The sequence below is a fragment of the Brevundimonas sp. genome (assembly GCF_019636155.1).
Classification (GTDB): Bacteria; Pseudomonadota; Alphaproteobacteria; order Caulobacterales; family Caulobacteraceae; genus Brevundimonas.
In genome coordinates this window covers 1-54,732 of the sequence record NZ_JAHBYB010000013.1, presented here as the reverse complement: position 1 = coordinate 54,732, position 54,732 = coordinate 1, and the positions used below count along the sequence as shown (strand labels likewise).

General features: G+C 67.6%; 59 protein-coding genes and 1 tRNA gene (1 of these 60 only partly in view). 42 read left to right on the top strand and 18 right to left on the bottom strand.

Annotation, left to right across the window (positions count from 1 at the left end; genetic code table 11):
• Together queF and KF910_RS12630 are read left to right on the top strand one after the other, a co-directional pair.
• Positions 1–239, top strand: the 3' portion of a protein-coding gene (queF, locus tag KF910_RS12635) for a preQ(1) synthase (RefSeq protein ID WP_292263423.1). Its footprint begins 223 nt before the window's first position; the window shows 239 of its 462 coding nt (coding positions 224–462); its start codon lies beyond the left edge, outside the window; it ends in the stop codon at positions 237–239.
• Between the two features lie 63 nt (positions 240–302).
• Positions 303–1,169, top strand: a complete 867-nt coding sequence (locus tag KF910_RS12630) for a DUF817 domain-containing protein (RefSeq protein WP_292263421.1) — start codon at positions 303–305, stop codon at positions 1,167–1,169.
• On the opposite strand, the gene KF910_RS12625 is transcribed toward KF910_RS12630, so the two are convergent.
• Positions 1,153–1,755: a nitroreductase gene (locus KF910_RS12625; RefSeq protein WP_292263419.1), complete on the bottom strand. Its 603-nt coding sequence runs from the start codon at positions 1,753–1,755 to the stop codon at positions 1,153–1,155. The genes KF910_RS12630 and KF910_RS12625 overlap by 17 nt on opposite strands.
• Before the next feature lie 45 nt (positions 1,756–1,800).
• Between KF910_RS12625 and KF910_RS12620 the strand changes: the two genes are divergently transcribed.
• From KF910_RS12620 to KF910_RS12550, 16 genes are all read left to right on the top strand, one after another.
• Positions 1,801–2,430, top strand: a complete 630-nt coding sequence (locus tag KF910_RS12620; protein ID WP_292263417.1) for an NUDIX domain-containing protein — start codon at positions 1,801–1,803, stop codon at positions 2,428–2,430.
• A 22-nt stretch (positions 2,431–2,452) separates the two neighbouring features.
• Positions 2,453–3,274, top strand: coding sequence for a serine O-acetyltransferase (gene cysE, locus KF910_RS12615; RefSeq protein ID WP_292263416.1), 822 nt, complete (start codon positions 2,453–2,455; stop codon positions 3,272–3,274).
• A 115-nt stretch (positions 3,275–3,389) separates the two neighbouring features.
• The gene (locus tag KF910_RS12610; RefSeq protein WP_292263413.1) at positions 3,390–3,599 is read left to right on the top strand and encodes a DUF3126 family protein; all 210 of its coding nucleotides are present in this window, start codon (positions 3,390–3,392) and stop codon (positions 3,597–3,599) included.
• Between the two features lie 21 nt (positions 3,600–3,620).
• Positions 3,621–4,526, top strand: coding sequence for a 3-hydroxyisobutyrate dehydrogenase (gene mmsB, locus KF910_RS12605; RefSeq protein WP_292263412.1), 906 nt, complete (start codon positions 3,621–3,623; stop codon positions 4,524–4,526).
• Between the two features lie 133 nt (positions 4,527–4,659).
• Entirely contained in the window at positions 4,660–5,886 is a 1,227-nt protein-coding gene (gene hemA / locus KF910_RS12600; protein WP_292263438.1) for a 5-aminolevulinate synthase, read from the top strand.
• A complete protein-coding gene (locus KF910_RS14345) occupies positions 5,819–6,061 on the top strand; it encodes a DUF6898 family protein (protein ID WP_416354712.1) in 243 nt (80 codons plus the stop codon). Before hemA ends, KF910_RS14345 begins: the two co-directional genes overlap by 68 nt.
• An 80-nt stretch (positions 6,062–6,141) precedes the next feature.
• Complete coding sequence (gene glyA, locus KF910_RS12595) at positions 6,142–7,425, top strand: serine hydroxymethyltransferase (protein WP_292263410.1); 1,284 nt, start codon at positions 6,142–6,144, stop codon at positions 7,423–7,425.
• A gap of 9 nt (positions 7,426–7,434) precedes the next feature.
• A complete protein-coding gene (gene nrdR, locus KF910_RS12590; RefSeq protein ID WP_292263407.1) occupies positions 7,435–7,893 on the top strand; it encodes a transcriptional regulator NrdR in 459 nt (152 codons plus the stop codon).
• A complete protein-coding gene (locus KF910_RS12585; RefSeq protein ID WP_292263406.1) occupies positions 7,893–8,651 on the top strand; it encodes a RibD family protein in 759 nt (252 codons plus the stop codon). The genes nrdR and KF910_RS12585 overlap by 1 nt, the downstream gene beginning before the upstream one ends.
• On the top strand, positions 8,652–9,245 hold the full coding sequence (locus KF910_RS12580; RefSeq protein ID WP_292263404.1) for a riboflavin synthase: 594 nt from the start codon (positions 8,652–8,654) through the stop codon (positions 9,243–9,245).
• On the top strand, positions 9,242–10,375 hold the full coding sequence (ribB, locus tag KF910_RS12575; RefSeq protein WP_292263402.1) for a 3,4-dihydroxy-2-butanone-4-phosphate synthase: 1,134 nt from the start codon (positions 9,242–9,244) through the stop codon (positions 10,373–10,375). The genes KF910_RS12580 and ribB overlap by 4 nt, the downstream gene beginning before the upstream one ends.
• Positions 10,372–10,848 (top strand): 6,7-dimethyl-8-ribityllumazine synthase, encoded by a 477-nt coding sequence (ribH, locus tag KF910_RS12570; protein WP_292263436.1) that lies wholly within the window; start codon positions 10,372–10,374, stop codon positions 10,846–10,848. Before ribB ends, ribH begins: the two co-directional genes overlap by 4 nt.
• A complete protein-coding gene (nusB, locus tag KF910_RS12565; protein ID WP_292263400.1) occupies positions 10,845–11,360 on the top strand; it encodes a transcription antitermination factor NusB in 516 nt (171 codons plus the stop codon). Before ribH ends, nusB begins: the two co-directional genes overlap by 4 nt.
• Positions 11,347–12,336, top strand: a complete 990-nt coding sequence (gene thiL / locus KF910_RS12560; protein ID WP_292263398.1) for a thiamine-phosphate kinase — start codon at positions 11,347–11,349, stop codon at positions 12,334–12,336. Before nusB ends, thiL begins: the two co-directional genes overlap by 14 nt.
• 1,106 nt (positions 12,337–13,442) lie before the next feature.
• Entirely contained in the window at positions 13,443–13,865 is a 423-nt protein-coding gene (locus tag KF910_RS12555) for a hypothetical protein (RefSeq protein WP_292263397.1), read from the top strand.
• Positions 13,866–14,034: 169 nt separating this feature from the next.
• Positions 14,035–16,185, top strand: coding sequence for a sodium-translocating pyrophosphatase (locus KF910_RS12550; RefSeq protein ID WP_292263395.1), 2,151 nt, complete (start codon positions 14,035–14,037; stop codon positions 16,183–16,185).
• 77 nt (positions 16,186–16,262) lie between these two features.
• Here the strand turns inward: KF910_RS12550 and bamE are convergent, their stop codons facing one another.
• Positions 16,263–16,754, bottom strand: a complete 492-nt coding sequence (gene bamE / locus KF910_RS12545) for an outer membrane protein assembly factor BamE domain-containing protein (protein ID WP_292263393.1) — start codon at positions 16,752–16,754, stop codon at positions 16,263–16,265.
• An 87-nt stretch (positions 16,755–16,841) separates the two neighbouring features.
• Here bamE and KF910_RS12540 point away from each other — a divergent pair, with 87 nt between their 5' ends.
• The 7 genes from KF910_RS12540 to KF910_RS12510 all read left to right on the top strand — a co-directional run bounded on the left by KF910_RS12540 (position 16,842) and on the right by KF910_RS12510 (position 20,969).
• Positions 16,842–17,366 carry a ubiquinol-cytochrome C chaperone family protein gene (locus KF910_RS12540; RefSeq protein ID WP_292263391.1) on the top strand — a complete coding sequence of 175 codons (525 nt, stop codon included), beginning with the start codon at positions 16,842–16,844 and terminating at the stop codon, positions 17,364–17,366.
• Positions 17,366–17,890: a YceD family protein gene (locus KF910_RS12535; RefSeq protein WP_292263389.1), complete on the top strand. Its 525-nt coding sequence runs from the start codon at positions 17,366–17,368 to the stop codon at positions 17,888–17,890. Before KF910_RS12540 ends, KF910_RS12535 begins: the two co-directional genes overlap by 1 nt.
• Before the next feature lie 90 nt (positions 17,891–17,980).
• Complete coding sequence (gene plsX, locus KF910_RS12530; RefSeq protein ID WP_292263387.1) at positions 17,981–19,069, top strand: phosphate acyltransferase PlsX; 1,089 nt, start codon at positions 17,981–17,983, stop codon at positions 19,067–19,069.
• Positions 19,066–20,043 (top strand): beta-ketoacyl-ACP synthase III, encoded by a 978-nt coding sequence (locus tag KF910_RS12525; RefSeq protein ID WP_292263385.1) that lies wholly within the window; start codon positions 19,066–19,068, stop codon positions 20,041–20,043. Before plsX ends, KF910_RS12525 begins: the two co-directional genes overlap by 4 nt.
• Positions 20,044–20,084: 41 nt before the next feature.
• Entirely contained in the window at positions 20,085–20,426 is a 342-nt protein-coding gene (locus KF910_RS12520; protein ID WP_292263383.1) for an integration host factor subunit alpha, read from the top strand.
• Positions 20,427–20,430: 4 nt separating this feature from the next.
• Entirely contained in the window at positions 20,431–20,832 is a 402-nt protein-coding gene (locus KF910_RS12515; protein WP_292263381.1) for a MerR family transcriptional regulator, read from the top strand.
• A 60-nt stretch (positions 20,833–20,892) separates the two neighbouring features.
• Positions 20,893–20,969: transfer RNA gene (locus KF910_RS12510), tRNA-Pro, on the top strand.
• A 67-nt stretch (positions 20,970–21,036) separates the two neighbouring features.
• On the opposite strand, the gene KF910_RS12505 is transcribed toward KF910_RS12510, so the two are convergent.
• On the bottom strand, positions 21,037–21,231 hold the full coding sequence (locus tag KF910_RS12505) for a DUF2842 domain-containing protein (RefSeq protein WP_292263380.1): 195 nt from the start codon (positions 21,229–21,231) through the stop codon (positions 21,037–21,039).
• Positions 21,228–21,482 (bottom strand): transglycosylase, encoded by a 255-nt coding sequence (locus KF910_RS12500; protein WP_292263378.1) that lies wholly within the window; start codon positions 21,480–21,482, stop codon positions 21,228–21,230. The genes KF910_RS12505 and KF910_RS12500 overlap by 4 nt, the downstream gene beginning before the upstream one ends.
• A gap of 136 nt (positions 21,483–21,618) precedes the next feature.
• Between KF910_RS12500 and KF910_RS12495 the strand changes: the two genes are divergently transcribed.
• Positions 21,619–22,746 (top strand): COX15/CtaA family protein, encoded by a 1,128-nt coding sequence (locus tag KF910_RS12495; RefSeq protein ID WP_292263376.1) that lies wholly within the window; start codon positions 21,619–21,621, stop codon positions 22,744–22,746.
• Here the strand turns inward: KF910_RS12495 and KF910_RS12490 are convergent.
• The 3 genes from KF910_RS12490 to KF910_RS12480 form a co-directional block, all read right to left on the bottom strand.
• Positions 22,715–24,130, bottom strand: a complete 1,416-nt coding sequence (locus tag KF910_RS12490; RefSeq protein WP_292263375.1) for an alkaline phosphatase PhoX — start codon at positions 24,128–24,130, stop codon at positions 22,715–22,717. The genes KF910_RS12495 and KF910_RS12490 overlap by 32 nt on opposite strands.
• A 375-nt stretch (positions 24,131–24,505) precedes the next feature.
• Positions 24,506–24,997, bottom strand: coding sequence for a phasin family protein (locus tag KF910_RS12485; protein WP_292263373.1), 492 nt, complete (start codon positions 24,995–24,997; stop codon positions 24,506–24,508).
• 227 nt (positions 24,998–25,224) lie between these two features.
• Complete coding sequence (locus KF910_RS12480; RefSeq protein WP_292263371.1) at positions 25,225–25,434, bottom strand: helix-turn-helix domain-containing protein; 210 nt, start codon at positions 25,432–25,434, stop codon at positions 25,225–25,227.
• Positions 25,435–25,590: 156 nt separating this feature from the next.
• Between KF910_RS12480 and KF910_RS12475 the strand changes: the two genes are divergently transcribed.
• The gene (locus KF910_RS12475; protein ID WP_292263369.1) at positions 25,591–26,337 is read left to right on the top strand and encodes a hypothetical protein; all 747 of its coding nucleotides are present in this window, start codon (positions 25,591–25,593) and stop codon (positions 26,335–26,337) included.
• Between the two features lie 32 nt (positions 26,338–26,369).
• On the opposite strand, the gene KF910_RS12470 is transcribed toward KF910_RS12475, so the two are convergent.
• The 4 genes from KF910_RS12470 to KF910_RS12455 form a co-directional block, all read right to left on the bottom strand.
• The gene (locus tag KF910_RS12470; protein ID WP_292263367.1) at positions 26,370–27,620 is read right to left on the bottom strand and encodes an IS1 family transposase; all 1,251 of its coding nucleotides are present in this window, start codon (positions 27,618–27,620) and stop codon (positions 26,370–26,372) included.
• A 463-nt stretch (positions 27,621–28,083) separates the two neighbouring features.
• Entirely contained in the window at positions 28,084–28,551 is a 468-nt protein-coding gene (locus tag KF910_RS12465) for a hypothetical protein (RefSeq protein ID WP_292263365.1), read from the bottom strand.
• A gap of 141 nt (positions 28,552–28,692) precedes the next feature.
• On the bottom strand, positions 28,693–29,529 hold the full coding sequence (locus KF910_RS12460; RefSeq protein WP_292263362.1) for a ricin-type beta-trefoil lectin domain protein: 837 nt from the start codon (positions 29,527–29,529) through the stop codon (positions 28,693–28,695).
• A gap of 33 nt (positions 29,530–29,562) precedes the next feature.
• On the bottom strand, positions 29,563–30,009 hold the full coding sequence (locus tag KF910_RS12455) for a hypothetical protein (protein ID WP_292263361.1): 447 nt from the start codon (positions 30,007–30,009) through the stop codon (positions 29,563–29,565).
• A gap of 308 nt (positions 30,010–30,317) precedes the next feature.
• Between KF910_RS12455 and KF910_RS12450 the strand changes: the two genes are divergently transcribed.
• From KF910_RS12450 to KF910_RS12440, 3 genes are all read left to right on the top strand, one after another.
• Positions 30,318–30,866, top strand: a complete 549-nt coding sequence (locus KF910_RS12450; protein ID WP_292263359.1) for a hypothetical protein — start codon at positions 30,318–30,320, stop codon at positions 30,864–30,866.
• A gap of 305 nt (positions 30,867–31,171) precedes the next feature.
• Positions 31,172–31,600 (top strand): hypothetical protein, encoded by a 429-nt coding sequence (locus tag KF910_RS12445; protein ID WP_292263358.1) that lies wholly within the window; start codon positions 31,172–31,174, stop codon positions 31,598–31,600.
• A 186-nt stretch (positions 31,601–31,786) separates the two neighbouring features.
• Positions 31,787–32,698, top strand: coding sequence for a hypothetical protein (locus KF910_RS12440; protein WP_292263356.1), 912 nt, complete (start codon positions 31,787–31,789; stop codon positions 32,696–32,698).
• A 146-nt stretch (positions 32,699–32,844) separates the two neighbouring features.
• On the opposite strand, the gene KF910_RS12435 is transcribed toward KF910_RS12440, so the two are convergent.
• The 3 genes from KF910_RS12435 to KF910_RS12425 form a co-directional block, all read right to left on the bottom strand.
• Positions 32,845–33,312, bottom strand: coding sequence for a hypothetical protein (locus tag KF910_RS12435; protein WP_292263355.1), 468 nt, complete (start codon positions 33,310–33,312; stop codon positions 32,845–32,847).
• A 120-nt stretch (positions 33,313–33,432) separates the two neighbouring features.
• Entirely contained in the window at positions 33,433–33,678 is a 246-nt protein-coding gene (locus tag KF910_RS12430; RefSeq protein WP_292263353.1) for a hypothetical protein, read from the bottom strand.
• Positions 33,679–33,692: 14 nt separating this feature from the next.
• Positions 33,693–33,881 carry a hypothetical protein gene (locus KF910_RS12425; protein ID WP_292263351.1) on the bottom strand — a complete coding sequence of 63 codons (189 nt, stop codon included), beginning with the start codon at positions 33,879–33,881 and terminating at the stop codon, positions 33,693–33,695.
• Between the two features lie 240 nt (positions 33,882–34,121).
• Here KF910_RS12425 and rplK point away from each other — a divergent pair, with 240 nt between their 5' ends.
• The 8 genes from rplK (at position 34,122) to rplL (ending at position 39,459) form a co-directional block, all read left to right on the top strand.
• Positions 34,122–34,553, top strand: a complete 432-nt coding sequence (rplK, locus tag KF910_RS12420) for a 50S ribosomal protein L11 (RefSeq protein ID WP_292263350.1) — start codon at positions 34,122–34,124, stop codon at positions 34,551–34,553.
• Positions 34,554–34,557: 4 nt separating this feature from the next.
• A complete protein-coding gene (gene rplA / locus KF910_RS12415) occupies positions 34,558–35,247 on the top strand; it encodes a 50S ribosomal protein L1 (RefSeq protein WP_292263348.1) in 690 nt (229 codons plus the stop codon).
• A 274-nt stretch (positions 35,248–35,521) separates the two neighbouring features.
• On the top strand, positions 35,522–36,166 hold the full coding sequence (locus tag KF910_RS12410; protein WP_292263346.1) for a DUF47 domain-containing protein: 645 nt from the start codon (positions 35,522–35,524) through the stop codon (positions 36,164–36,166).
• Between the two features lie 9 nt (positions 36,167–36,175).
• Positions 36,176–37,177, top strand: a complete 1,002-nt coding sequence (locus KF910_RS12405) for an inorganic phosphate transporter (RefSeq protein WP_292263344.1) — start codon at positions 36,176–36,178, stop codon at positions 37,175–37,177.
• Positions 37,174–37,647, top strand: coding sequence for an NUDIX hydrolase (locus KF910_RS12400; RefSeq protein WP_292263342.1), 474 nt, complete (start codon positions 37,174–37,176; stop codon positions 37,645–37,647). Before KF910_RS12405 ends, KF910_RS12400 begins: the two co-directional genes overlap by 4 nt.
• Before the next feature lie 42 nt (positions 37,648–37,689).
• The gene (locus tag KF910_RS12395) at positions 37,690–38,196 is read left to right on the top strand and encodes a DUF2059 domain-containing protein (RefSeq protein ID WP_292263340.1); all 507 of its coding nucleotides are present in this window, start codon (positions 37,690–37,692) and stop codon (positions 38,194–38,196) included.
• Between the two features lie 298 nt (positions 38,197–38,494).
• The gene (rplJ, locus tag KF910_RS12390; RefSeq protein ID WP_292263338.1) at positions 38,495–39,010 is read left to right on the top strand and encodes a 50S ribosomal protein L10; all 516 of its coding nucleotides are present in this window, start codon (positions 38,495–38,497) and stop codon (positions 39,008–39,010) included.
• Positions 39,011–39,069: 59 nt separating this feature from the next.
• Positions 39,070–39,459 (top strand): 50S ribosomal protein L7/L12, encoded by a 390-nt coding sequence (rplL, locus tag KF910_RS12385; RefSeq protein ID WP_292263336.1) that lies wholly within the window; start codon positions 39,070–39,072, stop codon positions 39,457–39,459.
• 140 nt (positions 39,460–39,599) lie between these two features.
• Here the strand turns inward: rplL and KF910_RS12380 are convergent, their stop codons facing one another.
• The 3 genes from KF910_RS12380 to KF910_RS12370 all read right to left on the bottom strand — a co-directional run bounded on the left by KF910_RS12380 (position 39,600) and on the right by KF910_RS12370 (position 43,933).
• Positions 39,600–41,624 carry a peptidase M61 gene (locus KF910_RS12380; protein WP_323805639.1) on the bottom strand — a complete coding sequence of 675 codons (2,025 nt, stop codon included), beginning with the start codon at positions 41,622–41,624 and terminating at the stop codon, positions 39,600–39,602.
• 46 nt (positions 41,625–41,670) lie between these two features.
• Complete coding sequence (locus tag KF910_RS12375; protein WP_292263334.1) at positions 41,671–42,192, bottom strand: FKBP-type peptidyl-prolyl cis-trans isomerase; 522 nt, start codon at positions 42,190–42,192, stop codon at positions 41,671–41,673.
• Between the two features lie 1,090 nt (positions 42,193–43,282).
• Positions 43,283–43,933 (bottom strand): PAN domain-containing protein, encoded by a 651-nt coding sequence (locus tag KF910_RS12370; RefSeq protein WP_292263332.1) that lies wholly within the window; start codon positions 43,931–43,933, stop codon positions 43,283–43,285.
• Between the two features lie 369 nt (positions 43,934–44,302).
• On the opposite strand from KF910_RS12370, the gene rpoB reads away from it, so the two are divergent.
• Together rpoB and rpoC are read left to right on the top strand one after the other, a co-directional pair.
• The gene (rpoB, locus tag KF910_RS12365; RefSeq protein WP_292263330.1) at positions 44,303–48,427 is read left to right on the top strand and encodes a DNA-directed RNA polymerase subunit beta; all 4,125 of its coding nucleotides are present in this window, start codon (positions 44,303–44,305) and stop codon (positions 48,425–48,427) included.
• 141 nt (positions 48,428–48,568) lie between these two features.
• A complete protein-coding gene (rpoC, locus tag KF910_RS12360; protein ID WP_292263328.1) occupies positions 48,569–52,765 on the top strand; it encodes a DNA-directed RNA polymerase subunit beta' in 4,197 nt (1,398 codons plus the stop codon).
• Positions 52,766–52,825: 60 nt separating this feature from the next.
• On the opposite strand, the gene KF910_RS12355 is transcribed toward rpoC, so the two are convergent.
• Positions 52,826–53,611 (bottom strand): hypothetical protein, encoded by a 786-nt coding sequence (locus KF910_RS12355; RefSeq protein WP_292263325.1) that lies wholly within the window; start codon positions 53,609–53,611, stop codon positions 52,826–52,828.
• A gap of 335 nt (positions 53,612–53,946) precedes the next feature.
• On the opposite strand from KF910_RS12355, the gene rpsL reads away from it, so the two are divergent.
• Both rpsL and rpsG read left to right on the top strand, forming a co-directional pair.
• On the top strand, positions 53,947–54,321 hold the full coding sequence (rpsL, locus tag KF910_RS12350; RefSeq protein ID WP_292263323.1) for a 30S ribosomal protein S12: 375 nt from the start codon (positions 53,947–53,949) through the stop codon (positions 54,319–54,321).
• Between the two features lie 39 nt (positions 54,322–54,360).
• On the top strand, positions 54,361–54,732 hold a 372-nt coding region (rpsG, locus tag KF910_RS12345), incomplete at its 3' end, for a 30S ribosomal protein S7 (protein ID WP_292263321.1).

Sequence of the window (54,732 nt, the reverse complement as noted above, 5' to 3'; positions counted from 1 at the left end):
CCAAGTCGCTGAAGATGTACCTGACCAGTTTCCGCAACCACGGCGCCTTCCACGAGGACTGCACCGTGGCCATCGGCAAGCGGCTGGCGGATCGACTGGCGCCCAAATGGCTGCGGATCGGCGGCTACTGGTATCCGCGCGGCGGCATCCCCATCGACGTCTTCTGGCAGACCGGCGCCCCGCCCCAGGGCCTGTGGCTGCCCGACCAGGGCGTGCCGACCTATCGCGGCCGGGGCTAGGCCGCCGGAAAAGGCTCAGGTTCCGCTCATGATTTGCGGGACGCCTCCGCGCTAGGTCGGCGCATGGACGCCCAAGCCCGCCTGCCGCTCGAATCCTGGGGCCGCCGCCTGATGACGCGGGCGGAGGCGTGGGCGGATCGGTCGCGCCCGCGCCGCTGGGCCTATGAGTTCCTGTGGTTCGGGCTGAAACAGGGATGGGCCTGTCTGTTTGGCGGGCTGATGCTGGCCCTGATCGTCGTGGTCTTCCTGGTCTGGCCCGATGGGGCGCCGCTGGCCCGCTATGATGTGCTGGTGATCGGCGCCCTGGCCATCCAGGGCGCCATGCTGGCCTTCCGGCTGGAGAGTTGGGAGGAGGCGCGGGTCATCTTCCTGTTCCACATCGCCGGCACGGTGATGGAACTGTTCAAGACCGCGCACGGGTCCTGGATCTATCCGGAAGAGTCGGTGCTGCGGATCGGCGCCGTGCCCCTGTTCTCGGGCTTCATGTATGCGGCGGTGGGCAGTTATATCGCCCGGGTCCAGCGCATCTTCCATATCCGGGTGACCGGCTATCCGCCGCTGTGGACCACCTGGCTGCTGGCGGCGGCCATCTACGTCAACTTCTTCGCCCACCACTGGCTGCCGGACGTGCGGCTGGCGCTGTTCGCGGCCACGGCCCTGCTGTTCGGGCGCGGCTGGTTCCACTTCACCGCCGACCGGACGCGCCGCTCCATGCCCCTGCTGCTGGGCTACGGGCTGGTGGCCCTGTTCATCTGGATCGCCGAGAACCTGGGCACCTTGGTGCGCGCCTGGATCTACCCCAGCCAGATCGCCGGATGGCATCCGGTGTCCCTGGGCAAGCTGGGCAGCTGGTTCCTGCTGATGATCATCTCGATTGTGCTGGTCTCCCTGGCGCGGCCGCCCGAGCCGGAGATCAGTCGATCCGCGTGATCTTCCCGGCCATCTCCGGACGCGGCCGCTCCAGCGGCGGCTCGGCCAGGCTTCCCAGATGGATGAAGCCTGCGACCTGTTCGCCCGGTTTCACCCCGAACAGGGCGGTCGCCTCGGGGTCATAGCTGTACCAGTCGGTGATCCAGCTGGCGGAATAGCCGAAGGCGTCGGCCGCGTGTTCCAGGTTCATGCACACCGCCCCGGCCGACAGCTGCTGCTCCCACACCGGAACCTTGTGGCCCGGCGTGGGGGCCGAGATCACCAGAACCGTCGCCGGCGGCGCCGTCAGTTTCATCAGCACCTTGGCCGCCTTGCCCGGATCGGCCTGCCGCGCCGCCATGGGCGCCAGGGCCTCGGCGATCCGCGCGCGGGCGACGGGCGACAGGATGACGAACCGCCAGGGGAACAGCTTGCCATGGTCCGGCGTCCGCGCGCCCAGCCGCAGGATTGCATCCAGTTCGGCCTTCGAAGGGCCCGGTGCGGCCAGAGCCTGGGCGGGGCCGGAGCGGCGATCCGCCAGCCGGCGGCGCATCTCGTCGGACGGGGCGGGCAGGGGCAGGGCGGCGCTGAGGTCGGTCCGGGTCATGGGCCTAGCTAGGATTTGCATCGGCGCGGCGCCATACCTTGCCCGATGAGCGACGACGGAAACGAACCGCCCTGGGCCCGGGGCCTGCCTCGGCCGCCGCCGTGGAAGGACGCGGGCGGCCGCACCGTCTATGAGAACCCCTGGCTGCGCCTGACCGAGCATGAGGCCGTCGCCCCCACCGGCGCTCCGGCCCTATACGCCGTCATGCGGCCCGCGAACCTGGCTGTGGGCGTCCTGCCGATCCATGAGGACGGGACCGTGACCCTGGTGGGCCAGTCGCGCTTCGCCTGCGCCGACTTCTCATGGGAGATGCCCGAGGGCGGCGCCCCGTTCGAGGAAGACCCCCTGGACGGGATCAAGCGCGAACTGGCCGAGGAGGCCGGGCTGAAGGCCGAGCACTGGCTGCCGGCCCTGCGGCTCCAGACCTCCAACTCGGTGACCGACGAACGCGCCCTGACCTGGCTGTGCTGGGGCCTGTCGTCCACCCCGGTCGCGCCCGATCCGACCGAGGTGATCGTCACCGCCCGCACCCCCTTCCTGACCCTGCTGGAGGCCATCGGCAAGGGACAGGTCCAGGACGCCCTGACGGTGGCGACGACCCTGCGGGCCTACCATATGGCGCGCGAGAGCCTGCTGCCGGCCTGGCTGGCCCATGTCATGCTGCACCGGCTATGATGGCCGCGAAGGGAAGACGCCGATGACCCGACTGGAAGTGGTCGCCGCCCGCGAGGATGTCTGGGGCCAGCTGCGCGCCTCGGCCGAGGCGGCGGCGCGCGACGAACCCGGCCTGGCGTCCCAGATGAACGCCGTCGTCCTGGCCCACGGCGACCTGGCCGGCGCCCTCAGCTTCCAGATCGCACGCAAGCTGGGTGACGCCGAACTGGGAACCATGACGGTGCGCGAGGTGTGCCTGGAGGCCTACGCCGCCGATCCCGCCATCGTTTCGGCCGCCGAGGCCGACCTGGGCGCCGTGGCCGAGCGCGACCCGGCGATCCGGTCCCTCCTGCAGCCCTTCCTCTACTTCAAGGGATTCCAGGCGCTTCAGGCCTATCGCGTGGCCCACTGGCTGTGGGGCCGGGGCCGCGAGACCCTGGCCCTGCATTTCCAGAGCCGCATGTCCGAACTGTTCCAGCTGGACATCCACCCCGCCGCCCGCATGGGATCGGGCCTGTTCCTGGACCACGGCACCGGCATCGTCATCGGCGAGACGGCGGTGGTCGGCGACGACGTCTCCATGCTCCACGCCGTCACCCTGGGCGGCACGGGCGCCCAGCGCGGCGACCGCCACCCCAAGATCGGCAAGGGCGTCCTTCTGGGCGCCGGGGCCAAGGTGCTGGGCAACATCACCGTCGGCGACTACGCCAAGGTGGCCTCGGGCTCGGTGGTGCTGAAGCCGGTGCCCGCGGGCTGCACCGTGGCCGGGGTCCCGGCGCGGCTGGTCAACTGCCCGACCGAGGCCACGCCAGCCCGGACGATGGATCACACCCTGGCCGACATCGTCTATGATTTCGTGATCTGAGACCCTTAATCCTCCCCCGTCGGGGGAGGATTTCCGTCAGGGGTTTCAATGCCGACCCGACCTCACTAGGGTCCGCGCCCAATTCACCATCCCTGACGAGACGACGAGGCCCCCCGTGACCGAAGCCGACATCAAGCGCGTCGAGACCCATCTGAAGCGCACCTTCAACCACGGCGGCCTGAAGGTGAAGGCGCGCAAACAGGCCGACTCGGCCGAGGTCTATGTCGATGACGAGTTCATCGGCGTCATCTTCGAGGACGAGGACGAGGCCGGCTCCTACATGTTCGAAATGGCCATCCTGGCCGAGGACCTGCCGCAGGCCTGATCCATCACAGCGAGTAGAATGATGACGCAGACGATCGCCTTCATCGGCCTGGGCAACATGGGCGGCGGCATGGCCGCCAACCAGGCGAAGGCGGGCCGCACTGTCCGCGCCTTTGACCTGTCGAAGGACGCGCTGGACCGCGCCGTCGCCGCCGGCTGCACCGCCGCCGGATCGGTCGCCGATGCGGTCAAGGATGCGGACATCGTCATCACCATGCTGCCCGCCGGACCGCATGTGCGATCCGTCTATGCCGAACAGATCATCGGCGCGGCCCCGACCAGCACCCTGCTGCTGGACTGTTCGACCATCGACGTCGACACGGCCCGTCAGGTCGCCGGCCTGGCCCGCGACGCCGGCTATGCCTTCGCAGACGCCCCTGTCTCGGGCGGCACCATGGCGGCCGACGCCGGGACGCTGGCTTTCATGGTCGGCTGTGATGAAGACCAGTTTCCCCGCATCGAGGCGGCGCTGGAGCCGATGAGCCGCGCCACCTTCCGCGCCGGCGACCACGGCGCCGGTCAGGCGGCCAAGATCTGCAACAACATGATCCTGGGCGTCACCATGCTGGGGACCTGCGAGGCGATCGGCCTGGCCGAGAAGCTGGGGCTGGACCCGGTCAAGATGTTCGACATCGTCGCCAAGTCGTCGGGTCAGTCCTGGTCGGTCTCGACCTATTATCCCTGGCCCGGCCCGGTGCCGACCGCGCCGTCGAACCGCAACTACGACGGCGGGTTCGCCACGGCCATGATGCTGAAGGACCTGAAGCTGGCCCAGGACGCGGCGGCCAAGTCGGGGGCCAGCACCCCCCTGGGCGCCCAGGCCGAGGCCCTGTTCCAGATGTTCAACGGCCTGGGCTACGGCGGCCGCGACTTCTCGGCCATCCTGCAGATGCTGCGCGGCAAGCTGGACGAACTGCCGAAGGGTTGAGCCCCTTGGGGTCGAAAACCTGCGAACCATTATCAATTAAGGGTTTGCGGCGATTTGTCCGGCCGATCGCGTGGACAAATCGATCACGGCGGCGCATCACGCGGGAAAGTTTATCCGCGCGGGGCTGACCGCTTTGTACGACTACCGGGCCGCATTCCAGAGCGCCGTCGAACAGGTGAAGGGCGAGGGGCGCTATCGCGTCTTCGCCGACCTGAAGCGGGTGGCCGGCCAGTTCCCGACGGCCCGCCGCCGCCGCGCGGACGGCAGCCAGCAGGACGTGGTCGTCTGGTGCTCGAACGACTACCTGGGCATGGGTCAGCATCCGGACGTCCTGGCGGCCATGAAGGCCGAGATCGACGCGGCCGGCGCCGGTGCGGGCGGCACGCGCAACATCTCGGGCACCACCCGTTCGGCCGTGGACCTGGAGGCTGAACTGGCGTCCTGGCACCACAAGGAAGCGGCGCTTCTGTTCACTTCGGGCTATGTGGCCAATGAGGCGACCCTGACCACGCTCCAGCGCATCCTGCCGGGCCTGATCATCTTCTCCGACAGCCTGAACCACGCCTCGATGATCGCCGGCATCCGCAATGGCGGGTGCGAGCGGCACATCTTCGCCCACAACGACCTGGAACACCTTGAGGCCCTGCTGAAGGACGCCCCGGCCGAGGCGCCCAAGCTGATCGCCTTCGAGAGCGTCTATTCGATGGACGGCGACATCGCCGACCTGGCCGGGACCATCGCCCTGGCGCGGAAATACGGCGCCATGACCTACTTGGACGAGGTTCACGCCGTCGGCCTTTACGGCGACACTGGCGCGGGGGTGGCCGAGCGCGACGGGGTGCTGGGCCAGATCGACATCATCGAATGCACCCTGGGCAAGGCCATCGGCGTCATGGGCGGCTATATCGCCGCCGACGCGGTCATCGTGGACGCTGTGCGGTCCTGGGCCTCGGGCTTCATCTTCACCACCAGCCTGCCGCCCGCCCTGACCGCCGGCGCCCTGGCCTCGGTGCGGCATCTGAAGGCCCATCCCGAACTGCGCGACGCCCATCAGGAGCGGGCCGCCACCCTGAAACGCCTGTTCGCCGAGGCGGGCATTCCGGTGATGGACAGCGAAAGCCACATCGTGCCCGTGCTGGTCGGCAATCCGGTCCACTGCAAGATGATCTCGGACATGCTGCTGGAAGACCACGGCGTCTATGTCCAGCCGATCAACTATCCCACCGTGCCCAAGGGGACCGAGCGTCTGCGCTTCACCCCGTCGCCCAACCACACCGACGCCATGATGGCCGATCTGGTGGCGGCGATGGACCGGCTGTGGACCCACTGCAACGTGGCGCGCCGCCCTGCCGCCGCCTGACCCCGACCTGGGCGAGGTCATCCTCGAACTGACCCGCAACGGGCCCTATCTGAAATGCTCGGCCGTTCATGTCGCGACGGGTCGCGAGGTGTCGGCCCTGGGCCCGGCGAACCAGTCCGAGGCCCTGAAGCGCGTGGCGGTCGCCAAGCTGAAGCGGGCGTTGGGGCAGGGCTGACCACAAGATGTTGTGGTTAAGGTTGTCGGGGCGTAGAGAGTCCGGGCCTTCTGTCGCTCTCTCTAGTTTCGGAATCGCCCGTGACCGCCTTCACCCACGCCGACTATTTCTCGCGCACCCTGGCCGAGGCCGACCCCGACATCTTCGGCGGCATCCAGGGCGAACTGGGCCGTCAGAAGGAGCAGATCGAGCTGATCGCGTCCGAGAACATCGTCTCGCGCGCGGTGCTTGAGGCGCAAGGGTCCGTCCTGACCAACAAATACGCCGAAGGCTATCCGGGCCGTCGCTATTACGGCGGCTGCGAATACGTGGACGTCACCGAGGATCTGGCGCGTGAACGGGCGAAGAAGCTGTTCGGCGCGGCCTTCGCCAACGTCCAGCCGCACTCGGGCGCCCAGGCCAATCAGGCCGTCTTCATGTCTCTGCTCCAGCCGGGGGATGCGTTCCTGGGCATGGACCTGGCCTGCGGCGGCCACCTGACCCACGGCTCGCCCGCCAACCAGTCGGGCAAATGGTTCCGCCCCGTGACCTACAAGGTGCGCGAGGACGACCATCTGATCGACTATGATCACGTCGCCCAGATGGCCGAACAGGAGAAGCCCAAGCTGATCCTGGCGGGCGCATCCGCCTATTCCCGCCACATAGACTTCAAGCGCTTCCGCGAGATCGCCGACAGCGTGGGCGCATACCTGATGGTGGACATGGCCCACTATGCGGGGCTGATCGCGGGCGGCGTCTATCCCGACCCGGTGCCCCACGCCCATGTCGTCACCACCACCACCCACAAGACCCTGCGCGGCCCTCGCGGGGGCATGGTGCTGACCAATGACGGCGACATCGCCAAGAAGATCAACTCGGCCGTCTTCCCCGGCCTGCAGGGCGGGCCGCTGGAACATGTCATCGCCGCCAAGGCCGTGGCCTTCGGCGAGGCGCTGAAGCCCGAGTTCAAGGCCTATGCCGGACAGGTGGTGGCCAACGCCCGCGCTCTGTCGGCCGTGCTGGTGGACCGGGGGCTGGCCATCGTCTCGGGCGGCACCGACAGCCATCTGATGCTGGTCGATCTGCGGCCCAAGGGCGTGACGGGCAAGGCGACCGAGATCGAACTGGAGCATGCCCTGATGACCTGCAACAAGAACGGCGTGCCGTTCGACACGGCGCCCTTCACCGTGACCTCGGGCGTGCGCCTGGGGACCCCGGCGGGCACCACCCGCGGCTTCGGCGAGGCCGAGTTCCAGCAGATCGGCCACTGGATCGCCGATGTGATCGACAGCATGAAGGGCGGGGATCAGGCCGACGCCGGCGTCAAGGCGCGGGTGGCGGACCAGGTGCGCCAGCTGACGGCGCGCTTCCCCATCTACGGCTAGGAGCCGGCCATGAAGTGCCCCTTCTGCGGAAATGCGGACACCCAGGTGAAGGACAGCCGCCCGTCCGACGACGGCGCCGCCATCCGCCGCCGGCGCTCCTGCCCGCAGTGCAACGGGCGCTTCACGACTTTCGAGCGGGTGCAGCTGCGTGAACTGGTCATCCTGAAGCGCAACGGCCGGCGCACGCCCTTCGACAGGGACAAGCTGGAACGCTCCCTGGGCGTGGCCCTGCGCAAGCGGCCGGTCCAGGCCGATCAGGTCGAACAGATGGTCAACCGCATCGTCCGCCAGCTGGAAAGCCTGGGCGAGACCGAAATCCCCTCCAGCGTCGTCGGCGACTTCATCATGAAGGCGCTGAAGGGCGTGGATGAGGTGGCCTATGTCCGCTACGCCTCGGTCTACAAGGACTTCCGCCACACCAGCGACTTCGCGAAATTCCTCGGCGACGAGGGGCTGGACGAGGGCTGATGCGCCCGCATGTCACGCTGAAGCTGGCCACCTCGCTGGACGGCCGCATCGCCACGGCCACGGGCGAATCCAAATGGATCACCGGCGACGCCGCCCGCGAACAGGGCCACCGCCTGCGCGCCGCCCATGACGCCATCCTGGTCGGGGTGGAGACGGTGCTGGCCGACGATCCGGAGTTGACGGTCAGACTTCCTTCTCCCCTGGGGGGAGAAGGTGGCTCGCGGAGCGAGACGGATGAGGGGGCTGTATCCGCGCAGTCTTCGTCGAACAATCGGCCCGCAGCGGACAGCCCCCTCATCCGAGCGGCTCCGCCGCCCACCTTCTCCCCCGAGGGGAGAAGGAACCCATTGCGCGTCATCCTCGACAGCCGCCTGCGCACGCCCCCGTCCGCCAGGGTCGCCGCCGCCAACACCCTGATCCTGACCGCCGCCGAACCGCGCCCGGTCGGTGCAGCGGAGGTCCGGCAGGTGGCGGCCGATAATGGCCGCCCGACCATCCCCGCCGTCCTGGCGGCCCTGGAGGAATGCGGCGTCGGCTCGATCCTGATCGAAGGCGGCGGGCAGGTGGCGGCGTCTTTCCTCGCCGTAAACGCCGTCGACGCCATCGAATGGTTCCGCGCCCCAATCCTTCTGGGCGCCGAGGGGCGGCCCGGCGTCGCCGCCCTGGCCCTGGCCCGACTTTCCGATGCGCCGCGCTTTCGCAGGGTTGCGGTTCAGGCCCTGGGTGACGACCTGTGGGAGCGATACGAGAGGCTCTGAATGTTCACCGGCATCGTCACCGACATCGGCAGGGTGCGTAGCGTCGCCGAGACGGCGCGCGACCGCCGCTATGAGATTCAGACCGCCTGGGACACGGCCGGCATCGACCTGGGCGCCTCGGTCAGCCACGCCGGATGCTGCCTGACCGTCACGGAAAAGGGCCCCGGCTGGTTCGCGGTCGAGGTGTCGGGCGAGACCCTGTCCAGGACCACCCTGGGCGTCTGGCAGGCGGGCGATCCGGTCAATCTGGAGCGCGCCGCCCGGCTGGGCGACGAAATGGGGGGCCATGTCGTCTCGGGCCATGTCGACGGCCTCGGCCGCGTCGTCTCGGTGACGCCGGAGGGCGGCTCGCACCGCATCGTCATCGCCGCGCCCGCGCCCCTGCACCGCTTCATCGCCCCCAAGGGGTCGATCACGGTCGATGGCGTGTCCCTGACCGTCAATGAAGTCTCGGGTCAGGAATTCGGCCTGAACATCATCCCCCACACCTGGACGGCGACCACCCTGGGCCGTCTGCAGGTCGGCGATTCCGTCAATCTGGAGATCGACATGCTGGCGCGATATCTCGCGCGGTGGCAGGAGACAGCGTCATGAACCTGGCGGCCAACATGAACGACAGCCCGATCAGTCCGATCGAGGACATCCTGGAGGACGCCCGCAACGGCCGTCCCTACATCCTGGTCGACGCCGAGGATCGCGAGAACGAGGGCGACGTCATCATCCCGGCCCAGTTCGCGACGCCGGACCAGATCAACTTCATGGCCAAGCACGCGCGCGGCCTGATCTGCCTGGCCATCACCGCCGACCGGGCGCGCCAGCTTCGCCTGCCGCCCATGGCCGCCGAAAACCGCACCAGCATGGGCACGGCCTTCACCGTCTCGATCGAGGCCAAGGACGGCGTGACCACCGGCATCAGCGCCGCCGACCGCGCCCGCACGGTCCAGGTGGCGGTGGATCCCAACCGCGGCGCCGACGACATCGTTTCGCCCGGCCACGTCTTCCCCCTGGTCGCGCGCGACGGCGGCGTCCTGGTCCGCACCGGCCACACCGAGGCGGCCGTGGACATCAGCCGCATGGCCGGCCTGACGCCCGCAGGCGTGATCTGCGAGATCATGAACGACGACGGCACCATGGCCCGGATGCCCGACCTGGTCGCCTTCGCCCAGCTGCACGGTCTGAAGATCGGCGCCATCGCCGACCTTATCGCCTATCGCCGCCGCACCGAACGGTTCGTCGAGCGGGTGCTGGAGACGCCGTTCGACAGCGTGCACGGCGGCCCCTTCCGCCTGATGCTGTTCAGGAACGCCATCGAGGGGGTCGAGCATGTCGCCCTGGTCAAGGGCCGCATCGACCCGGCCAAGCCGGTGCTGGTGCGGATGCACCAGGTGGATTTCGCCGCCGACCTGCTGGGCCATGTCGAGGCGCGGCAGGACTATCTGCCCAAGGCGCTGAAGGCGATCAGCGAACACAACGGTCCCGGCGTCGCCGTCTTCCTGCGCGACCCGGAACTGGCGGGCCTGGCCGAACGTCTGGCCGGCGGCGCCAAGCCGGCGGCCGTGGACCGGTCGCTGAAGGCCTATGGAGTCGGCGCGCAGATCCTGCTGGACCTGGGCGTGCGCGACATGATCGTGATGAGTTCGACCCGCCCCAATCCGACCGCGCTGGAAGGCTATGGCCTGCGCATCGTCGGCTGGCGCGACATGGACGGAGAAGACCAATTCTGATCGACGGCCCCCGCGTCCTCATCGTCGAGGCGCGCTTCTATGACGATCTGGCCGACGCCCTGCTGGAAGGGGCGAAGGACGCCTTGCGCGCGCGCGGCGCCGACTTCGACGTGGTGACCGTGCCCGGCGCCCTGGAGATTCCGCCCGCCATCGCCCTGGCCGAGGAAGCCGGCCGCTATCCGACCGCCCCGCGCTATGACGGCTATGTCGCCCTGGGCTGCGTGATCCGCGGCGAGACCTATCATTTCGAGATCGTGTCGGATCAGTCGGCCGCCGGCGTCATGCAGTTGGGCCTCAAGGGGCTGTGCATCGGCAATGGGGTGCTGACGGTCGAGGACGAGGATCAGGCCTGGGCCCGCGCCCGGATCAGCGAGGGCGACAAGGGCGGCGGAGCGGCCCGCGCCTGCCTGGACCTGATCGCATTGAAGAAACGCCTGCGCCTCGGCCTGGCGTCGGAAGGACAGACGGCGTGAGCGACCCCAACAGCCTGCAATCGGTGATGGCCCAGCTGGCCGGCAAGGCGGACGAAGCCCCGCTGAGCGGCAAGCAGCGCCGCGCCCGCACCATCGCCCGCCTGGCCGCCGTCCAGGCCCTGTATCAGATGGAGCTGGCGGGCGAGGGGGTCGAGACCGTCATCGACGAATTCTCGCGCCACCGCTTCGACGCCGACATCGAGGGCCAGATGCTGGCCGAGGCGGACGAGGACTATTTCGCCCAGATCGTGCGCGGCGTGGTCACCGGCCAGGTCGAAATCGATGCGGCCGTGAAGGCCAGGCTGGCGTCCAACTGGCGGCTGGAGCGGCTGGACGCCACCCTGCGCGCCCTGCTGCGTTGCGGGGCGTGGGAACTGCGCGACCGGCCCGACACCCCGCGCGAGGTGGTGATCGACGAATATGTCGAGCTGGCCAAGGCCTTCTTCGCTGAGGCCGAAGCCAAATTCGTCAACGCCGCCCTGGACGGCGTCGCCCGCGATGCCCGCGGTTGACGTCGCCGGAGAGTTCGAGACCATCCAACGCCTGCTGAAGCCGCTGGCGCATCCCGAATGGGCGCGGGGCCTGGCGGACGACGCAGCGGTGCTGCCGACGCGACCGGGGTTCGATCTGGTGCTGACCAAGGATGCGCTCGTCGAGGGGGTGCATTTCCTGGCCGACGATCCGCTGGACACGGTGGCGCAGAAGCTGTTGCGGGTGAACCTGTCGGACCTGGCGGCCAAGGGGGCCGAGCCGTTCGGCTATCTGCTGGCCTGCGGCTGGTCCGAACGCTGCGGCTGGCCCGAGCGTCAGGCCTTCGTTGAAGGATTGAAGGCCGACCAGGCCGAGTTCGGCGTCTGGCTGATGGGCGGCGACACGGTCAACACCCCCGGCCCGCTCAGTTTCAGCCTGACCGCCCTGGGCTGGGTTCCGAAGGGGCGGGCGGTGTCGCGGGGCGGGGCGCGGCCCGGCGATGCGGTCTTCGTCACCGGGGCCATCGGCGACGGGGCCCTGGGTCTGATGGCGGCGCGGGGCCAACTGCGGCTGGCGCCGGAACGGCTGGAGGCCCTGGTCGCCCATTATCGCGCGCCGCGGCCGCGGGTGGAGTTCGCCGAGGCGGTGCGCGATCTGGCCAGCGCCTGCGCCGATGTCTCCGACGGCCTGATCGCCGACGCCGGCCATCTCGCGGCCGCCAGCGGCGTCGCCATCGCCCTGGACCTGGAGAAGACGCCCCTGTCGGCGCCCGCGACCGCCTGGTTCGACGACCGGGTCGATCCCGAGGCCGCCCTGGTGCGGCTGGCGACGGGCGGGGACGACTACGAACTGGTGCTGACGGCGCCGCCGCGCAACGAGGCCGCCCTGCGCGCCGCCGCCGAGGCCCGCCTGCTGCGCCTGACCCGGATCGGAGAGGTTGCGGAAGGCCAGGGCGTCGCCGTCTCCTACCTGCGCCAGCCGGTCCCCATCGACCACCCCGGCTGGACCCACGACTGACACCCGCTTGATCCTCTCCCACCGGGGAGAGGGGGACCGCCGCAGGCGGTTGAGGGGGCTGGCCCCAGGCTCCGACCCTCGGCCATACACATATTCACCCTCTCCCGTTGGGAGAGGGCTTGAGCGCCTGAGAGCCGCAGGCGATCAGACTTGCGCGAAAGGGTGAGGGTCGGCTGGCGGCGGATCGCATACACCCGACCCTCACCCTCCCGCCGCCACGCGGCGGGCCCCTCCCTCTCCCATCGGGAGAGGGTCAGGAACGCCAACTGCGCGCGTCAGGAAACCCAACCCCCTGACCCCGCTCATCAATCCCATCGCCAACCCCCTCTCACACGCCTGGGCTGGGAACCGCCCTATACTCCCCAGGTCCCGTCGCATGGGGAGGCCGCGAGGCCAGCGACTTCGCGGCGGCGGGAGCGGAGGAAGCGGGGCTGTGTGTTGTGTCACTCACACGCACGGGCCTGCGGTCGTCGGATCGGACAGTCATTGGCGACGGGTCCGGCGACCGAGGGAGGGTCGAGGGGGTTACTCTGGCCGTTCCGGGAGGGGTTCGTTGGACCTCCCCGCCCGCCGCGGGCCTCCGGGAGTAGCCGAAAAGATCGGCGCCCGCCCCGAGCTCGTGGAAACCTTCCGTGCGGAGCGTCAGACCTCTCGCCGAACACGGCATCTTGTTTCCTCACGCCGGGCGAAGGCCCGACGCTCCGCCGCCTTCCCGAGCTTCGCAAGCATCCGCTGGCGAAGGCGCCGCCAATTCTTCCTTCTCCCCTTGCGGGAGAAGGTGGCCCGCGCAGCGGGTCGGATGAGGGGTCTCTCAGGCCCGTGGGGTTAGCGTCGGATGATGGCCAGGGCCCGCGCGACCCCTCATCCGTCAGGCTTCGCCTGCCACCTTCTCCCACAAGGGGAGAAGGGCGATGAGGCGGTGGAGGGGCTCTTGGGCCACGCGACGAACAGACCCCCTCCGTCCCGGCCGCTGCGCGCGCGATCCATCTCCCCATCGCTGCGCGACAGGGAGGAGACGGGGCGACCCGAGGGGCTCGGGCCGGGAGCTTCAGGGGATCGACCATCGCGGCAACTGAATCCTAACGCCGATCCGCCAGGCTGGGGCCATGGATCGTCGCACCCTGATCGCCGGAACCTTGGGCGCCGCCGTCGCCACGCCCGCAGTCGCCAGCGGACCCACGGGCGGACAGGGCGACGCTCCAGCGTTGAGCATCTCGGGCGTCGGCCTGCCGGTGATCGAGGGTGGGCGGGTGCGGAACTATGTCTTCGTCTCCCTGCGCCTGCACATGGGCGCCGGCCGCACGCCCGAGCAGATGCGGCCCAAGGAGGCCTGGTTCCGCGACGCCCTGGTCCGGGCCGCGCACCGGACGCCCTTCCTGATTCCCGGCGACTGGACCCGGCTGGACGCGGCGGCCCTGCAGCGTAGCCTGATGGCCGATTCGGCCCGGATCGCCGGGCGCGGCGCCGTCTCGCGGGTCGAGATCGTCGCCCAGGCCCCGCGCCGCCGCACCGGCATGCGGGCCGGGTGAAAACCCCGGTTGCGTCAGCCTGACGCATTTGGCACGTTTCCGCCGCATTTCCCGCGGGACGCGCTGTCGCGTCCGTGAGCGCACGGGGGGACCGGAAGGCGGACAGAGGCGACAAGCCCGCCGCGCCAAGGGTCCGCGCGCCCAAGGCAATTGAGGTTTGGAAACACCCATGACGAACTATCTGTGGCTGGTCATCGCGGCCGGGGGACTGGGGGTGCTGTACGGCGCCCTGCAGACCGGCGCCCTGATGAAGGCCGGAACCGGCAACGACCGCATGCGCGAGATCGCGGCGGCCATCCAGGAGGGCGCCAGCGCCTATCTGCGGCGCCAGTACACCACCATCGGCATGGTCGGGGTCGTGATCCTGATCGCCGCCTGGTTGCTGATCGGCCAGTGGGCCGCGGTCGGCTTCCTGATCGGCGCCGTCCTGTCGGGCGCGGCGGGCTTCGCCGGCATGCTGATCTCGGTCCGCGCCAATGTGCGTACGGCCCAGGCGGCGTCGGAAAGCCTGTCCAAGGGCCTGGACCTGGCCTTCCGCTCGGGCGCCATCACCGGCATGTTCGTGGCCGGCGGCGCCCTGCTGGGCGTGGCGGGCTATTACGCCTTCATGACCCAGGGCCTGGGCATGGCGGGCACGGACCGCGCCGTCATCGACGGCCTGGTGGCCCTGGGCTTCGGCGCCTCGCTGATCTCCATCTTCGCCCGCCTGGGCGGCGGCATCTTCACCAAGGGCGCCGACGTGGGCGGCGACATGGTGGGCAAGGTCGAGGCCGGCATTCCCGAGGATGACCCCCGCAACGCCGCCACCATCGCCGACAACGTGGGCGACAACGTCGGCGACTGCGCCGGCATGGCCGCCGACCTGTTCGAGACCTATGCCGTCACCATCGTGGCGACCATGGTCCTGGCCGCCATCTTCTTCCGCGGCCAGCCCTATGTGGACGTGATGATGCTGCTGCCGCTGGCCATCTGCGGCGTCTGCATCGTCACCTCGATCATCGGCAGCTTCTTCGTCCGCCTGGGCAAGAGCCAGAACATCATGGGCGCCCTGTATCAGGGTCTGATCGTCACCGGCGTCCTGTCGGTCGGCGCGGTCTGGTGGATCATCAACACCCTGGTCACCGGCCCGGTCTCGACCGCCGGCGGTCTGAGCATCGCCCCGATGAACCTGTTCTGGTCCGGCGTGGTCGGCCTGGTCGTCACCGCCGCCATCGTGGTCATCACCGAATACTATACCGGCACCGGCTTCCGCCCGGTGAAGTCGGTCGCCAACGCCTCGGTTTCGGGCCACGGCACCAACGTCATCCAGGGCCTGGCCATGTCGCTGGAGTCCACCGCGCTTCCGGCCCTGACCATCATCATCGGCATCGTCGTCACCTATCAGCTGGCGGGCCTGTTCGGCATCGCCATCGCCACCACCACCATGCTGGGCGTGGCGGGGATGATCGTGGCCCTGGACGCCTTCGGCCCGGTCACCGACAACGCCGGCGGCATCGCCGAGATGGCCGGTCTTCCGTCGGAAGTCCGCACCTCGACCGACGCCCTGGACGCCGTGGGCAACACCACCAAGGCCGTGACCAAGGGCTACGCCATCGGTTCGGCCGGCCTGGGCGCCCTGGTTCTGTTCGCCGCCTATACCGAAGACCTGAAGCATTTCTCGGCCGAAGCGGCGCCGGGCAGCTTCTTCGACGGTCTGGGCGCGGTCGCCTTCGACCTGGCCAATCCCTATGTCGTGGTCGGCCTGCTGTTCGGGGGGCTTCTGCCCTTCCTGTTCGGCGGCCTGTCGATGACCGCCGTGGGCCGCGCCGCCGAATCGGTGGTGGCCGAGGTGCGCCGTCAGTTCCGCGAGAACCCGGGCATCATGACCGGCCAGGTCAAGCCCGAGTACGGCCGCGCCGTCGACATCCTGACCTCGGCGGCCATCCGCGAGATGATCGTGCCGTCGCTGCTGCCGGTCCTGTCGCCGATCGTCCTGTTCGTGGCCGTGCTGATGATCCAGCCGGACAAGGCCAACGCCTTCGCCGCCCTGGGCGCCATGCTGATGGGCGTCATCGTGACGGGCCTGTTCGTCGCCATCTCGATGACCTCGGGCGGCGGCGCCTGGGACAACGCCAAGAAGGTGATCGAGGAAGGCTTCACCGACAAGAACGGCGTCCTGCACGCCAAGGGCTCCGAGGCGCACAAGGCCTCGGTCACCGGCGACACCGTGGGCGATCCCTACAAGGACACCAGTGGCCCGGCGGTGAACCCGATGATCAAGATCACCAATATCGTGGCCCTGCTGCTTCTGGCGGTCCTGGCCTCGGGCAAGATCGTCTGATCAGGGCTCCGACCCAAGGAAACGGCCCCGGAGAGCGATCTCCGGGGCCGATTTCTTTGTTCCGTGCCGAGAAGCGATCAGTCGGGGCGGCGCTGGCCCGGGACCTGTTCGTCCGAATTGGGCAGGTGGCCGCGGCCGACATTGCCCAGCAGTTGTTCGATGATGGTCAGGCGGCGGCCCCGGGTCGGGGTCTCGTGCGAATCCATGGTCATCACCCGGCCGTCGGCCAGGCCCAGGGTGCGGACCGAGGCGACCTGGTCGGACCCTTCGGCGAAGGTGATCTCGGTGACCGAACGCTGGGTCACCTCGGGGATGCGGAAGGTGTACTGCTCGGTCGTCTGGCTGATGTAGTACCAGACGGTGTCCTTCTCGAAGGTCGAGGTGGTCGAGGGCGAGCCCAGCCGGGCCAGGACGGTCGCCTTGGTGTCGGTTCCCGCCACCACGTCGGCGGGCTTGGCGTCGATGGCCTGGAAGCCGTTCACTCCGACAGACGGGGCGCAGGCGGCGGGCGCCACAAGGGCGGCGCCGATCAGCAGGCGGACGGCGATGGCGGTTGCGGTGCGGGTCATGAAAGTCGGCCTGCGAAAAACAAGGTCTTTGACCTAGCCGGACACGCGTCCTAGTTCAACGTCGCGGCGGAAAAGGGGCCGATGACGATGCTGCGATCACTGTTCGGCCCGCGCCTGTCGCGGGGGCGGATCGACCGCCTTTACGCCCATGCCGTGGCCCAGGCCCGGCAGCCGGCCTTCTATACGGCCCTGGGCGTCGCCGACCGCATCGACGCGCGGTTCGAGCTCTACACCCTGCATGTCCTGCTGCTCAGCCTGCGGCTGCGCGACCTGGACGAGGAAGGGGGCGAGATGGCCCAGGCCCTGTTCGACACCTATGTCTCGGCCCTGGACGACACCCTGCGCGAACTGGGCGTCGGCGATGTCGCGGTGGGCAAGAAGATGCGCAAGCTGGGCGAGGCCCTGTATGGCCGGATGCAGGCCTATGAGGCGGCCGTGGCGGCGGGCGAGGATGCGGCCCTGTCCGCCGCCCTGGCGCGCAATGTGCTGGAGACCGATGCGGCGGGCGCCGGGGACGCCCTGGCCCGCTACGCCCTGGCCAGTCGCGCCGCCCTGGCGGCCCAGACCCTGAGACAGATCGAGGCCGGCCCGGCCTGGGCCGAGGTGAAGTGATGACCGTTTCCGAACCGCCCCTCAGCGACATCGTGCGGATGAACCAGGTCGGCGCGGGGCTGAGCCGTGTGCTGGCGCCGCCGGCCGAGACCCGCCGGGCCATCGCCCGCAGCCTGGACCTGGCGTCGCTGGACGCCTTCGAGGCCCGGCTGGAGGTCGCGCCGTCCGAGGGCGGCTGGCGGTTGACGGGCCGTATCATGGCCGAGGCGGTCCAGAACTGCGGCCTGACGCTGGAGCCCCTGCCGGTGTCGATCGACCGGGCCTTCGCCATTGACCTGGTCGAGGCGGCCGGCGAGGACGACCCCGCCGAGATCGAGGTCTCCCTGGAGCATGAGGCGCCGGATCTGATCGAGGACGGCCGTATCGACCTGGGCGTCTATGCGGTCGAACAGCTGGCCCTGTCGCTGGACCCGTTCCCGCGCAAGCCAGGGGCCGAATTCGTCCAGCCGCCCGAGCCGGCCGAGATCAATCCCTTCGCCGTCCTGTCCCGGCTGAAGCCTCGCGATGGCGAAGGCCAAGGTTGACGTAACGTCGGCCCGGTTGCATCCGGGCGTCGCGGCGTTATCGTCGCTCGATTCAGCGCCGCACCGCGGCGCAGCGGAGTGCGAACCCCCTTGTCATCCCCGACCACGATCTCGCTGGACGCCATGGGCGGCGACGTCGGCCCCTCGGTCGTCGTCGGCGGTGTGAAGGACTATCTGAAACGCCACGACGGGGCGGGGGTCCGCTTCCTGATGCACGGCGACGCCGCGGCCATCGAGGCCGAGATCGCACGGGTGGGGCTGGATCCCGCCGTCGTCGAGGTGCGTCACACCGACAAGGTGGTGGCCATGGACGAAAAGCCGGCCCAGGCCATGCGCCGCGGCAAGGGCTCCAGCCTGTGGAACGCTGTCGAGGCGGTGAAGACGGGCGAGGCGGCGGCGGCGGTCTCGGCCGGCAACACCGGCGCCCTGATGGCCATATCCAAGCTGATCCTGCGCATGGCCGCGCCAGGGCTGGAGCGGCCCGCCCTGGTGGCCAGCTGGCCCACGATCAAGGGGGGCCACACCGCTGTGCTGGACGTCGGCGCCAATATCGACAGCGACGCGGCCCAGCTGATCGAATTCGCCATCATGGGCGAGGCCTTCCAGAGCGCCGTGCACGGCGTCGAACGGCCCCGGGTGGGCCTTCTGAACGTCGGCTCCGAGGACATGAAGGGCCATGAGGAGGTGCGCGAGGCGCACCGCATCCTGCGCGAGGGCGGCTTCAACCTTCACTATCACGGCTTCGTCGAGGGGACGGACCTGGCCACCGGGGTGGTGGATGTGGTGGTCACCGACGGCTTCACCGGCAATATCGCCCTGAAGACGGCCGAGGGCACGGCGCGCCTGATCTCGGGCCTGTTGCGCGAATCCCTGTCGTCCAGCCTGACGTCGAAACTGGGCGCCCTGATCGCCCTGCCGGCTCTGAAGCGGATGCGCGACCGGATCGATCCGAACGCCATCAACGGCGGCCCCCTGCTGGGGCTGAACGGCCTGGTGGTCAAGAGCCATGGCGGCGCCAACGCCCGGGGCTTCGGCTCGGCCGTCCGCATCGCGGTCGATCTGGGCCGCAGCGACTATCTGGCCAAGGTGGCCGGGAACCTGAAGCGGCTGGACGCCGTCTTCGACCATTCGGCTCATGCCGCACCCGAGGGCGTGGCGGCCGGGGAGAATCTGCAGTGAGCGTCATCCGCAGCGCCATCACCGGCGCCGGCTCCTACCTGCCGGAACAGATCGTCACCAACGACGACCTGGCCCGGATCGTCGACACCTCGGACGAATGGATCGTCGAGCGCACCGGCATCCGCCAGCGGCACCGCGCCCGCGACGACCAGCCGACCAGCGACCTGGCGGCCGAGGCGGCGAAGAAGGCGCTGGAGGCGGCGGGCCGGACGCCGGCCGATGTGGATCTGATCATCGTCGCCACAACCACGCCGGACATGACCTTCCCGGCCACGGCGGCCATCGTCCAGAGCAAGCTGGGGGTTCCGACCTGTATCGCCTTCGACGTCCAGGCGGTCTGTTCGGGCTTCGTCTATGCGCTGAGCGTCGCCGACGGCTTCATCGCGCGCGGGAACGCCCGATGCGCCCTGGTCGTCGGCGCCGAGGAGATGACCCGGCTGATGGACTGGAGCGACCGGACCACCTGCGTCCTGTTCGGCGACGGCGCCGGGGCGGTGGTGCTGGAGCCCCGCGAAGGCCAGGGGACGCCCGCCGACACCGGCCTGCTGGGCTTCGCCCTGCGCTGCGACGGGGCCAAGTCGGACCTGCTGTATGTTGATGGCGGCCCGGCCACGACCGGCTCGGTCGGCCATCTGCGCATGGCGGGCAACCAGGTCTTCCGTCACGCCGTGGTCAATATCGCCGAGGCGGTGACGGCGGCGGCGGCCAATGCGGGGGTCCAGATCGCCGATGTCGACTGGTTCGTGCCGCACCAGGCCAATCAGCGCATCATCAAGGGCGTCGGCGACCGGCTGGGCCTGGACGAGAACAAGGTGGTGACCACGGTGGCCCAGCACGCCAACACCTCGGCCGCCTCCATTCCCCTGGCCCTGGACACGGCCATCCGCGACGGTCGGATCAAGGGCGGCGATCTGGTGCTGCTTGAGGCCATGGGCGGGGGACTGACCTGGGGCGCCTGCGCGATTCGCCTGTAAGGCGCTTCGCGGCCTTTGACATCGCGGCCCGTTGCCGTCTTATGGGCGCGGGCGAAATTTGGGACCGGGAGGCTTTGGTGGCCGGACAACAGACTCTGACCCGTGCGGACCTCTGCGAGGCGGTCCATGACGAGGTGGGCCTGTCCCGCCAGGAGTGCTCGGCCCTGGTCGAACGCACCCTGGAGTTGATCGTCGAATCGCTGGAACGCGGCGAGACGGTGAAACTGTCGGGCTTCGGGGTCTTCCAGGTGCGCGACAAGCGCGCCCGGATGGGCCGCAACCCCAAGACCGGGGCGCCCGCGACCATCCATCCGCGCCGGGTCATCAGCTTCCGCGCCTCTCAGATCATGAAGAGCCGGGTCCACGACGCCGTCGTGGACTGAGCCCGTGGCCAAGAGCCCGAACGCCTTCCGCACCATCTCCGAAGCCGCCGAAGAGGTGGGGGCGCCCCAGCATGTGCTGAGGTTCTGGGAGACGAAATTCAGCTTCATCACTCCGGTCAAGCGGGCCGGAGGCCGGCGTTTCTACCGGCCGCAGGACGTGGCCGTTCTGAAGGCGGTCAAGACCCTGCTGCATGACGACGGCCTGACCATCCGCGGGGTCCAGCGCCTGCACAAGGAAGGCGGGCTGAAGCGGCTGCTGGGCGAAGGTCCGGGGCCTGCCGGCGAGGCCGAGGCGGAGCCCGCGCCGAACTCGACCGGACCGGCGCCGTCGGCTGTGCGCCTGAGCCGCCTGCTGGCCGAGATCGAGGCGGCGCGGACGCGTCTGGAGACCGTCCTGGCCCGTTGAGGCCGCACCGGCATTTTGGGTTTGCGGCGCGCCATGCCCCCGTCTATAGGGAGCGCCTCTCGGAGCGTGGCGCAGCCTGGTAGCGCACTTGACTGGGGGTCAAGGGGTCGCAGGTTCGAATCCTGTCGCTCCGACCATCGAATCCTGGATTTGCATGGTGTCCGAGACGGGCGGCGGGTCGATGACCGGCCGCCCGTTTTCGCATCAACCCTTCTCGGCCCATTTGAACAGCGGAAACAGCGGCACGCCCCAGCCGACGCCGGCCACGGCGTAGAACAGCAACTGGACCAGGGGGTTGGCCGGCAGGCGGGTCGACAGGGCGATGCCCGCCCAGACCCAGAATGCCAGGAAGGCCAGGGTGGCGCAGGCGGCCACGAGGCGACGCAGGCGCGGGTTCATCGCTTGGTCCGGAACAGGAAATGCGCGCCCAGGCAGAGGATCGAGCCGGCCATGGCCCAGCCGACCCAGGGCCAGTCCGTCAGGGCCGCGACCGCGAACACCCGCAGCGCCAGGAAGGCGCCGCACAGGGCCCCGACGCCCGAGACCAGCATGGCCGCGAACAGGCCGCGCCGGCCCGTCATCTGGTCGGCCACGGCGGCCAGGGCCAGGGCCCCCAGGACGGCGGCGATGACTTCGGCGTATTGCAGCAAGGCGGTCTCCTGAACCTGTGCGACCGTTGGTCCGTCGAATGCGACTCGATCTCGTCGCCCGAGACGGGCATATGGCCTGCAGACGTGCGGCGGCGAGCCGTGCGGCGAGCATATCGGGGTTGGCGTCGGGCGTCGAATGAACCGTTTCGGTATCGCGGATCGTGACCGCATAGTCGCGGTATGGCTGTTCGTCACGGCCGCCCTGGTGTTCGCCATGGTGGTGGTCGGCGGGGCGACGCGCCTGACCGGATCGGGCCTGTCGATCACGGAATGGAAGCCGATCCTGGGCGCCATCCCGCCGATGACCGACGCCCAGTGGGCCGAGGCTTTCGAGAAATACAAGGCCATCCCGCAATACGCCCAGGTCAACGCCGGCATGAGCCTGGGCGAGTTCCAGGGCATCTTCTGGTGGGAATGGGCGCATCGGTTCCTGGGTCGGATCATCGGCCTGGTCGTGGGCCTGCCGGTCCTGGTCGCCCTGATCGCGCGGGCGCTGACGGCCTGGGTGCTGCGGACCGCGCCGGCCGGATCGCTGGTCAAGCGTATGGGGATGCCGGACCGGCTGTTCTGGCGGGTTCTGGTCCTGCTGGCCCTGGGCGGACTGCAGGGGCTGGTCGGCTGGTGGATGGTGGCCTCGGGTCTGAGCGAGCGGGTCGATGTGGCGCCGGAGCGGCTGGCCACGCATCTGGGCCTGGCCCTGGTGATCTTCATGGCCGCGATCTGGACCGGGCTGGAAGCCTGGTCGGGACCGGAGCATTCGCGGTCGCCGGCCGGATGGACGCGCGGCGCCGCCCTGCTGCTGGGGGCGGTGTTCGTCCAGTGCCTGCTGGGCGCCCTGGTGGCGGGGAGCAAGGCAGGGCTGGTCTATACCGACTGGCCGCTGATGAACGGCGCCGTCCTGCCGCCCGTCGACTGGGCCGGAAAGGGGGCGCTGGCGGTGCTGCACGACCAGGGTCTGGTGCAGTTCATGCATCGGATCTGGGCTTATGCGGTGATGCTCTTCGTCACCGGCTATGCGGTTCAGGCCTGGCGCTGGCGGCTGGCCGAGGGGCTGGGCGCCTCGGCCCTGGTGCTGATGGCCGCCGTCTGGGCCCAGGCGGCCCTGGGGGTCCTGACCCTGATCCACGCCGTGCCCCTGTCGCTGGGGGTGCTGCACCAGGCGGGGGCGGCGATCGTGCTGGGCCTGGCGACGGTCAATCTGTGGATGGTGCGGCGCAGCCAGCCGCGGCTGTTCACCTCCGGAAGGCCGCCCAGGGCCCGGTGACCGCCAGGGTCAGGCCAGGGTTGTAGATGTTCAGGAACAGGGTCCGACCGTCGGGCGCGAAGACGCAGCCGGCCAGTTCGGCATTGCCGGTGAAGACGTTGCGGCCGATCGTATAGACCCGCCCGTCCGGCGTGACCCCCTTCAGGTGGTTGCGGATCGAACTGGAATAGTTGTCCTCGCAGACGATCAGGTGGCCCCAGGGCGCGATGGTCAGGTTGTCGCCCATGTTCAGGGTCTTCTCGTCGGTCGATTCGACGAACAGCTGCATCCGGCCGGGCCGGCGCGCCTCGCCCGGCCGCCCTTCCTCGGGCGAGGGGACGTAGCGCAGGATCTGACCGCGCTGGATCGGGCCGCCCGATGTGGCGGTCATGTACATCTCGCCGCCGCCGAACCAGATTCCCTCGCCGCGCGCGACCAGGGCGGCGCCGTCGGCGTGGCCGCGCATGCGCAGGTCGCCATTGGGACTTTCGACCTCGTGCACGTCGATCCAGGCCACCTCGCGCCAGTCGCCGACCGACCATGCGCGGGCCTCGTGGTTGCGGGTGTCGGCGCCCGGCTGGCCGCGCCAGGCCAGGGCCTGAAGCCGGCCGCCGCGGATCAGTTCGCCCGGCCGCTCGGGAATGAAGCGGTAGAAGAGGCCGTCGACCTTGTCCTCGGTCAGATAGACGATGCCCGTGCGCGGATCGATGCAGACCGCCTCGTGGTCGAACCGGCCCATGGCCTTCAGCGGCACGGCGGGCACCAGGCCGGTGGCGTCGGCCGGCACCTCGAAGACGAAGCCGTGGGGGCGGGTGACGTCGCCGGTCTCGGGCGTCAGCTCGGTCTCCTCGCAGCTCAGCCAGCTGCCCCAGGGGGTCGGGCCGCCGCAGCAGTTGGTGGCCGTGCCGATCAGCGAAAGGTGCTGGCGCACCGTGCGCCGGGTCTCCAGGTCATAGACGATGGTGGTGGTCCCGCCGGGCAGGGGGCGGCCGTCCTTGAAGGTGTCATAGGCGCGCGAGGCGTCGATCAGGCCGATCCGCTCCTGGTTGAACCCGGCGGGGCCCCAGTTGCGGTGCGAGGCGCTGGTCGGGCGCAGTTCCTGGTTCTTGATCAGGGCGACCTGAGAGCCGCCCAGCGGGAAACAGGCCATGCCGTCGGCGTTGCCGGGGACCAGAAGCCCGTCGTCCATGGTCTGGCCGAACTGGGAGACGACCTGGTAGCTGAAGCCCTCGGGCAGGTCGAACAGTCCGTTGGGATCGGGCGCCAGGGGACCGTATCCGGCCACCTCGTTGAGGTAGGTCTCCTCCGCGGCGCCAGGCGTCTGGGCCTGGGCGTGACGGCCCAGGCCGGTGAAGGCCAGGGCGGCGGCCGAGCCGGTGATCAGACCGCGACGATCGAGACGCATGGGCAACTCCACTGACGACGAGCGGCTTATGCGGGGCCGGGGTCAAGATTTGATGACAGGACCGCTTCGGGTGTCTCCTCCCCCTTTCATGGGGAGGTGGATCGAGCGCGTAGCGGCCGAGACAGAAGGGTTCTTTCGTCGTGCAACCCAGGAACCTCTCCACCGCCTGCGGCGGTCCCAGCCCCTCGATGGAGGAGGCGCTTGGGAAGGACGGTCGACGGATGATGAAGGGGTGGGCGCCGACGCCAAAAGGCCCCGGCGTTTGGACCGGGGCCTCTCAGATAGACGTCTGTCAGGCCGCATTGGGTCGACCCGAAGGGCGGCGCGTGGCAGCCAGAAGGCGGAGCCTTCTGACCGCGGCCGAACCGGAACGCCTTAGCGGGCGGCCTGGAAGCGCTCGACCGAGGCGGTGACGCGCTCGTTGATCGGCTTGAAGCTGTCCTTGACCGAGGCGGTCAGGGTTTCGGTCATCTTGGTGACTTCCGACAGATAGGTCTCCATCGCCGACTTGGCGAAGGTGGTCTGCAGTTCGATCAGTTCCTGGACCGAACGGGCCTGGGCCAGGTTCTGCGAGGCGGCGACGCCGTCTTCCCACGACTTCTTGGCGTAGGCGACCGTCTGGGCCGACAGGGCTTCGGCGCCCTTCTGGGCGGCGGCGGCCGAGGCGACGACGGCTTCCAGGTTGCGCTGGCCTTCGGCGTTGATCTCGGTCATCGAGGCGATCGACTTGTCCATGGCGTCGCGGGCGGCCTTGGCGCCGGCGGCCTGGAACTTCTCGGCCTGGGCCTTGACGGTTTCGGTCTGGGCCTTGGCGTTGGCGGTCGCGGTTTCGATGGTCTTCTTCACGGTTTCGGCGGCGTCGGCCATGATCGTATCTCCTGAACGGTCGCGGTTGATCCGCGTGATGTCTTTCGCCGACCGGGGTATCCGGGGCGACGCCGCTCATATGGTGCAAGTGCGAACAAAGGTCAATGGCTTTTTGTGCGCTGCACAATAAACGTCATGTTTCAACGCCGACGGTGGGGAAAACCCTGGTGGTGACTTAGCAAAACCGGCAAAGTTAGTAACGACGGCCAGTTGCGCTGAAATGTGAGTCAATGCTCGTCATAGAACGCCGTGGGATGCACTTTCATCACCTCGGCCAGACGGGCGAGAACGGCGACGGTCGGGTTCCCCTCACCGCGTTCGATCCGCCCCAGGTGGCGCATTGCGAGACCCGCTTCGCCGGCAAGGGCTTCCTGGCTCAGGCCGCGCTCCTTGCGCAGCCGCCTCACGTTGGCGCCGACGATCTTCTCCCATTCCATCCGCCAGACGATGTTAGGGAGATCGCAACCTTCACTAGGACATTAATGTCCTATCTTGCTTCACCTGAGGGGAATCCCATGACCATATCCAAGGCTGTCGTGCTCCTTCTCGGCTTGGGCTTGGTAGCCTGCGCATCCTCCCCGCCCGAGTATCGAATGATCCCCACGGCCGATCACGGAGCGGGCGTGCGCTTTTCGCGCGGCAATGCCGCCATGGTGTCGAACGGACCATCCGGCTCGGTGATGCTGCTGCCGGTGCGGTATAATGCCTCCAACCGGCTCTACTTCGCCTTGGCGGCTTTCAACACCTCCGGCCGACCCATCAACCTCGGAACCGAGGACGTGCGGGTCTATCTGGAGGACGGCCCTGCGCTCCGAATCCCGGATTTCAACTATCTGCGCCAAGAGGCGAGACGAGACGCCGAACGGGCGATGGCGGCCGCCTGGGTCGGCGCCGGTATCGAAGGTTATCTGGCCTGCCAACAGGCAGCCGATCATCCGCGCCGGACGGAGATCGCTTTCCGCCGCGCTTCAGGCGAACTGAAGATGTCGAGCGCGGCGATCGATCTTCAGCTTCGCCACGCCATATCCGAGCGTGGCCGATTGGTCCTGCAAACCACCACGGTTGATCCGGGACGAACGACGGCGGGCTTCATCTTCGCGGATCAGGTCCTCACCCCGACTGGCGGCGTCCGATCCATCGTCGTGGACGTGAACTTCGGCGGCGCTGCCCATCGCTTCCACATCGTACTCGCCGCGTCCGATTCCTCAGTCGAGGTGGCGACGAACATCCCGGCCGTGCCTGCCCAAACCATGCAGGGGATGCAGAGGACACCCGAGACCTGGCATTGGACCAACGGTCCGTCGTCGGCGCCCTACGACGGCCTGGAGGTCATCGACTAAAGAAGCGCGGGCCGCTACGCCATAGCCCAGCATCAGTGGTATCCGCGCTTTCGATAGCTGCCCAGGCACATGTTGCAGGTGCTGTGACGGTCCGGCTGAAGCCCCTCAGCCAATGCCTTGGCGCGGTCCAGGCTCTCGCATGCCAGCCAACGACCGGACTTGGTGCCGCCCTTACCGCCCTTGCCTTGTCCATCGTTGCAGTTCTTGCACGCGCTGGCATGGATTTTAGTCGTATGGTGAAGGGTGCTTTCGTAGACCCAGAAGGGCGCTCGAACGGGAGCATCCTCATTCGGCTTAGAGAAAAGAGCCGCCAATTGGGCCTTGGCCGCCTTCTTGGCCTCGCGCTCCTGCCGCCGCCGTTCGGCGGTGAAACTGTCGGTCAGTTCCAAGAGATCATCCGCGTCCCAAAGTTCGTCCGTCAGCCCCGCTTCCATGGCGGGCGTCAGGCGCTTGATCCAGGGCAGGGGATTGCCTTCGTCATCCAGAAGCGGCTTGCCGTGCTCATCCAGCTGCCTTCTTGGCGTCGGCAGGATGCAGTAGTTCATATAGACGGGGCTGAGGGCCAGTTGCCGCTCGTGCTCCTCCATCGACTTGGAGAAGGCGTTCGTCCGCCGCCCGAAACGGCGGTTGCGCATCCGGACGTTCAGGTTCTGACGCTCGATATAGGCCGTATGAATAAAGGCGTCGTCAATCGTGCCTGACTGAACGACACGGTCGGCGCCCACATACTGCTTGCGCACCAGTTTGCGGCCATCCTTGCCGACGGTCGTATAGCGGTTGAGATAGACGCCATGGTTGGCGTCATCGCCGAAGACCGTCGAGACGGCCTCCTGATAGGCGGCCAGTCCATCGGTGACGATGGTCGGCCTGAGCCGGAAGCTGCCGTCGTCGTTCCGGTCCAGCTTGCCAGCGACGGAACGCATAAACGCCTCCGCATGGGGCGTGCTGCGATCGCCGAGATGATAGTCGAAGATCAGCTTGGTCTTGGCGCAGACCGCCAGATAGGACCAGATCGTGCCGGTGCCCTCAGTCGATTGCCCCTTCCGCTTCACGGTGGCCTGTTTGGCGCCGACGAATGAATAGAGTTCGTCTGCCTGGACGTATTCGATCTGAAGATTCTTGGCCCGCTTCATGAAGCTGATGGCCATGTCGCCGGCGTCGTCGAGAAGCTTGGCGACGGTGTTCTGCTCGACGCCGAAAATGCGTTCGCAGGCACGGATCGAAACCCCTTCGCAGAGGCTCGCTAGAATTTGGCGGCGGGTCCGCCGGTCGAGTTTAGCCATCCAGTCCCGTAGCTGGCCGGGTCGGGCGGACAGTCCTCTGAAGTCTCGTGTTGATCATAGGCAGGCTCCGTTGTGTGAATGCCGGGTAGCTCCGGCGCGGAGTCAGTTGGACCATTCAAGCGAGAAAATCAACAAAAAATTCCATCGTAGTGCGCAATAATCGCGTTAACCGTCGCATTGTTTAGGTTAATGTGCAAAATTATTCCAACTCCAACCATTCCTGCGACTGGTCTTAGATAGAAGTCAGCGCGACCGCAGAAGGCCCGCGCGACGAACATGACTCGCCCAGGCTGCACGATTGATTATTGAGTTGCCCCCCCCCGTCGCCCCGAACGAGAGGTCAGACGCATTGATCTCGGGCGCATACCAATAGGCGGGGTCGCGACAGTCAGCCGAATCTTCTATCGGCGATATTGGCAAGGGCCTAGGCTCTGTGTGCTGCCTAGGGCGGCGATGCAACGGTCTAACGGTTCGCGTTCGACGGCCTCTCCGTTGTCGGCGAGACCATGACCCTGGGCTTCAGGCCCAGCCTTTCCCGCAGGCTCACACCGGTCTCGCCATAAGCGAGATCGAACCACCGTCCCTGGCCCGACAGCCAGATGTCGGCGCGATCCGAGAAGCCGCTATAGCGAATCTCGATCATCCGTCGCGAACCACCGACATACCAGACCTTACCGGGTACACACCCACTCGCGCCAGGCATTGATGCAAACTCTGGAACCTGCCCGTCCCTTGCCGCGCCGAGGATCGCCGCCTCAAGCGCAGGCTCGAACATAGCGGCAATTCGCTCGACATCTCCAGTACTCTGCGCCTCACAGAACCGGCGCACAGCATCGCGAAGCTGATCCGCCGCCTCGCCATCACGCATCTCCAGCATTGGCGCGCAGCCAGCGAGCGGCAGCGCCAACAAGGCGATCACCTTCATCGCCAAGCCAACGCCTCCTCGGCTAATATTGGAGCAGCGTCGCTCAGCACATTGATCACCAAACACCTGCACATCCGTTCCGCCTGCGCTTGTGATCCAAGGCTGCGAGATTTAGCTGCTCTAGGGAGCCTCGACTGTACCGCCAAATTATTCGGTGATCGCCACGAAGCGCCATTGCTGTGCGATCCGCCCCGGCCTGCACGGCCGATTGCGGATCACGTCACGGTTACTCTGGCTCTCCACGGTCGCGCACAGGCCAAGCCCGTTCACCAGCGTCTGGTCGCCCCTGTGCAGCCACATTTTTTCGCGACCGCGCCCGCAATCGCCGATATTCATCCCACCGTCGAGAAACCCCGCCGCCAGGCACCCGCTCTTGATCCGAAACTGGCCGTGCTGCGCTGCATTGAAGCTGAAACGCTGCTCGGAAACGTCCGCACACGGCGCCAGCCCCAGAAAGTTCCCGGCATCGATCCACGCAAGGCATTGCCCCTCGCGTCCGACAAGCTCGAACCGGCCGGTCATGTTGCGGTAAGTCTGCTGCGTGGCATCTACCTGCCGCCAGCCCTGCGGCTCCACCCGTACCGGACAGTCACCGGCGTAAACGCGTTCGCCCGAGCGCGATGAGAGACCCAGCAGCGCAAGACACCGCCCTTCACCATTGCGCACCTCTCCCGAGGAGGGAAGCCTCCAGGTCTGCGCGGGCGACCCGTCGCAGGCTTCCGCGAACAACTCGGGGTACAGGCCGCCGCCCCGCGGCGCCAGGCACTTGCCCGCATGGCGGATCGGACCACCCTCCGCGCCCGGCAACTCGATCTCCTGGGCGGGCGAACCGTCGCATTCGCGGCTTTCCGCCTGGCCCTCCCGTCCTGTCATTGACAGGCACATCCCCGGCAACCTTTCCGGCTGCAGCGTCACCATCTGCGTCGATATCGCGACGCTTGCGAACGCCCCTGCGAGTTCGGCAGCAGACCAGACGATGCTCATGTCATCGATCCCCCAAAACTCTGGATACGCGTATCAATCCCAGCGATAGACCCGCACTTCCATGAGACACGCCCCCTGGCTGCACTCTTTCATGATGCCTCGGAACCCGTAGGCCCCCGCCTCGGTGCTCGGAACCGATACTATCGGGTTGGCGTCACCCAGGAAATCGGAACCGACGACCTGACCCCACATGCCGGTCACTTCCAGGCCAGCATTGGTGCAATGTTGGTCACAGTAACCCACGAACAAATAGTTCGCGCCGGCCGACAGAGGGGGCGTCACAAACGATTGCCATCGGTCCTGGCGCAGGCTGGCCGCGCCACGTGTCACTCGGGTCAGGTTTCTGCCTTCCTGGCGCGAGTTAGCCTCGAAGGCGCTGAACCGCCGCTCGACATCGGCGGCCCGGTCTTGCGCCATAGCGGGCGAGGCGACACAGGCGCCGGCGATGACAAGGCAGGTCAAAATGCCACGGCTCTTCATAGGCGCCTCCGTTCTGCGTCCCAGATCGCCCTCTCTGCTGTGAAGACGCAACCCTATTCAATGGATGGCGTTCACCCGGCCCACGACCTCCGACGCCCGGCGGGGACACTGCAAAGCCGGTCGGTCTTGCCGAGGGGACCCGAGCCGGGGGCGGATCGCAGGTCGGCACCCGGGGGGATGCATCGGCGAGAATCATCAGAACCGCGCCGACCAAGGATACCGCCTTCCCGTATTGTGTGCTCTCTGGAACGTCAGGCGGCGGCGTACGCCGGCCCGAGCGGAGTCCGGCCTTGAGACCTCTCACGCACTTGAACATCCTGACGGCGATCGGCGTCATCCTCGCCGCCGTCCCGAATCTCGCCGCCGCGCAGGAGGTGGTTCCGCCTCTGCAGCCGCCCTACCCAACAGCGCCGCCGCCACAGAGATGGCCCATGGCGGTCCGATCGTTCGGCTTTGGATACGAGGCTTCCCGCCAGACCGAAGATGCGATCACGGCCCTGACGGTGCGCGGCTTTTTTCCGATCGCAGCGCCGGCGGAGCTAGCGGACCTGACCGAGCCGGCGCTGGATTGTCTGCGTCGTGATCGACAGGACTATGCCTGCATAAAGCAGGCGGTCAGCGGGATCACGTTCGAGCATCAGGATCCTCTGTCTCTAGTTTTCGTGGACGGTCGCCTGGAGGGAGACACTCTCTCGTGGACCTGTGTCGGGTCCGCTCGGATCGTCACGGTCGATTTCGCTCTGGAGGATTTCTTCAGCCCGGACCTGAGGGCGCGTCAGACAAGTCGCAACCGCGCCCTGGCCTGCATCGAACGCGCCCTCGGCTTCGATCGGACCCGCGAGCACACGGACCTCTAAGGTGCGAAGTTTCTGCGGCTTCCGCTCCCGCGCACGGTGAAAGGATACGGATTCTCCACGCGCGGTCGCTTTCCGTACCACCCCAGGCGTTCATGCCGTCGTCGCCCAGGATACGGATTCTCCACGCGCGGTCGCTTTCCGTACCCGTCGCCGACGGCGGCGCCGAGGCCCAGGAGATACGGATTCTCCACGCGCGGTCGCTTTCCGTACCCGACCGGGTTTAGGTATCAGCATCTGCAGGCTTTTCCGTCCTCTTCCTCCATCGACGAGAGGGACTTAAGCTTGGCGTTGAGAAAGGACGCTCAATGCGCCGAATCGTGCCAATCATCGCGCTTCTGATTGCAGCCGCATTTCATACTGGCGCGCTTGCGTGTTCATGCCGTCCCCTGGCCAATGCGGCGGAACATGCCGGGCAGGCCGACACGGTCTTTCGCGGTCGGGTGCTGACGAGCATCCCCGATCCAGCTGATCCTGAAGCTTTCGCGGTGACGACCTTCGAGGTGACGGCCCCGCTGAAAATGCTGCCGCGCTGGAGCCATCCAGACACGATCACCGTCCGGCATGCCTCTCGTCGGGAAGGCCCGGAGTGTTCGATCTGGTACGAAGACGGGCAGGAAGCGCTGGTCGTCGCGCGGATCGGCGGGGATGGATATCTCTACACCAGCTCGTGCGACGCTCCGCGCTGGCCCGAAAACGACTACCGCGCCGCCCTTTTCCTGGCGCCGGTTCCCTAGGCAGCCGCCTGGATGTTCGCCCCGGTTTCGAACAGTTCACGGCCGGATTCATGGGCCCTTCTGACCGCAGCACCGCTCCGTCTGTACTGAAAGCCTTGCCGTATCCTGTCTTCTCGGGAAGACTTCGGAAAATATAGTCTGGGAGCGCCCATGTCAGACCGCCCTCTCGTCGCCGGAGCCGTGAGCTTGGCGTTCGCCTCGCTCTTTCTCGTGGCGCCACCACCGGCGGGCGCCCAGAGCAGGCCGGGGGAGTGGTTCCCCGCTTTCGAAACAGACGCGATGTTCGGCGCTCTGGATCGAAGCTCCGTTGGCAAAGAGGAATCCCACGCCTTTCCGACCGACGCCGACGTTCGGGGTATCGATGTCCTGTTTGTGCCCAAGGCAGGAGCCATTTTCGACGGCGCGCAGTATGGCTATGTCGTGGCCCACGCGGTCGTGGCCTGTGATCGGAACGAGATCACTTGGGTAAGTGAGGCGTATTTCCATTTCGGCCAAGCCACGGTCCAGGCGGTGCTCTACCCGCCTGCCGCCGAGCGCAAGACAATCGTGCCGGACACTGTCGATTATCTGGCGGGCTACGGCGCCTGTACCGAGAATGCGATGACAGGTACGCCCGTTCCATCGGCCGACCAACTCGCGATCCAGGCCAAGGCCGGTCTGATGGCGTCGATTTCCCCGCCGGCCGGAACGGGCTGGATGGTCGTCCAGACAAACAGCCAGCAGGCCATGGCCCTGGATTTAGGGTCGATCCAACCGGCGGCAGGTCAGTATGCGGGCAACGACCTGTTGCAGGCGAGGACAGTCACTCTCAGCCGTGGCGGCACGATGCGCGACGGCGTCAGATACGACTATGTCACCCAAACCCACCTGATCCGCTGCCGGGCCGGAGCAACAGCCGTGGCCTACACCAATCTACATCATTTCGGCTCGCCCGCCGACAATCCTCGTCGGACTATCGGTCCGCGACTGGCGCCGGCGGAGCCCGGCTCGGCCGGGATGGAGGCGTTTATCGTCGCCTGCAACCTCGTTCCTGCGACGACAGAGACCTTTGAATTGGACGACTTATTGCGCGTCCTTCGGAGCAGGGTCGGACTCTGATATCGTGACGGCCATCTGTGGGCAACCACTGCCACAGAACGCGCCCCCATGCCAACTGGCGCGCCTGCTCCAAGATCGAGGACCGACCCGTCGCGCCGCCGTGTTCGACGACGAGTCGGGATTTCAGGCCATGCTCATGACGATCTTCACCGGAGCCCGCCGCGCTGGAACGCCGTTCCAATGGCGTCCATCAGGTCGTCCTCGCCATTGGGTCGATACACGGGCAAGGCGCGCCCGTCACAGATATAGCCCCGGATGTCGCTTCGCAGGGTGTCCCAGCTCATGCCCGACAGAGCCTCGCCGAAAGGCGCGTCATACTGCCGGATGTAAGAGCCGCTGGCGGAGATCAGACTGTTGGTCCCGTCGGGGCGAACCGTGCCGTCTTCGCAAGTGACCATGACCCCGATGCGATAATGACGGCCAATCTCGCCGCCGGGCGCCGGACGCGGATACAAGAAAAGATCGAACCCCGCCGACGGCTGGTCCGGGCGGTACATAAGCGCGATGACGTTTTCGGCGCGCCGGACCACGCCGACCGGATCCTGTGCCAGAGCGCTGACCGGCAGCGCGGCCAATAGCAACATCGTTCCAACGACGAATAGATTGCGCGGCATGACCTTCTCCAGACACCTTACTGACAATCCAGGATACATCCTGACGTGCCCCCCTCCCGTCCCCCGTCACTATGCTGCGCCTGCGGGAGCAGCCGTGAGGGGCTGGCCTTGGTCCTTCCATTACGGTTTTTCAGGTTTGGCAAGGCTGCGCCCCAATTCACGCAGTGACGTTCTCGACGGGCGCTTGAGGCGCGACCGTAGCATTTCCAATTCGCGAACCTCCTCGTGCGTAAGTAGGCGATCATCCTCTCCGACAATCTCCCGAATGGCGCGAACGATGTCCTCCGGCCCAGCCTCTTCGTCGTTGTGCGACGGGCCGGTCATGATGGATTGATCTGAAAGGGCGGAACCATGATCAAGGAGCATATCACAGTCTCGATCTACTGAAGCGTCCTCTGCGCCGCGCGGCGCAGCAAAGCTTGCACCGCCGCCTCCTTGGTCGGCCAGTGACCGCATTCGATGCCATTCAAATAGCCCGCGAAACGAACCTGGTTCTCAATCGTCAATTTCCGAACACCGAAAAACTGACGGCCACGCTGGAAGTGGATATAATGGTGATGAACATGCACGGGGCGCACTCCTTGGTTACGCCCAACCGCTGAAGGCCACTCAGCGCCTTATCAACATCCCGAAAACTCCTACGTCACCACCAAAACCCTTCTGCGTTTGCGTTCGCCGGGCCGCTCTGATACAGGCGCGCCTTCGCTTCGCCCGGCTTGCCGGACGCTGCGGGAAATCCGTGGGAGGCCGCCATGCCGCACCACGGCTCATCCGTGGGGATTAGTTTCCCCGCTACATAGGAGAGACCAATGGCCAAGAAGATTCTCGGCTACATCAAGCTGCAGGTGCCCGCCGGCTCCGCGACCCCGTCGCCGCCGATCGGCCCGGCCCTGGGTCAGCGCGGCGTCAACATCATGGGCTTCTGCAAGGAGTTCAACGCCCGGACCGAGAAGGAAGGCAAGGGCACGCCCCTGCCGACCGTGATCACCGTCTATCAGGACAAGTCGTTCACCTTCATCACCAAGACGCCCCCGGCGACCTGGTACCTGAAGCAGGCCGCCGGCCTGAAATCGGGCGCCAAGCTGACCGGCCGCGAGACGGTCGGCAAGATCACCCGCAAGCAACTGCAGGAGATCGCCGAGAAGAAGATGAAGGATCTCAACGCCAACGACATCGACGCCGCCGCGAAGATCATCGAAGGCTCGGCCCGCGCGATGGGCCTGAACGTGGTGGAGGGCTAAGATCATGGCCAAGCAAGCCAAGCGCATCCAGGCCTGGACGGGTGATCGTGAAGCCCTGATGCCGTTCGCCGACGCCATCAAGGCCGTCAAGGACAACGCCAAGGCCAAGTTCGACGAGTCGATCGAGATCGCCGTCAACCTGGGCGTCGACCCGCGTCACGCTGACCAGCAGGTCCGCGGCGTGGTCAGCCTGCCGTCGGGCACGGGCCGCGACGTCCGCGTCGCCGTCTTCGCCAAGGACGCCAAGGCCGAGGAAGCCAAGGCGGCCGGCGCCGAATACGTCGGCGCCGAGGATCTGTACGAACAGATCAACGGCGGCCTGATGGACTTCGACCGCGTCATCGCCAGCCCCGACATGATGGCCCTGGTCGGCCGCCTGGGTAAGGTGCTGGGCCCGCGCGGCCTGATGCCGAACCCCAAGGTCGGCACCGTGACCCCCAACGTCGCCCAGGCCGTCAAGGACGCCAAGGGCGGCGCGGTCGAGTTTCGCGTCGAGAAGGCCGGCATCGCCCACGGCGGCATCGGCAAGGCCTCCTTCACCCAGGAAGCCCTGGAAGCCAACGTCAAGGCCTATGTCGACGCCCTGGTGAAGGCCAAGCCGTCGGGCGCCAAGGGCACCTATGTGAAGCGCATCAGCCTGTCTTCGACGATGGGCCCGGGCTTCAAGATCGACCCGGCTTCCCTGGAAGCCTGATGCTGGGCCGCGGTCGTCGGCCCTTCGGGACCTCCGACCCGACGCGGCCTGACACCCTCAAGCAGCGAGCGACCGCGTCGCGAGCGTTAGGGCAATAAGACCGCCCTTAAGCAGCGAGACGCCGCGCGTCGAGCGTTAGGGCAAAAAAGAATGGGGCGGCGGTCTTCGGATCGCCGCCCTTTTTCGTGCTTGAAGATCGTGAGAGGGCTGACGGCGCGCCGGACTCGTTATAGGCGTGCGTCGCGTCCGGTGCGGACGGCTTCAGGAGGCGCCCATGCTCAGCTGGTTCCAGGCCCTGCTGCCGCGCGAGGACAATTTCTTCCGCCTGTTCGACGCCCACGCCGCCACCCTGGTGAAGGGGGCCGACGCCCTGCGGCGGATGCTGGACGGCGGGCCCGAGACTGATCGCTGGCGCCAGGCCATCGTGGATCACGAGCACGAGGCCGACGACATCGCCCGCGAGGTGCTGCACGCCGTTCGCCGCAGCTTCATCACCCCGTTCGACCGGTCGGACATCCGCGGCCTGACCAACTCCCTGGACGACGCCATCGACCAGATGCAGAAGACCGCCAAGGTCGTGGCCCTCTACGAACAGACCGCCTTTCCGCCCAAGATGCAGGCCCTGGGCGACGTCGCGGTGCGGTGCGCGGCCCTGACGGCCGAGGCGGTGTCCCTGCTGCCGGCCATGCGGCGCCATCACGACCGGCTGAACACCCTGACCGAACAGGTCGCCGGCCTCGAAAGCGACAGCGATACGCTCTACGACGAGGGGATGAAGGCCCTGTTCCTGGCCCATCGCGGCGGCCAGGCGCTGGATTTCATCATCGGCGCCGAGATCTACGATCACCTGGAAAAGGTGATCGACCGGTTCGAGGACGTGGCCAACCGCATCAACGGCGTCCTGGTCGAGCATCTGTAAGGGCGCCCCATGGACCACGCCCTGCTGATCCTCTGGTTCCTGATCGGCGTCGCCCTGCTGTTCGACTTCTTGAACGGCCTGCACGACGCGGCCAATTCGATCGCCACCATCGTCGCCACCCGGGTGTTGCCGCCCTTCTATGCGGTCGGCTGGGCGGCCTTCTTCAACTTCATCGCCTTCCTGTTCTTCGGCCTGCACGTGGCCGACACCATCGGCCGGGGCATCATCGATCCGGCGATCATCTCGGACCAGGTCATCTTCGGCGCCCTGATGGGGGCCATCAGCTGGAACGTCATCACCTGGCTGTGGGGCATACCCTCGTCCAGTTCGCACGCCCTGGTCGGCGGCCTGCTGGGCGCCGGGATCGCCAAGGCGGGAACGGGCGCGGTGGTGGTCGCGGGGGTGAGCAAGACGGTCGCGGCCATCTTCCTGTCGCCGGCGGTGGGGTTCGCCCTGGCCCTGCTGCTGGTGCTGATCATCTCCTGGCTGTTCGTCAGGGCCAACCCCGCCTTCGCGGACAAGGTTTTCCGGCGGCTGCAATTCCTGTCGGCCTCGGCCTATTCCCTGGGCCATGGCGGCAATGACGCGCAGAAGACCATGGGCATCATCGCCGTGCTGCTGATGTCCCGCGCCCCGGCGGGGACCGAGTTCCACGTGCCCTTCTGGGTCGTGATCACCTGTCAGGCGGCCATCGCCCTGGGGACCCTGTTCGGGGGCTGGCGCATCGTGCACACCATGGGGTCGCGCATTACCCGTCTCAGCCCGCAGCAGGGGTTCTGCGCCGAGACGGGCGGGGCCATCACCCTGTTCCTGGCCACCGGCCTGGGCATTCCGGTCTCGACCACCCACACCATCACCGGGGCCATCGTCGGAGTCGGGGCCGCGCGGCGGGCCTCGGCCGTGCGCTGGGGGGTGGCGCGGCGGATCGTGACGGCCTGGTTCGTGACCATGCCGGCGGCGGCGGCCATCGCGGCGGTCTTCTTCTGGCTGGGCGGGATGTTCCTGACGTGACGGACGTCATCGCCCCATCGCGTCCGGCCGAGCGGCGTCAGGTCGCGGCCCTGTGCTGGCGCCGGGGGCAGGGCGGGGTGCTGGAAATCCTGCTGATCACCTCGCGCGACACGGGCCGCTGGGTCACGCCCAAGGGCGGCCGGATGCCGGGCCTCAGCGACGCCCAGGCCGCCGCCCAGGAGGCGCTGGAGGAGGCGGGGGTCGAGGGCGAGGTCGGCGAAAGCCCCCTGGGCGAGTTCCGCTATCTGAAGCGGCTGAAACGCCGCGGCCCGCGCCCGACCCGGGTGACGGTCTTCGCCCTTCAGGTGCAGCGCCAGCACCCGGGCTGGAAGGAGGCGGCCCAGCGCACCCGCCGCTGGTTCCGCGCCGACCGGGCCAGCGTCATGGTCGATGAAACGGACCTGGGCGCCCTGATCCGGGCCTTCGCTTCGGATGAGACGCGGCTTGGCGCGGCGGACGATCACGGCTAGCGGTATCCGCGAAAGATCGTTCGCGTCCGGGTGGAGCCTGTCATGTCCCGCATCCTCGGCCTGGTGGCCGCCCTGTGCCTGGCGTTCGCCAGCCCCGTCCTGGCCCAGGAGCCGGACGCGCGCCGGGTCGAACTGGCCGAGCGGCTGATGGAGGCGTCCCAGGGCGACTATCTGAACAACCTCAGCAAGCTGATGGAGCAGGAGGTCACCTCGGCCATGGGCGGGATGGAGACCTTGCCCGCAGATCAGGCCGCCTGGCTGCGTCGCAATGTGCCGGACATGGCGGTGCGGATGGTCCAGGACATGCTGCCGCGCATCGCGACCCTTTACGCCGAGACCTTCACCGAAGAGGAGCTGGAGGCCCAGCTGGCGCTCTATGAGGGGCCGCTGGGGCGGTCTATCGCCAACAAGGGCATGCGGCTGGGCATCGCTCAGGCGCAACTGATGCAGGAGGCGCAGGTGCGCTACCTGCAGGAGATGATCACCAAATTCTGCGCCGATTTCGACTGCGCGGCCGGTATCGACAGCGCCAAGCCCGCCAGGCGTTGATTTTCCCGGCGCGCGCCTGTATGAGCGCCGCTTCCCGTCATGACCTCGCGTCGTGACGGTCCTGTCCGAGAACTTCGGGGTGCGGGGGCCGCCCGCGCCGTAACGGTCAGACAGCCGTCTGACGCCGTGGGGAGATGGGGACGCAACGGACGCTGGTCAGTCTCGCAACCGGGACGGATCGGGTTCGCGCTTCCTTCGGACAATACGACCGGCAGGACGTTTCGCAGCGATGCGGCGCGCCATGCCAATCCGTCGTCGGGAATGACCCCGGCGGCGAATACCAAGACTGGAGACCGCAATGGACCGCGCACAAAAGGCCGAGTCGATCGAGACGCTGAAGGGCGTCTTCGCTGACGCCGGCGCCGTGGTCGTGACCCACAACCTGGGTCTGACCGTTGCGGAAATGGAAGACCTGCGTGGCCGCCTCCGCAAGGAAGGCGCCGCGTTCAAGGTGATCAAGAACCGCCTGGCTCTGAAGGCGCTCGAAGCCGAAGAGGGCAGCGACTACCACCCCCTGTTCAAGGGTCCGGTGGGCATCGCCTACGCCCCCGATCCGGTGACGGCCGCCAAGGTCACCGCCGAATTCGCCAAGGGCAACGACAAGTTCGTCGTCCAGGGCGGCTTCATGGGCGACAAGGTGCTGGACGCCAAGGGTGTCGAAACCCTGTCCAAACTGCCGTCGCTGGACCAGATCCGCGCCTCGCTGCTGGGTCTGCTCAACGCGCCTGCGACCAAGATCGCCGGCGTGGTCCAGGCGCCTGCGGGTCAACTGGCGCGGGTGTTCAACGCCTACGCCACGAAAGACGCCGCTTAAGCGACTTCCATCTCTGCATAACCCTCTACTGAACCCAATCCTCCGAAGGAAAACGAACCATGGCTGACCTGTCCAAGATCGTCGAAGACCTGTCCAAGCTGACCGTCCTCGAAGCCGCCGAACTGTCCAAGCTGCTGGAAGAAAAGTGGGGCGTCAGCGCCGCTGCTCCGGTCGCGATGGCCATGCCCGCCGGCGGCGGCGCCGGCGCTGAAGCCGCTCCGGCTGGCGAAGAGCAAACCGAGTTCACCGTCGTCCTGGTCGACGGCGGCGACAAGAAGATCAACGTCATCAAGGAAGTCCGCGGCGTCCGCACCGACCTGGGTCTGAAGGAAGCCAAGGACCTGGTCGAAGGCGCTCCGCAGAACGTCGTCGAGAACGTCTCGAAGCAAGCCGCCGAAGAGCTGAAGAAGAAGCTCGAGGAAGCCGGCGCCAAGGTCCAGATCAAGTAATCTGTCCTGCGCCAGCCTCGCGGCTGACGATCGACGGGCCGGGGATCGCTCCCCGGCCCGTTTTTCGTGCAACAGGCGGTTTCGCCATTACAGCCGCACCCGCCCCTCTCCCAGCGGGAGAGGGACTTTAGGCATGCTCCTCACCGCGCCCGCGGCGCCAGGATGTCGCCCAGGCGGTCGGGCGTGCCGGGAACCCGCTCCAGCCGCGGATAGCGCAGGCCGCCGTGGTAGTCGAAGCTGACGGTGCGGACCCGGTCGCCGCGCTTCAGCGTCAGGACGATGGGATCAGTGCTGTCCTTGGCCGCCGTGACCGCCTCGCGCAGGCCCTCGGGCGTGGGCGCCCGGTCGCCGATGGCGATGATGTCCCAGCCCTTGGTCAGACCGGCCTGCCAGGCCAGGCCGCCCCACTGGACGCCGGTGATCCGGTTGGCGTTGCTGGCCATGAAGCCCAGGGAATAGGTGAAGTCGTTGCGGCCGTATTCGCTGTTCAGCGTTTTCTGGAACTCGGGCAGCTTGTCGTCATAGACCAGCCGGTAGCCGCTGCGGGCGATCCAGGACAGGGGCTCGATCGCCGTCGGGCCGACGCCGTCCAGCCGTTCGCGCAGGAAGGCGGCCCAGTCGTAGGGCATGACGCCGTTCAGGGCCGAGACGATCTCGGCGAACTCGAACGGCTTGGGATCCCACACCCCGTCGTCCATGCCGAAGAAGGCGCGGGCGAAATCGTCCAGCGACTTGCGGCCGTTGGTCTGTTCGCGGATCAGGGTGTCGGCCTCCAGCCAGATCATCTGGCCCTGGCGGTAATAGTCCTCGCTGCGCTGATAGCTGGGCCAGGCCTGGGGCCGGCGCTGGGTGTAGATCGGGTCGTTGGTGGTGTCCTGCAGGGCGCGCCACGCATTGCCGGGATTGTTGTCATAGGCGGCGGCGGCCGAGGCAAGGGACGCCAGGGCGTCCTCCTTGCTCAGCAGGCCCGAGCGCGCGGCCAGGACCAGGCCGTAGTACTGGTCGTTGCCCTCATAGACCCACAGCAGGCTGTTCTGCAGCGGGGTGTTGAAATTGTTGACCAACTGGTCCGCCGGGCGCCGGAATTTGCCGCTCCAAGAGTGGTTGTATTCGTGCGGCAGCAGTTCGCGATCACCGCGCAGGCCGCCCCAGTTGGTGAAGAAGGCCGGATCGGCGCTGTTCTCGGACGAGCGGTGATGCTCAAGCCCGATGCCGCCCAGCCGGTCGGTCAGGGCCAGCAGCATGTCGTAATGGTCGAAATGGCGGGCGTGATACAGCCGGTCGGCCTGGGTCACCAGGTTGCGCAGCAGCTGAATCTGCTCGTCGGAGGCGTTCAGGCTCTCGGGCTTGTCGGCGACGATGTGCAGCCGCACCGGCGAGCGGCCGCCCGGGTCCAGATCGACCATCCGATAGTGCATGCCGGCGAAGACCGGGCTGTCGCCCAGATGCTCCAGGGTGATGGGGTCGAAGCGGATCCAGCCGTCCTCGGTCGCGGTGGTCGGCATGGCCACGCCATAGCCCCAACCCTCGGGCAGTTTCAGCGTCGGGCGGAACATCATCCGGCGGTGGCTGTAGCCGGCCGGATAGAGCAGGGCCTTCTCCCACTGCACATTGACGATTTCGTCGGTGAAGACGGTGCGCTGGGTGCTGTCGTCGATCGGGGTCAGCCACTGGAACTCGACCTGAATGGAGCGGGCGCCGGCGGGGACGTCGATGTGGAAGGCGAAGGTGTCGACCGTGTCGCGCAGCCAGTCCAGCCGCTGGCCGTCGGCGGTGATCACCAGGCCGGCGATGTTGCGCATCGGCCCGACCGGGCCGTGATGGCCGGGAATCCAGGCCGGATACAGCAGGGTCATGGGACCGGCGGCCGCCACCGGGATGGTCTGGCGCACCGAGATGACGCGGCGCTGCACATCGGTGGCGTCGACCGCCACGTCGATGACGCCGGGATAGGCGATGTCCTGCGTCTCCGGGATCGGCGGCAGGGGCCGGGGCAGGGCGGGGGCCGCGGTCTGGGCCAGCGCCGTCCCATCGGCGACGATCAGCAGGGCGGCGGCGCAGACGGCCAGCAGGTGACGCTTCATCTTCGGAACCCGGATCATGGCCGCAGGACGCGCGGCGGCGCGCAGGTGACCCCGCGCCGTCCGGGGGGTCAAGCGCCGCACGGCCGCCGCAATCTTAAATCGGGTTCATGTTCGCCCGCCCGGCCGATCAGCCGGCGCGCGCGACGTCCAGCAATTCGACGGTGAAGATCAGCACAGAATTGGCCGGGATGTCCGCGCCGACGCGGCGCGCGCCATAGGCCATGTCGGCGGGGATGACGAACTCATAGGTCTCGCCCACCCGCATCAGGGCCACCCCCTCGGTCCAGCCACGGATGACGCGGTTCAGGGGGAATTCGGCCGGCTCGTTCCGTTTGTAGGAACTGTCGAACTCGACCCCGTCGATGCGCACGCCGCGATAGTGGACCTTGACCGTATCGGCGGCGACCGGCTGGGCGCCGTCGGGATGCGCCCTGCCCACCCGCCGATACTGCAGGCCGGAGGCGGTGGTGGTCCAGCCGCGACGCTGTCCGTTCCAGGCCAGATAGGCCGCCTGACCGGCGTCCCAGCCCTCCTGGCTGGCAGGGCCGGCGGGAACGGTCGGCGCGGGCGGGGCCGCCGGGGCGGTGGCGCAGGCGGCGAGCGAAAGGGCGGCGATGGCGGCGATGGCGGGGGCGATCAACTGGGTCATGTGGCTACGCTTAGCATCCTGTTGCGCCCTCAGAAACGGGGTTCAAGGAGGGGTCTGTTCGTCGCGTGGTCCAAGCGCCCCTCCATCGCCCCATCGTCCTTCTCCCCTTGCGGGAGAAGGTGGCAGGCGAAGCCTGACGGATGAGGGGTCTCTCCGGCGTGTGAGACGGCGTCGGATGCTGGCCCCGTCCGTCTCCTCCCTGTCGCGCAGCGATGGGGAGGTGGATCGGATGCGCAGCGGCCGAGACGGAGGGGGTCTGTTCGTCGTGTCCCGAAGAGCCCCTTAGCGCCCCATCGTCCTTCTCCCCTTGTGGGAGAAGGTGGCAGGCGAAGCCTGACGGATGAGGGGGGCTGGGTCCGCGCGATGGGCGTCTGATGATCAGCCTGGATCAGGCCTCCCCCTCATCCGACCCGCTGCGCGGGCCACCTTCTCCCACAAGGGGAGAAGGCTTGTTGGTTGCCCTATGCTCGCGACGCGGTCGCTCGCGGCTTGAGGGCAATGGCCTGCCCTATGCTCGCCGCGCGGCGGCTCGCGGCTTGAGGGCGGAATTGGCGGCGCCTCCGCGCCAGCGGATGCTGCGAAGTGATGGGAAGGCGGCGGAGCGTCGGGCCATCGCCCGGCGGGGATGTATGAGTGCCGTGTTCGGCGAGAGGTCTGACGCTCCGCACGGAGGGTTTCCACGAGCTCGGGGCGGGCGCCGATCTTTTCGGCTACTCCCGGTGGCCCGCGGCGGGCGGGCCGGGCCAACGACCCGGTCCCGGAACGGCCAGAGTAACCCCCTCGGCCCTCCCTCGGTCGCCGGACCCGTCGCCAATGACTGTCCGATCCGACGACCGCAGGCCCATGCGTGTGAGTGACACAACGCACAGCCCCGCTTCCTCCGCTCCCGCCGCCGCGAAGTCGCTGGCCTCGCGGCCTCCCCATGCGACGGGACCTGGGGAGTATAGGGCCGTTCTCAGCCCAGGCGTGTGAGATGATGTTGGCGGCGGGATTGGCGCGCGGGATCAGGGGGTTGGGTTCCCTGGCGCGCGCAGTTGGCGTTCCTGACCCTCTCCCGATGGGAGAGGGATGAGAGGGGTAGCTAAGGCCGCTACCGCCGCACGCCGCCGACGGAGTGGGGATCGGCCCTGGCCGGCCCGGCGGCGTGTTTCAGCCAGCAGAAACTCTTTTCGCGCGGCGGCGGGGTGTAGAGGGTGAAGGCGCGGCAACGGTCGTTGGCGGCGCACAGGGCGCGGCAGGCCTCGAAGTCGTCGGTCCGCACCTCGACCATGCCAAGGTCGTTGCCCGGACGGTCCTGTCCGTCTTCGCGAACGAAGCCGTTGACGACGCGGGACGGGGCCGGCGCGGCTGCGGGCGAGGCGGCGCAGTCGGCCAGTTCGGTGCGCAGGGCGCCGATGCTGACCGCATCCATCAGGTGGCGCTTGGTCGTCGCATCGACGCGCGTGTCCGGGGGAAAGCGGGCGGCGATCGCGCGGGACGAGGCCACGGCGCGTTCGGCCTCCTCGACCGACTGGCGGGTGCGGGCCATGTCGGCCTGGGATGCGCCATTGGTTTCGCCCAAGGCCAAAATCATCCGGCCCGCGCGGACTGACTCCGACTCGGCTTCGACCATGACCGAGGCCACGGCGAGACAGCGCGCGGGGCTGCCGACCGGGGCGACGCCGGTCTGTCGCGCGGACGAGGCGGCGCCCCAGCCGAGGGCGGCGGTCAGGGCGAGAACGGCCAGGATGGCGAGACGCATGAGGGCTTCTCCGAGGGTTCGCGACCGAGGATCGCCGCCCATCCCGGCGGGGGCCAGTTTCCTTTCCTGACGCGGCGGAAAAGAAACCGCGACCCCGGCCTTTATTTCGTCCGAAAAGCGAGTATATCAGCGCGTTCCGCATCACTCCGTACGAGTCGCGCGCGAAAGCGTCGAGGCCCGGTCCGTCGCCCTCCGACCGGTGCGAAGACGCGCTCCTCCCCAAGGGAGCCCTGCATTTCAGGCGTCCTGGCCCGGATCGGGCCGAGGGTGGACGCCGAAACCTTAAACGCCGCGGACGCCGGATAGGCGCGCCGTGGCCGCTGCATTGATTGCGGGTCCGCCTCCCGGCCCGCTGATTGGGAAAACAGAATGGCCAAGTCCATCGACGGTCTCGCGCTCGCCGCCCAGATCGCCTCCGCCACCTCGTTCACCGGCAAGAAGCGCATCCGCAAGTCGTTCGGGCGCATCCCCGAGGCGGTGCAGATGCCGAACCTGATCGAGGTTCAGCGCGCGTCCTACGAACAGTTCCTGCAACGCGACCGCTCGGCCCCGCGCAAGGACCAGGGTGTCGAGGCGGTGTTCAAGTCGGTCTTCCCGATCAAGGACTTCAACGAACGCGCCGTCCTGGAATACGTCACCTACGAGTTCGAGGACCCGAAGTATGACGTCGAGGAGTGCATCCAGCGCGACATGACCTTCGCCGCGCCGCTGAAGGTCAAGCTGCGCCTGATCGTGTTCGAGGCCGACGAGGAAACCGGCGCCCGCTCGGTCAAGGACATCAAGGAGCAGGACGTCTACATGGGCGACATCCCGCTCATGACGGACAAGGGCACCTTCATCGTCAACGGCACCGAGCGGGTGATCGTGTCGCAGATGCACCGTTCGCCGGGCGTCTTCTTCGACCACGACAAGGGCAAGACCCACTCGTCGGGCAAGCTGCTGTTCGCCGCCCGGGTGATCCCGTATCGCGGGTCGTGGCTGGATTTCGAGTTCGACGCCAAGGACATCGTCTATGTCCGCATCGACCGCCGCCGCAAACTGCCGGCGACCACCTTCCTCTATGCCCTGGGCATGGACGGCGAGGAGATCCTGCGCACCTTCTACGAGACCGTGCCCTACGAAATGCGGACCAAGAAGGGCGAGAGCGGCTGGGTCACCCCCTACAAGCCCGAGCGCTGGCGCGGGGTGAAGCCCGAGTTCGACCTGATCGACGCCGACACCGGCGAGGTCATCGCCCCGGCCGGAACCAAGATCAGCGCCCGCCAGGCCAAGAAGCTGGGCGAGACGGTCAAGTCGCTGTCGCTGTCGGCGGACGCCCTGATCGGCAAATATCTGGCCAATGACGCGGTCAACATGCAGACCGGCGAAATCTACGCCGAGGCCGGCGACGAGCTGGAGCAGGCCTCGATCGACCTCCTGGTCGAGAACGGCTTCACCACCATCGACGTGCTGGACATCGACCATGTCACGGTCGGCGCCTACATGCGCAACACCCTGCGGATCGACAAGTCGAGCAACCGCGAGGAAGCCCTGTTCGACGTCTATCGCGTCATGCGTCCGGGCGAGCCGCCGACGCCGGAAGCGGCCGAGGCGATGTTCAACAGCCTGTTCTTCGATTCCGAACGCTACGACCTGTCGTCGGTCGGCCGCGTGAAGATGAACATGCGCCTGGAAAGCCCCGAGGTCTCGGACGAGATTCGCGTGCTGCGCAAGGAAGACGTGCTGAAGGTGCTGCAGATCCTGGTCGGGCTGAAGGACGGCCAGGGCGAGATCGACGACATCGACAACCTGGGCAACCGCCGGGTCCGTTCGGTGGGCGAGCTGCTGGAGAACCAGTACCGCGTCGGCCTGCTGCGGATGGAGCGCGCCATCAAGGAGCGCATGTCCTCGGTCGATATCGACACGGTCATGCCGCACGACCTGATCAACGCCAAGCCGGCCGCCGCCGCCGTGCGCGAGTTCTTCGGTTCGTCGCAGCTGTCGCAGTTCATGGACCAGACCAACCCGCTGTCTGAGATCACCCACAAGCGTCGCCTGTCGGCCCTGGGCCCGGGCGGCCTGACGCGCGAGCGCGCGGGCTTCGAGGTCCGCGACGTCCATCCGACCCACTATGGCCGCATCTGCCCGATCGAGACGCCGGAAGGCCCGAACATCGGCCTGATCAACAGCCTGGCCACCCACGCCCGGGTGAACAAATACGGCTTCATCGAAAGCCCCTACCGGCGCGTGAAGGACGGCAAGGCCACGGACGAGGTGGTCTATATCTCGGCCATGGAAGAGGCCAAGCACGTCATCGCCCAGGCCAATATCGAGCTGAACAAGGGCGAGATCGTCGAGGAGCTGGTCCCCGGCCGGGTCAACGGCGAATCCCAGCTGCTGACCAAGGAAACGGTCGACATGATGGACGTGTCGCCGAAACAGGTCGTTTCGGTCGCCGCCGCCCTGATCCCCTTCCTGGAAAACGACGACGCCAACCGGGCTCTGATGGGAGCCAACATGCAGCGTCAGGCCGTGCCGCTGGTCCAGACCGATGCGCCTCTGGTCGGCACCGGGATGGAAAGCGTCGTGGCGGTCGACTCCGGCGCCGTGGTCGTGGCCCGTCGTGACGGGGTGGTCGAACAGATCGACGGCACCCGCATCGTGGTGCGCGCCACCGGCGACGTCGAGGCCGGCCGTTCGGGCGTCGACATCTATCGCCTGTCGAAATTCCAGCGTTCCAACCAGTCGACCTGCATCAACCAGCGCCCGATCGTGCGCGTGGGCGATGAGGTGAAGTTCGGCGACGTCATCGCCGACGGCCCGTCGACGGACCTGGGCGAACTGGCTCTGGGCCGCAACGCCCTGGTCGCCTTCATGCCGTGGAACGGCTACAATTTCGAAGACTCGATCCTGATCTCCGAGCGTATCGTGCGCGACGACGTCTTCACCTCGATCCACATCGAGGAATTCGAGGTCATGGCCCGCGACACCAAGCTGGGGCCGGAAGAGATCACCCGCGACATCCCCAACGTCGGCGAGGAGGCCCTGCGCAACCTCGACGAGGCGGGCATCGTGGCCATCGGCGCCGAGGTCCAGCCGGGCGACATCCTGTGCGGCAAGGTCACGCCCAAGGGCGAAAGCCCGATGACGCCGGAAGAGAAGCTGCTGCGCGCCATCTTCGGCGAGAAGGCGTCGGATGTCCGCGACACCTCGCTGCGTCTGCCGCCGGGCGTGGCGGGCACCATCGTCGACGTGCGGGTGTTCAACCGCCACGGCGTCGACAAGGACGAGCGCGCCATGGCCATCGAGCGCGCCGAGATCGAGCGTCTGGGCAAGGACCGCGACGACGAGCTGAAGATCCTCGAGCGCAACGTCTATGGCCGCCTGAAGCCCCTGATCCTGGGCAAGACCGCCGTGTCGGGGCCCAAGGGCCTGGGCCGCGGCGAGATCACCGAAGACAAGCTGGGCGACCTGTCGCGCGGCCTGTGGTGGCAGATCGCCCTGGACGACGAAAAGGCCATGGGCGAGCTCGAGGCCATGAAGAAGCAGTTCGAGGACGCCCGCAAGGCGCTGGACCGCCGCTTCGAGGACAAGGTCGAGAAGCTGCAGCGCGGCGACGAACTGCCGCCGGGCGTGATGAAGATGGTCAAGGTCTTCGTGGCCGTGAAGCGCAAGCTCCAGCCCGGCGACAAGATGGCCGGCCGTCACGGCAACAAGGGCGTCATCTCCAAGATCCTGCCGATCGAGGACATGCCCCACCTGGAGGACGGCACCTCGGTCGACGTGGTGCTGAACCCGCTGGGCGTGCCGTCGCGCATGAACATCGGCCAGATCTTCGAGACCCACCTGGGCTGGGCCGCGGCCGGCCTGGGCAAGCAGATCGCCGGCCTGCTGGAAGCCTGGCAGGAGGGTGGTCAGAAGAAGGCCCTGATCGAGCGGCTGCAGTCCGTCTATGGCAAGGACACTCCCCTGCCGTCGGACGAGGGCGAGCTGATCGAGCTGGCCCGCAACCTGTCCAAGGGCGTGCCGTTCGCCACCCCGGTGTTCGACGGCGCCCACATCAGCGACATCGAGCGCCTGCTGGAAGACGCCGGCCTGCACCGTTCGGGCCAGTCGATCCTGTTCGACGGCCAGACCGGCGAGCAGTTCAAGCGTCCGGTCACGGTCGGCTACATCTACATGCTGAAGCTGCACCACCTGGTGGACGACAAGATCCACGCCCGCTCGATCGGCCCGTATTCGCTGGTCACCCAGCAGCCGCTGGGCGGCAAGGCGCAGTTCGGCGGCCAGCGCTTCGGGGAGATGGAGGTCTGGGCCCTGGAAGCCTACGGCGCCGCCTACACCCTGCAGGAGATGCTGACGGTCAAGTCGGACGACGTGGCCGGCCGCACCAAGGTCTACGAGGCCATCGTCCGCGGCGACGACAGCTTCGAGGCCGGCATTCCCGAGAGCTTCAACGTGCTCGTCAAGGAAATGCGCTCGCTGGGCCTGAACGTGGAGCTGGAGAACGGCTGAGGCAGTGGAAAAAGTGATTAGTGGCTAGTGATTAGTGGCGAAAGCCGCCTCGTCCCAGCCACTAGTCACTAATCACCGACCACTGATCACTGTTCATCCGACACTATTTATCGCGGGCCAACCCGCAGCAAGGAAACCAAGATGAACCAGGACGTCCTGAACATCTTCAACCCGGTCCCGGTCGCCCCGACCTTCGACCAGATCAAGATCGCCCTGGCCTCGCCGGAGAAGATCCGGTCGTGGTCGTTCGGCGAGATCAAGAAGCCCGAGACCATCAACTACCGCACGTTCAAGCCCGAGCGTGACGGCCTGTTCTGCGCCCGTATCTTTGGCCCGACCAAGGACTATGAATGCCTGTGCGGCAAGTACAAGCGCATGAAATACAAGGGCATCATCTGCGAGAAATGCGGCGTCGAGGTCACCCTGGCCCGCGTCCGGCGCGAGCGGATGGGTCACATCGAACTGGCCGCCCCGGTCGCCCACATCTGGTTCCTGAAGTCGCTGCCGTCGCGCATCGCCCTGATGCTGGACATGGCGCTGAAGGACGTCGAGCGCGTCCTGTATTTCGAGAACTACATCGTCACCGAGCCGGGCCTGACCTCGCTGAAGCAGAACCAGCTGCTGAGCGAGGACGAATTCTACCAGTATCAGGAAGAGTTCGGCGATGACGGCTTCACCGCCGAGATCGGCGCCGAGGCCGTCCGCAACCTGCTGATGGGCATCGACCTGCATCAGGAAGCCGAGAAGCACCGCGCCGAACTGGCCGACAATCCGTCGGAGATGAAGGCCAAGAAGGCGTCCAAGCGCCTGAAGCTGATCGAGGCCTTCCTGGACAGCGGCAACAAGCCGGAGTGGATGGTGCTGACGGTCGTGCCGGTGATCCCGCCGGAACTGCGCCCGCTGGTGCCGCTGGATGGCGGCCGCTTCGCCACCTCGGACCTGAACGACCTGTATCGCCGGGTCATCAACCGGAACAACCGCCTGAAGCGCCTGATGGAGCTGCGGGCGCCGGACATCATCATCCGCAACGAAAAGCGGATGCTGCAGGAATCGGTCGACGCCCTGTTCGACAACGGCCGTCGCGGCCGGGTCATCACCGGCGCCAACAAGCGGCCCCTGAAGTCGCTGGCCGACATGCTGAAGGGCAAGCAGGGCCGCTTCCGCCAGAACCTGCTGGGCAAGCGGGTCGACTATTCGGGCCGTTCGGTCATCGTGGTCGGCCCCGATCTGAAGCTGCACGAATGCGGCCTGCCCAAGAAGATGGCGCTGGAGCTGTTCAAGCCGTTCATCTATGCGCGGCTGGACGCCAAGGGCCTGTCGGGCACGGTCAAACAGTCCAAGCGGATGGTCGAGCGCGAGCAGCCGCAGGTCTGGGACATCCTGGACGAGGTGATCCGCGAACACCCGGTCATGCTGAACCGGGCGCCGACCCTGCACCGTCTGGGCATCCAGGCGTTCGAGCCCAAGCTGATCGAGGGCAAGGCCATCCAGCTGCACCCGCTGGTCTGCGCCGCCTTCAACGCCGACTTCGACGGCGACCAGATGGCCGTTCACGTCCCGCTGAGCCTCGAGGCCCAGCTGGAGGCGCGCGTGCTGATGATGTCGACGAACAACATCCTGTCGCCCGCCAACGGCAAGCCGATCATCGTGCCGTCGCAGGACATCGTCCTGGGTCTCTACTACCTGTCGCTGGTCAAGGACGGCGAACCGGGCGAGGGCAAGCTGTTCGCCAACATCGGCGAGATCGACGCGGCGCTGGACGCCGGCGTGGTGACCCTGCACACCAAGATCAAGGCCCGCTGGACCGAGATGGACGCCGAGGGGCAGCTGGTCACCAAGGTGATCGACACCACCCCGGGCCGGATGAAGCTGGGCGCCCTGCTGCCCAAGAATCCGAACGTCGGCTATCGCCTGCTTGAGAAGAACCTGACCAAGAAGGAGATCGGCAACCTGATCGACGTGGTCTATCGCCACTGCGGTCAGAAGGCGACGGTCATCTTCGCCGACCAGATGATGGGGCTGGGCTTCCGCGAGGCGGCCAAGGCCGGCATCTCGTTCGGCAAGGACGACATCGTCATCCCGGCCAAGAAGGTCGAGTTCGTCGAGGAAACCCGCAAGCAGGTCGAGGAGTACGAGCAACAGTACGCCGACGGCCTGATCACCAAGGGCGAGAAATACAACAAGGTCGTCGACGCCTGGGCCAAGGCCACCGACCGGATCGCCGACGCCATGATGGGCGAGATCGCCCAGCCGCGCGTCCTGATCGACGGCCAGGCGCCGGACATCAACTCGGTGTTCATGATGGCCAACTCGGGCGCCCGCGGTTCGCAGGCCCAGATGAAGCAGCTGGGCGGCATGCGCGGCCTGATGGCCAAGCCCTCGGGCGAGATCATCGAGACGCCGATCGTGTCGAACTTCAAGGAAGGCCTGACCGTCCTTGAGTATTTCAACTCGACCCACGGCGCCCGCAAGGGTCTGGCCGACACCGCCCTGAAGACCGCCAACTCGGGCTATCTGACCCGTCGTCTGGTGGACGTGGCCCAGGATTCCATCGTCACCGAGGAAGACTGCGGTTCCACCCGCGGCATCACCCTGAAGGCGGTGGTCGAGGGCGGCGACGTCCTGGTCTCGCTGGGCCAGCGCGTGCTGGGCCGCTATGCGGCCGAGGACATCAAGGAGCCGGGTTCCGACACCGTCCTGTTCGCCGCGGACACCTATCTGCAGGAAGAAGAGGTCGAGGCCCTGGAGGCCGCCGGGGTCCAGTCGGTCAAGGTCCGTTCGGCCCTGACCTGCGAGGCCGAGGCCGGCATCTGCGGCATGTGCTACGGCCGTGACCTGGCGCGCGGCACCAATGTCAACATCGGCGAAGCGGTCGGCGTCATCGCCGCCCAGTCGATCGGCGAGCCGGGCACCCAGCTGACCATGCGGACCTTCCACATCGGCGGCACGGCCCAGGTGGCCGAGACCTCGTTCGTCGAGGCGACCAACGCCGGCAAGGCAAAGATCGTCGGCCCGACCGTCAAGGCCGCCCACGGCGACCTGGTGGCCATGAGCCGCAACGTGGTGGTCGTCGTCACCGTCGACGGCAAGGACCGCGAGACGCACAAGGCGCCCTACGGCGCCCGCATCCGCGTCAAGGACGGCGGCGACATCGCCAAGGGTCAGCGTCTGGCCGAGTGGGACCCCTACACCACCCCGATCCTGACCGAGGTGGGCGGGGTGATCCGCTTCGAAGACCTGGTCGAGGGCCTGTCGGTCCGCGAGGAAACCGACGAGGCGACCGGCATCGCCAACCGCGTGGTCTCCGACTGGCGCGCCAGCCCGCGCGGCTCGGACCTGCGTCCGGCCATGGGCGTCACCAAGGGCGACGCCTACGCCAAGCTGTCGTCGGGTTCGGACGCCCGTTACCTGCTGCCGGTGGGCGCGGTTCTGTCCGTGTCGAACGGCGACGAGGTCAAGCCGGGCGAGATCATCGCCCGCGTCCCGACCGAAGGCGCCAAGACCCGCGACATCACCGGCGGTCTGCCGCGGGTGGCCGAGCTGTTCGAAGCGCGTCGTCCGAAGGACTGCGCGGTCATCGCCGAGATGGATGGCCGCGTCGAATTCGGCCGCGACTACAAGAACAAGCGCCGGATCAAGATCACCCCGGAGCCGGATGCCGACGGCAACCAGGCCGAGGCGGTCGAGTTCCTGATCCCCAAGGGCAAGCACATCTCCGTCCACGACGGCGACCTGATCCAGAAGGGCGACTACATCATCGACGGCAACCCGGACCCGCACGACCTGCTGCGCATCCAGGGCGTCGAGGCCCTGGCCGAATACCTCGTCAACGAGGTGCAGGAGGTCTATCGACTGCAGGGCGTGCCGATCAACGACAAGCACATCGAGGTGATCGTCCGCCAGATGCTGCAGAAGGTCGAGGTCGTCGATCCGGGTGAAACCACCCTGATCAAGTCCGACACGGTCGAGGTGGCCGAGGCCGCCCTGGAGAACGCCAAGGTCGAGAAGCGTGGCGGCCGTCCGGCCATCACCCAGCCGGTCCTTCTGGGCATCACCAAGGCGTCGCTGCAGACCCGCAGCTTCATCTCGGCGGCATCCTTCCAGGAGACCACCCGCGTCCTGACGGACGCCTCGGTCAACGGCAAGAAGGACACGCTGGAAGGCCTGAAGGAGAACGTCATCGTCGGCCGGCTGATCCCGGCGGGCACCGGCGCCTATCTGCGCTCGCTGCAGAAGATCGCCAACGAACGCGACGCCGAACTGACCCAGTCGCTGGAAGCCGCGGTCGAGCCCCTGCCGGCCGACCTGGCCGCCGAGCTGGAGCATTCGGAAGGCTGATCGGCCTGACGATCCGAGACGGGAAGGGCGGTCTGGCGACGGGCCGCCCTTTTTCGCGCCCTATCGCTGGCGCTGGCTGGAGTTGTGGGTGGTGGTCGCGCCCTGGCGCATGTCGACGCCCTGGACGTCGGGCAGGTGGGCGCCGGCGCAGCCGACCCCGAAATTCGATCCCGGACAGTCACCCGGCCCGACCACTCCTGTCCCGCCCGACAGGGGCCGGCGCCGGGCTTCATAGCGGCGTAGCTCGCGCTCGCCCTCGGCCGCGAACCGGGCGTCGCGTTCGGGGTTGCCGGTTCCCGCCAGGGGTGCGGCGCGGCCGGCGGCGGCGTTGAACCTCTGATCGCACAGGGCCTGTTCGGCGGCGCTGAGCCGGTCGAACATCATGCCGCAGCCGGGCAGGCCCTGGCGCAGGGTGCGCGCCACCCCGTCGCCCAGGCTCTCGCGCCGAACCTGCCAGGCGCCGTCGGGCGGGGCCGGGGCGCCCGCGGGGGCCGGGGCGGCCATGCGGCCGGCCGGGGCCTGGGGCGTCTCGTCCTCCTCGCGTCGGCTGCGGGGGGCGACGGGCGCGGCCTCCGATGCTGGCGCCGTGCGCGACAGGGCGGGGGTCGGCGCCTCGACCGCAGCCGCCGGCTGTCGCCGTCGTTCGCCCTGCAACAGGGGGCGTGGCGTGAGATCGAGGGGGATGGCCTGCCGGACCGGCTCGAAGGCGGGCAGGCTGGGCGCGTCGAAAGTGCGCAGGGCCATATAGCCCAGCACCACGGCGTGCAGGGCCACCGACGCCGCGACCAGGGCCGGCAGCCGCCCGCGCTCCGCGCCTCTGGGCCAGGTCCAGTCGATCCGCCTCACACGCCCTCCCGCTTTCGCCCAGTGGAGCCAGCGACCGTGGCCGTATTGGGGCTGGCCTTTCTGACCGTTCCGCTTGACCTTGGGCCCGGCGCCGCGTAAAGGGCGCGCACTTTCGAGGCGGGCGGTTCGCCGTCCCTCGCGATCGTCACAATCGAACGGACGGGCTGAGCCCGCCGGAACGCCCGAAGCGCGCGTTCCGGCTTTTCTGTTTGAGCCGGCGACACGGTCTCGCAAAGCCGCCCGGGCGGGGAAACCCTTTCCCGTTCAGAAGAAGGTCCATGAGGCGCTCCGGCCGAAAGGCACACGCCTCCATACAGAAGTCGAGACGGTATCGAATGCCCACGATCAACCAGCTGATGCGCAAGCCCCGCAAGCCCAAGCCCACCCGTAACAAGGTGCCGGCCCTGGAGGGTTCGCCCCAGCGCCGCGGCGTCTGCACCCGCGTCTACACCACGACCCCGAAGAAGCCGAACTCGGCCCTGCGTAAGGTCGCCAAGGTCCGCCTGGCCAAGAACGGCTACGAAGCCGTGTGCTACATCCCCGGCGAAGGCCACAACCTGCAGGAGCACTCGGTGGTCCTGATCCGCGGCGGCCGCGTCAAGGACTTGCCCGGCGTCCGCTACCACATCCTGCGCGGCGTGCTGGACACGCAAGGCGTCAAGGACCGCAAGCAGCGCCGTTCGCACTACGGCGCCAAGCGTCCGAAGTAATCCGCCCTGCGCGCCCTATAGATTCAAGAGGATACATCCATGTCCCGTCGTCACCGCGCCCAGAAGCGTGAAGTCCTGCCGGATCCCAAATTCGGTGACCTGATCGTCACCAAATTCATGAACTACGTCATGTACGAAGGCAAAAAGGCCGTCGCCGAGAACATCGTCTACGGCGCCTTCGACATCCTGGCCGAGAAGAAGAAGGACCAGGAGCCGGTCGCCACCTTCCATACCGCCCTGGAGAACGTCGCCCCGTCGGTCGAAGTGCGTTCGCGCCGGGTCGGCGGCGCCACCTATCAGGTGCCGGTCGAGGTTCGTCCCGACCGTCGCCGCGCCCTGGCCATCCGCTGGCTGGTCAACGCCGCCCGCAACCGTGGTGAAAACACCATGACCGAAAAGCTGGCCGCCGAA

What these genes read in the sequence shown, in the direction of transcription:
- KF910_RS12630 (WP_292263421.1), top strand. Translation starts at nt 303, where the DNA reads ATGGACGCCCAAGCCCGCCTGCCGCTCGAATCCTGGGGCCGCCGCCTG.
- KF910_RS12625 (WP_292263419.1), bottom strand. Translation starts at nt 1,755, where the DNA reads ATGACCCGGACCGACCTCAGCGCCGCCCTGCCCCTGCCCGCCCCGTCC.
- KF910_RS12620 (WP_292263417.1), top strand. Translation starts at nt 1,801, where the DNA reads ATGAGCGACGACGGAAACGAACCGCCCTGGGCCCGGGGCCTGCCTCGG.
- cysE (WP_292263416.1), top strand. Translation starts at nt 2,453, where the DNA reads ATGACCCGACTGGAAGTGGTCGCCGCCCGCGAGGATGTCTGGGGCCAG.
- mmsB (WP_292263412.1), top strand. Translation starts at nt 3,621, where the DNA reads ATGACGCAGACGATCGCCTTCATCGGCCTGGGCAACATGGGCGGCGGC.
- nrdR (WP_292263407.1), top strand. Translation starts at nt 7,435, where the DNA reads ATGAAGTGCCCCTTCTGCGGAAATGCGGACACCCAGGTGAAGGACAGC.
- KF910_RS12585 (WP_292263406.1), top strand. Translation starts at nt 7,893, where the DNA reads ATGCGCCCGCATGTCACGCTGAAGCTGGCCACCTCGCTGGACGGCCGC.
- KF910_RS12580 (WP_292263404.1), top strand. Translation starts at nt 8,652, where the DNA reads ATGTTCACCGGCATCGTCACCGACATCGGCAGGGTGCGTAGCGTCGCC.
- ribB (WP_292263402.1), top strand. Translation starts at nt 9,242, where the DNA reads ATGAACCTGGCGGCCAACATGAACGACAGCCCGATCAGTCCGATCGAG.
- thiL (WP_292263398.1), top strand. Translation starts at nt 11,347, where the DNA reads ATGCCCGCGGTTGACGTCGCCGGAGAGTTCGAGACCATCCAACGCCTG.
- KF910_RS12555 (WP_292263397.1), top strand. Translation starts at nt 13,443, where the DNA reads ATGGATCGTCGCACCCTGATCGCCGGAACCTTGGGCGCCGCCGTCGCC.
- KF910_RS12550 (WP_292263395.1), top strand. Translation starts at nt 14,035, where the DNA reads ATGACGAACTATCTGTGGCTGGTCATCGCGGCCGGGGGACTGGGGGTG.
- bamE (WP_292263393.1), bottom strand. Translation starts at nt 16,754, where the DNA reads ATGACCCGCACCGCAACCGCCATCGCCGTCCGCCTGCTGATCGGCGCC.
- KF910_RS12540 (WP_292263391.1), top strand. Translation starts at nt 16,842, where the DNA reads ATGCTGCGATCACTGTTCGGCCCGCGCCTGTCGCGGGGGCGGATCGAC.
- KF910_RS12535 (WP_292263389.1), top strand. Translation starts at nt 17,366, where the DNA reads ATGACCGTTTCCGAACCGCCCCTCAGCGACATCGTGCGGATGAACCAG.
- KF910_RS12520 (WP_292263383.1), top strand. Translation starts at nt 20,085, where the DNA reads ATGGGCGCGGGCGAAATTTGGGACCGGGAGGCTTTGGTGGCCGGACAA.
- KF910_RS12505 (WP_292263380.1), bottom strand. Translation starts at nt 21,231, where the DNA reads ATGAACCCGCGCCTGCGTCGCCTCGTGGCCGCCTGCGCCACCCTGGCC.
- KF910_RS12495 (WP_292263376.1), top strand. Translation starts at nt 21,619, where the DNA reads ATGAACCGTTTCGGTATCGCGGATCGTGACCGCATAGTCGCGGTATGG.
- KF910_RS12490 (WP_292263375.1), bottom strand. Translation starts at nt 24,130, where the DNA reads ATGCGTCTCGATCGTCGCGGTCTGATCACCGGCTCGGCCGCCGCCCTG.
- KF910_RS12485 (WP_292263373.1), bottom strand. Translation starts at nt 24,997, where the DNA reads ATGGCCGACGCCGCCGAAACCGTGAAGAAGACCATCGAAACCGCGACC.
- KF910_RS12480 (WP_292263371.1), bottom strand. Translation starts at nt 25,434, where the DNA reads ATGGAATGGGAGAAGATCGTCGGCGCCAACGTGAGGCGGCTGCGCAAG.
- KF910_RS12475 (WP_292263369.1), top strand. Translation starts at nt 25,591, where the DNA reads ATGATCCCCACGGCCGATCACGGAGCGGGCGTGCGCTTTTCGCGCGGC.
- KF910_RS12470 (WP_292263367.1), bottom strand. Translation starts at nt 27,620, where the DNA reads ATGGCTAAACTCGACCGGCGGACCCGCCGCCAAATTCTAGCGAGCCTC.
- KF910_RS12460 (WP_292263362.1), bottom strand. Translation starts at nt 29,529, where the DNA reads ATGAGCATCGTCTGGTCTGCTGCCGAACTCGCAGGGGCGTTCGCAAGC.
- KF910_RS12455 (WP_292263361.1), bottom strand. Translation starts at nt 30,009, where the DNA reads ATGAAGAGCCGTGGCATTTTGACCTGCCTTGTCATCGCCGGCGCCTGT.
- KF910_RS12445 (WP_292263358.1), top strand. Translation starts at nt 31,172, where the DNA reads ATGCGCCGAATCGTGCCAATCATCGCGCTTCTGATTGCAGCCGCATTT.
- KF910_RS12435 (WP_292263355.1), bottom strand. Translation starts at nt 33,312, where the DNA reads ATGCCGCGCAATCTATTCGTCGTTGGAACGATGTTGCTATTGGCCGCG.
- KF910_RS12430 (WP_292263353.1), bottom strand. Translation starts at nt 33,678, where the DNA reads ATGCTCCTTGATCATGGTTCCGCCCTTTCAGATCAATCCATCATGACC.
- rplK (WP_292263350.1), top strand. Translation starts at nt 34,122, where the DNA reads ATGGCCAAGAAGATTCTCGGCTACATCAAGCTGCAGGTGCCCGCCGGC.
- rplA (WP_292263348.1), top strand. Translation starts at nt 34,558, where the DNA reads ATGGCCAAGCAAGCCAAGCGCATCCAGGCCTGGACGGGTGATCGTGAA.
- KF910_RS12410 (WP_292263346.1), top strand. Translation starts at nt 35,522, where the DNA reads ATGCTCAGCTGGTTCCAGGCCCTGCTGCCGCGCGAGGACAATTTCTTC.
- KF910_RS12405 (WP_292263344.1), top strand. Translation starts at nt 36,176, where the DNA reads ATGGACCACGCCCTGCTGATCCTCTGGTTCCTGATCGGCGTCGCCCTG.
- KF910_RS12395 (WP_292263340.1), top strand. Translation starts at nt 37,690, where the DNA reads ATGTCCCGCATCCTCGGCCTGGTGGCCGCCCTGTGCCTGGCGTTCGCC.
- rplJ (WP_292263338.1), top strand. Translation starts at nt 38,495, where the DNA reads ATGGACCGCGCACAAAAGGCCGAGTCGATCGAGACGCTGAAGGGCGTC.
- rplL (WP_292263336.1), top strand. Translation starts at nt 39,070, where the DNA reads ATGGCTGACCTGTCCAAGATCGTCGAAGACCTGTCCAAGCTGACCGTC.
- KF910_RS12375 (WP_292263334.1), bottom strand. Translation starts at nt 42,192, where the DNA reads ATGACCCAGTTGATCGCCCCCGCCATCGCCGCCATCGCCGCCCTTTCG.
- KF910_RS12370 (WP_292263332.1), bottom strand. Translation starts at nt 43,933, where the DNA reads ATGCGTCTCGCCATCCTGGCCGTTCTCGCCCTGACCGCCGCCCTCGGC.
- rpoB (WP_292263330.1), top strand. Translation starts at nt 44,303, where the DNA reads ATGGCCAAGTCCATCGACGGTCTCGCGCTCGCCGCCCAGATCGCCTCC.
- rpoC (WP_292263328.1), top strand. Translation starts at nt 48,569, where the DNA reads ATGAACCAGGACGTCCTGAACATCTTCAACCCGGTCCCGGTCGCCCCG.
- rpsL (WP_292263323.1), top strand. Translation starts at nt 53,947, where the DNA reads ATGCCCACGATCAACCAGCTGATGCGCAAGCCCCGCAAGCCCAAGCCC.